Here is a 55,525-nt window from a genome sequence, read left to right as displayed (position 1 = left end):
GCGAACCGTCCAGCGAACTCGACACGCAGGCGCTCGGCCTCCGCCTCCAGCTCCTGTTCGAGCGCCCACAGGCGGCTTCGCAACTCATCGAATCGGGACATGATGGGCGACCGGCGGTGGATGACGGGCGCCATTGTCAGGCAGCGGAAAAACAAAAGCCCGCCCGGGATCTTCCCCGGCGGGCTTTGTCGATCTCACGAACCTGCAGGCTCTACACGTTGAACACGTCCATCTGGCGCGGGATCACGTCGTTGCAGACCACAATGTACTTCTCGCGAATCTGCAGTGCGTCGCCGGCCCGCGTCAGGCGGTAGCGGTAGTGGCCGAAGAACATGTCGGTGCGCTGTTCCTCGTGCTTGTAGGTGTTGACCTGAAAGTTGGCGGTGGCGATCACTTCATCCGCCGTCGCCTCGCGCAGGCGGATGTTGGTCACGAAGTGGCGTGTGCGCGGCATGCGCAGCAGCGACGACGACAGGCCGGACTCGATGCGCCACACGCGGTCGCCCATGCGGTCGCGGTTGCCGCAGTAGATGAGCGAGATTTCCGCCTTCGGGTTGTCGATCAGCACGTCGTCGTCTTCCCAGGACGGCGCCCAGTAGACGGCGTCGTCCTGGTACAGCGCGAGCCAGTCGTGCCAGCGCCGCTCGTCGAGGCAGTCGGCCTCCTCAAGCAGCAGTTCGGTGACGGCGTCCTTCAGCACGGGGTCAGGCCGCATGGCGCTTGGCCTCCTCGCGACGCAGGCCGTCCGTCATCAGCTTCAACCACTGCCGGTACTCGCCGTGGTACAGCGTCTCGTCGGCAAAGCGGCTGGCGCTCACCTGCGGGTTGAAACCGAGCTCGCGGGCGTGCTCGTCGGCGCCGACGATGCGGCGCTTCATGCCGCGGTCGAAATCCTGCCACTCGGCGTTGCGCCCGTAGTAGCCGGACTGGCAGGCGTCGAATTCGGTCAGATCGTCCGGCGTCGCGATACCGCTCGCGCCGTAGAAATCCTCGTACTGACGCACGCGCCGCTCGCGCGCCTCCTCGCTCTCACCCTTGGGCGCCACGCAGTACGCGTGCACCTCGGTCTGATCGGGAGCGATCGGCCGCCACGAGCGCAGCTGCGTCGAGATGCCGTCGAACAGGATCACGTTCGGGTAGATCAGCACCTGGCGCAGGCGCCCGGCCATCCACTTGGCCTGCAGCGGGCCGACGCGCGCCTCCAGCGTGTCGTACTGCATGCCGAGCGCCCGGTCGCGGAAGTTCGGCACGTCGGTCCAGATCATGACGTGGCCGTTGCCGAGGTCGTAGTTGCCGTTTTGCGTGTTCTGCATGTCGACCTTGATGGCCTTCACGTTGTCCGCACCGCCCGCGGCTGCCGCCTGCTTGGCGCGCTCCTGCGCCAGGCGGAAGTAGGACGCGTGCACGATGTCCACGTGGTAGCCGTCGACGCCGTTCTCGGCCTGCATCTTCCAATTGCCGCGGTGCGTGTACACGGAATGCCCGCGCAGCACCTCCAGCCCGTCCACGGACTGGTTGGAGAACAGCTCCAGGAACGGCGCCGCTGCCGCGAGGTGCGTTTTCAGGTCCGGCACGTCGGGGTTCAGGCTCGCGAAGATGAAGCCGTGGTAGCTCGCCACGTGCGGCACCGGCGTGAGCCCGTAATCGGCCTTGGTCCAGTGGTCCGGGTAGGCACCGCCCGCCTCGTCCTTCACGTCCAGCAGCGCGCCCTGGTTGTCGTACACCCAGCCGTGGTACGGGCAGGCGAAACGCTTGGCGTTGCCGCGCGCCTTGCGGCACACCATGGCGCCGCGGTGCGAGCAGGCGTTGATGAAGCCGCGCAGCGCACCGTCCGCGCCGCGGGAAATGATCACCGGCTGGTGGCCGATGACGGTGGTCAGGTAGTCATTCGGATTCGGGATCTGGCTGTCGTGGCCGATGTAGATCCAGGTCGCTTCCCAGACGTGCTTGATTTCGAGCTCGAACAGCTCGGGGTCGGTGTACAGCGAGCGGTGGACCTTGAAGGTCTCGCCCGGCTTGTCGACGATGCGCCAGGTGATGTCTTCGATGCGCATGGTGGGGGCCTCCGGCGTGGGGTGACACGGCCTGACCAGTCGGTCGGCACGCCGCGATGATACGGGATCACCCTCCCCTCGCCGACCCCTTCGCCGGCCCCCTCGCCGACCCCGGGGCAGGCACCGCTTACACGCTGAACACGTCGAGCTGGCGCGGGATGATGTCGTTGTTGACGACCACCTTCTTGTGCACGATGCCGAAGCCTTCGCCCCGCCGGCGCAGCGCGTACTGGTAGGTGCCGAAGAAGAAATCCACGCGTTTTTCGTCGTGCTTGAAGGCGTTGGTCTGGAAGTTGGCCGTGACCCGCTGCAACCCATCCCGCTGCCCGGCGAGGCGCACGTTGGTGACGAGATGCGTCACCCGCGGCATGCGCAGCAGTGACGACGACAGGCCCGAGCGGATGCGCCAGATGCGCTCCTCCAGCCGCTCGCGGCCCTCCAGGTAGATCAGCGACAGCTGCGTGTCCGGATCCTCGTTCAGCACATCGTCGTCGTCCCAGGCCGGCAGCCAGAACACGCAGTCGGTCTCGTACAGCGCCAGCCAGTCGTCCCAGCGGCGCTGGTCGAGGCAGGCGGCTTCCTCCAGCAGAAAGTCCGCCGCCTCGGCCAGCAGTTGAGTGTCGATCGTCATGTCAGGCCACCTCGCGCTTCCCGGCGTCACGTTCCAGGCCCTTGCACAGCGTGCCGAGCCAGTGCCGGTACTCGCCGTGGTACAGCGTCTCGTCGGCGGCGTCCGGTGCGCTGTAGCGCGCCTTGATGCCGACCTCGTTGGCAAAGTCATCCGGCCCGGCCACGCGCCGCGCCATGCCGCGGTCGAAGTCCTGCCACTGCGCATTCCGTCCGTAGTAGCCGGACTGGCAGGCGTCGAACTCGGTCAGGTCATCCGGCGTCGCAAGGCCGCTCGCGCTGTAGAAGTCCTCGTACTGGCGCAGGCGCCGGCGCCGCTGCTCGGCCGACTCGCCCTTCATGGCGATGCACTTGACGGTGACCTCGGTCTCGTCCTGCGACAGCGGCCGCCAGGTGCGCACCTGGGTCGAGATGCCGTCGAACAGGATCAGGTTCGGGTAGATCAGCACCTGGCGCAGGCGCGCCGCCATCCAGCGCGCGCGCGGCTCACCCATGCGCTCGACGAGACTCTCGTACTGCATGCCGGCGGCGCGGTCGCGGTAGTTGGCGACGTCGAACCAGATCAGCACGTGGCCGTTGCCGAGGTCGTAATTGCCGCTGTGGGCCTTCGGGTTCAGCACGTCGATGGCCTTCACCTGATCCTTGCCGGCGGTCTCGGCGGCCTTCCTGGCGCGCAGGGCGGCGAGGCGAAAGTACGACGTGTGCACCGGGTCCACGTGATAACCGTCGACGCCGTTCTCGGCCTGCATCTTCCAGTTGCCGTGATGCGTGTACACGGACAGGCCCGGCAGCACCTCCAGCCCCTGCTCGGACTGGTCGGCGAACATGTCAAGAAAAATGGCCGCGCCGGCCAGGTGCTCCTTCAGCGGCAGCACGTCGGCGTTCAGGCTCGCGAAGATGAAGCCGCGGTAGGACGCCACGTGCGGCACCGGCGTCAGACCGTAGCCGGACTTGTCGAAGCCCGGCAGATAGCCGCCGCCGGCCTCGTTCTTCACGTCCAGCAGCGCGCCCTGGTTGTCGAACACCCAGCCGTGGTACGGGCAGGTCCACAGCTTCGCGTTGCCCTTGCGCTTGCGGCACACGTTGGCGCCGCGGTGGCTGCACGCGTTCACGAAGCCGCGCAGCACGCCATCCGCCCCGCGGGCGATGATGACCGGCTGGCGGCCGATCACGGTGGTGATGTAGTCGTTCGGGTTCGGCAGCTCGCTGTCGTGGGCGATGTAGATCCAGTTGCCCTCGTAGATGTGCCGGAGTTCCGCCTCGTAAATCTCGGGGTCGGTATAGATCGAGCGGTGGACCTTGAACGTCTCGCCCGGCTTGTCGATCACGCGCCAGCGCAGGTCTTCGGGCTTCATGGGGCACTCCTGGTCGGGCGGCGCGCGGCACGGCGCGCCGGGGCTTGCAACAGGCGCCAAGCGTGGCAGGAGCGCAGAGCGCGCTATTGACGATCGTCAAGTGGCCGTTGCCAGCCTCAAAACCACAGCCGCAGGCCCGCCACCAGCGCCGGCACGCTGACCTCCTCGCCCTCGTCGCGGGCAATGTCTGCCGTGTCGCCGAGCTTGCGCGTCCACTCCACGCCCACGTAGGGCGCGAACTCGCGGCGGATCTCGTACCGCAGGCGCAGGCCGATCTGCACGTCGTTGATGCCGCTGCCGACGCCCCACGATCGCGCCCGCTGCGCGGCGGCGTTGATCTCGACGCGCGGTTGCAGCACCAGGCGCTGCGTGAGCAGCAGTTCGTACTCGAACTCGGCGCGCAGGCTGACGTCGCCGTCCTCGCTCACGAACAGCGCGGCTTCGGTCTCGAAGCGGTACGGCGCGGTGCCCTGCACGCCGAGCACGCCAAACGCGCGGTCGCGGTCCGGCCCGCTGCCGTAGGCGCGGTCGTAGCGCACGCCGACCTGCGCATCCCAGTACGGCGCGACAAGTCGGCCATACAGCGCCTGCACCTCGGCCTCGCCGTGGCTGTCCGAGATCGCTTGCTCGCCCTCGGTCTTGAGCCACAGGCGCCGGTAATCGCCGCCGTACCAGCCCTGCGCGTCCCACAGCAGGTGGTTCGGCCCCTCGTCGTCGCGGTATTCGAGCCGGTCGACCAGCAGGTAGCCGAAGTTCTGGTGGTCCTCGTGCACGTGCGGCCAGTCGGCCGGCACGTGGCCGGCGCCGGCGTCCGCAGCGAGTGCCGGTGCGACGGCCTCGATCAGCAGCAATGCCAGCAGCGGCGCGCGCTTCGCGGTGTGCATCAGACCACCTCCACCACGCGCATCATGCCCATGTGCATGTGGTACAGCAGGTGGCAGTGAAACGCCCAGCGGCCGGGTTCGTCGGCGGTGATGAGCAGCCGCAGCCGCTCGGCGGGCTTGACGCTCACCGTGTGCTTGCGCGGCCGGTACTCGCCGGCGCCGTTGTCGACCTCGAAGAACATGCCGTGCAGGTGGATGGGGTGTTCCATCATGGTGTCGTTGACCAGCGTGAGCCGCAGGCGCTCGCCGTGGTGGAACAGGATCGGGCCGCGGACTTCCGAGAACTTCTTGCCGTCGAAGGACCACATGTAGCGCTCCATGTGGCCGGTGAGGTGCAACTCGATGTCGCGCGCCGGCGGCCGCGCGTCGCGGCCAGGCGTGCGGGCCAGCAGGTCCGCGTATACCAGCACCCGGTGGTCGACGTCGGCGAGCCCGGTGCCGGGCTCGGCGGTGCGGTCGCGCTCGACCTGCGCGACGGCCTGGTTGCCGACGCCATGCGTGTCGCCATCGTGCATGGCCAGCACCGGGCCCGGCGCGGCGCGCTCGTTGCCGGTTCTGGCGCTGCGCGGGCCGGGCGCGTGCCCCATGGCGGCGTGGTCGACCGCCGGCGAGCTGCCCATTGCGTGGCCGGCGTGCAAGTCCGGCGCCGAATGGCCCATGGTGGTGTGCCCAGCGTGCGGATCGGCGGCCGGGGATTTGACCTGTGCTCCGTGGCCCATGGCCGAGTGGTCCACGCTGGGCTCGGCGGCGTCGCCCGCGTGCCCGCCGTGGCCCGCGTGGTCCATGCCCATGTCCGTCATCGTGCGCAGCGGGCGCCTTCTCAGCGCCGGCACGGCGGCCGTCATGCCCACGCGCGGCGCGAGCGTGCCGGCCGCAAAGCCGCTGCGGTCCATGGATTCGGCAAACACCGTGTAGGCGCGATCCTCGGGCGGGGTGACGATGACGTCGTAGGTCTCGGCGATGGCGATCTGGAGTTCGTCCGTCTCGACCGGCTGCACGTCCTGCCCGTCGGCCTGCACCACGGTCATCGGCAGACCGGGGATGCGCAGGTTGAAGTAGGTCATGGCCGACGCGTTGATGATGCGCAGCCGCACCCGCTCGCCGGGCGTGAACAGGCCGGTCCAGTTGCCGGCCGGGTGCAGGCCGTTCATCAGATACGTGTACGTGTGGCCGGTCACGTCGGCAATGTCGGCCGGACTCATGCGCATCTGCTGCCAGGCGAGCCACTGCCGCCAGGCGCCCTCCTGCGCAACCTGCGGCAGCGTCTGTTCCTGGAAGTTGTAGTAGTGACTGACTTTCTTGAGCCTGGCGAGCACCGCGAAGGGGTCCTCGAAGGTCCAGTCCGACAGCAGCACCACGTAGTCGCGGTCAAAGGCTTCCGCATAACCGCCGGCCGGGTGGATCACCAGCGGCCCGTACACGCCGGTCTGCTCCTGAAGGCCCGAGTGGCTGTGGTACCAGTAGGTGCCGGCCTGCCGTACCGGGAAGCGGGCCTCGAACGTTTCGCCGGGCGCAATGCCCGGAAACGTCACGCCCGACACGCCGTCCATCTCGAACGGCAGCAGGATGCCGTGCCAGTGGATCGACGCATCCTCGTCGAGCGTGTTGTGCACGCGAAGCCGCGCCTCGTGGCCTTCGTACAGCTCGATCAGCGGCCCCGGCACGGTGCCGTTCAGCGTGTGGGCGAAGGCCGACTTGCCTGCGATGTCGATGCGCTGGCGCGCCACGGTCAGGTCAACACTCACCGGCCCCGGCTGGCGCGCATGTGGCGCGGCCATCCCCGGTGCGGCCCAGGCAGGGAGCAGGGCCTCGAGGCCCGCCAGCAAGCCGCCGGCCGCCATGCCGCCGAGCAGGCGGCGGCGGGTGCGAAGGTCGGGCGGGCGTACTGAGGTGTTCATGCGGCTATTCTGACCCGAGCTTCCAACCGAGCCGAGCCATGCCGCTAGACAGCGAAACCTGCCGCAAATTCGCCACCCGCCTGCGCGAGGCCGCCCGCGAACGGCGCGCCGGCAGCCCACTCAGCGACGATTGCCCGACGCTTACCGAGACCGACGCCTACGCCATCCAGGCCGAGCTGCTGCGCCTGACGGGCGGCACACGCACCGGCTACAAGCTCGGCTTCACCAGCGCCGCCATGCGTGAGCAGATGGGCGTCGACCACCCCAACAGCGGAGTGCTGCTCGCGGCCATGCGCATCGACGGGTCGGACCTGCCGGCGGGCGAGCTGATCCAGCCGCGCGTGGAGCCGGAAATCGCGATCCAGCTCGGGCGCGATCTGCGGGGAGCTGATGTCACACCGGAGCAGGTGGCCGACGCCGTCGTGGCCGTGCTGCCGGCCATCGAGGTGGTCGACAGCCGCTACCGGGCCTACCGTTTCAAGTCGGTCGACAACATCGCGGACAACAGCTCGGCGGCGCGCTACGTGCTGGGCGCACCCCACTCGCTGGCGGACGTCGGCGACCTGCGGCGGGTGGAGGTGCAACTCCACATCGACGGTCGCGGGGTCGATCAGGGCGTCGGCGCCGCCGCGCTCGACTCGCCGCTCGCGGCGGTCGCCTGGCTCGCGCGGCATCTGGCCGTACGCGGCGAGCGTCTGCAGGCCGGTGAAGTCGTCCTGACCGGCGGGCTCACGCGGGCCCACGCGCTGCCATCCGGCTCGATCGCCGAGGCGCGATTCGGTGCCGGCCTTGGAACGGTGGTCCTGCGCCACCGCTAGCCGCGCAGTCGTTCGCCCGCCCACGCAGCGTGCGGCGGTGTCCGGCCAAGGCCGGCACAGCCGCACGGTCAGTCTGCGAATTTCAGGCAGTCGCGGCCTGCGTCCTTGGCGGCGTACAGCGCCGTGTCGGCGCGGCGCAGCAGGTCTTCCGGGGCGTCGCTCGGCCGCCGCAAGGCACAGCCGCCGGAGCAGGTCACCACGGTGCCGGGCGGCAATTCAGCAAGCTGCATCTGCTGCAGGCGCTGGCGCAGGCCGGTCACCAGCCGCTGTACTTGCACCGGGTCGTCAATGAACAACAGCACGGCGAACTCCTCGCCGCCGTAACGGGCCACAAAATCGTCCGCGCGCAGGAACGACCGGCTCAGCAGATCGCTCACGGCGCGCAGCACGGCATCACCCGCGCCGTGGCCCAGCGTGTCGTTGATGCGCTTGAAGTGGTCGAGGTCGAACAGCAGCAGCGCAAGCGACTGGCCGCCCGCCTGTGCGAGGTCCACGTAACGGCCGAGCGCCTCGTCGAAGGCGCCGCGGTGGAACAGGCCCGTCAGCGGGTCGAGCTGCATCTGCTGGCGCGCGTCGTCGAGCGCACTGCGCATGGCCGCGAGGTGCTGGCCGAGTTCCCGCACCTCGGTTTCGACATCGGCCTTGGCCTGCTCGGCCGCCTGCACCCGCGCGCGGAGATCTTCCAACTGGCTGTCGAATTCGCCGCGCAGCTCGCCCATGAGTTGGCTTAGATGGCCAGCCATGCCGGCGAACTCCGCCCGCAACTGGTCGACGGCATTGCTGGCCAGCAGCGTCTGCACCCGGTTCAGCGTGTGCTCCACGGCCTGCGCCGCCTGCCCGCTGCCCCGGCTCGCGGCGCGCAACGCCGCCAACAGATCCTGCGCGAGTGCGCCGTATTCACGCTCTCGGCGTTGCACCACCCGTTGTTCCGACTGCCGACGCTCGCGAAAGAACCGCTGCGCCTGCGCCCACTGCGGGCCGTTGCTATCCGAGCCCGCAAGCCCGGGTGCCGGCGACCCCGTCAGCAGGTGCCGGCTCCAGCCGTCGTAGTCGCCGTAAATCTCGTGCGCCCGGGCCGGCTCGGCGACGACCGGAATCGCCGGCACGGCGCGAAACACGGCCGCCAGGGTGTCGAGCGCGGCGGCGGTTTCGAGGGCAAGTGCGGGTTCTGACATCGGCGGGACTATCGGCAATTCTGGTAGCGTGTTTACGGTCCAAAAGGACGCCGGCTTGAGGAGGACACCATGACACTCGAAGCCCTAGACCACTGCGCCATTCGCACCACGCGGCTTGAAGAAACGCGCCGCTTCTACGTGGACGCGCTGGGCCTTGAAGTCGGCCCGCGCCCGCCGCTCGCCCTGCCCGGCTACTGGCTGTACGCCGGCGGGCGGCCGATCGTGCACCTGATGGAAATCGGCGAGCACTACGAGGCCGACGTGTTCGGGCAGCCGATGCACGCTGCGCGCGGCCCGGAAGGCCCGGGCGTCGATCACCTGGCGTTTCGCGTCAGCGGCCTGCCGGCGCTGCGCGAGCGGCTGACGCGCCTCGGCATCCCGTTTCGCGAGCTGTCGATGCGCGCCGCGGACCTGCACCAGGTGTTCGCCACCGACCCCAACGGCGTGATCGCCGAGTTGAATTTCCAGGCCAGCGCCGAGGGCGTGTAGCCGCCGCGAGCCTTACAACCGGGACGCGCCGCGCGGGCGACGCGCGGCGAGCCAGCGCCATACAAGCCGCGCCGCCAGCACCGGCAGCACGAGCACCGAAATCCACCCGAGCAGGATGACCACCAACTTCAAGCCGTCCGGCAACATGCCGCTGTGCGGACCGGCGAGCAGCATGACCAGAAAAAACGCAACGACCCCCACCACGGCGAACGTGGCGACGTAGGCCAAGCCGGTGAGCAGATACGGCATCGTCGACGGTCCGCGCTGTTACTGAACGCGGACCGGCACCTGCTCAAGCACGCCGCTTCATCATCAGCGTGAACTCGCCGTCCTGCACACGCTCGCCGCGCTGATTGGTAACGGAAAACGCCAGCGTCACCACGCCGCGGTCGGGCTTGGAGGTTTCCTTCACCGCCCGCACGCGCATTTCGGCGGCGATGGTGTCGCCGAATTTCACCGGCGCCGTGAAGCGCCAGGTGAGCCCCAGAAAGCCGATGATGGTGCCGTTGATGACGCCCGTCTGGTGCATCAGGCCGGACACGATGGCTAGCCCGAGCAGACCGTGCGCGATCGGCTCGCCGAACTGCGTCTCGGCGGCAAACACGCGGTCCGTGTGCAGCACGTTGTAGTCGCCGGACAGGCCGGCAAACGCCATCACGTCGGCTTCGGTCACGGTGCGGCGCACGGTCGGGATCACGGCGCCGGGCGCGAAATCCTCGAAAAACCAGGGCGTCATGGCGGCTCCTTTGCGGGCTGGGCGGGAGCCGCGATTATGCGCTGGGACCCCCGGCACCCGCGGCGGCGAAACGGCGTCACGCTTTTCGATGGCGGTCCTGCCACCAGCTCGCGAGCACGCTGCCGGCCAGGATCACCGCCACCATCCCCAGCGCCACGCCAATCGGCAGCTTGTACACCTCCGCCAGCAGCATCTTCCCGCCGATCAGCACCAGGATCAGCGCGAGGCCGTACTTGAGCAGCCGGAACCGCTGCGCCATGTCCGCCAGCAGGAAGTACAGCGCGCGCAGGCCGAGGATGGCGAACATGTTGGACGTGAACACGATGAACGGATCGCTGGTGATGGCGTAGATCGCAGGGATACTGTCCACCGCGAACACCAGGTCGCTCAGCTCGATCATCACCAGCACCAGAAACAGCGGCGTGAACCAGCGCACGCCGTTCTGGCGCACCGTGAAGCGGTCGCCGTGGTAGTCGTCAGTAACGCGCAAATGCCCGCGCAGCCAGCGCAGCGCCGGGTTCCTGGCCAGATCCGGCGCGTGATCGGCGGCCAGCATCATGCGCAGGCCGGTGAACACCAGCAGCGCGCCGAACAGGTACAGAATCCAGTGAAAGCGCGCGATCAGGACCGCGCCGGCCAGGATCATCACCGCGCGCAGCACGATGGCGCCGAGCACGCCATACAGCAGCACGCGGCGCTGGTATTCGGCCGGCACCGCGAAGTAGCTGAAGATCATGACGAACACGAAGATGTTGTCGACCGCGAGCGCCTTCTCGACCAGGTAACCCGTAAGGAACTCAAGCGCCTTCTGGTTGGCAATGTCGCGCCCGAGCTCACCGTCGAGCCACCACCACAGCCCGGCGTTGAAGGCGAGCGCGAGCGCAATCCACACCACCGACCAGGCGCCGGCCTCGCGGGCGCTGACGCGGTGCGCGCCCTGGCGGCCGAGCAGCAACATGTCGATGGCCACCATCACGCCGATGAAGGCGACGAAGCCCGCCCACATCCAGCCGTTGCCGATCGTCTCGATCATGGAATCGTGTTCTCCGGGACACAGCCTGCCGGTGGCTCGCCGCAGCTTGCCGGCCGGTTACAGCAAGTGAAAAAAAGGGGGGCGCAGCGAGCGCCCCTGGGTTCAGTCGAAGTCGAACAGCTCGCCGAGGAAGCCGCGCCTGCGCGACTTTTGATGGCGCGGGTGACGGTCGTCATCGTCGTCCTCGCGCCAGCGCGGCGTGGGCTCGCCCGCCACCGGCCGGGGCGCCGAGCGCACCGGGTCGTTGGCGGCGGCGCGCTCGATGATCTTGTCGAGCTCGCCACGGTCCAGCCACACGCCGCGGCACTTGGGGCAGTAGTCGATTTCGACACCGTTGCGTTCGGCCATTTGCAGGTCGATCTGGCAGGCTGGGCACTGCATGGGAATGTCCTCCGGGTGAATGGGTCGATCGGTTTCAGGCGCCGCTGCGAAGCGCCGCGATGCGCTCTTCGAGCGGCGGGTGGGACAGGAACAACCGCGTCCAGCCCTTGCCGCCGGCGATGCCGAAGGCGTTCAGCGCCGCCGGCAGCGGCTGCGGCTCGTGCACCGCACGCAGGCGTTCGAGCGCAGCGATCATGGCGCCGCGCCCGGCGAGCGTCGCGCCGCCGGCATCGGCACGGAACTCGCGCCGCCGGCTGAAGGCCATCACCACCATGGTGGCCGCGATGCCGAACAGCAGCTCGCAGACCAGGCTGGTGACCCAGAAAGCGGGCCCGGGGCCCTCGCGCTCCTGCCCGCCGGCCAGCGCCCGATCGACTGCGTAGCCGACGATGCGCGACAGCGCGATCACGAAGGTGTTCACCACGCCCTGGATCAGCGTCAGGGTCACCATGTCGCCGTTGGCGACGTGGCTGACCTCGTGCGCCAGCACCGCCTCCACCTCGCGCCGGTCCATGTGCTCCAGAAGACCGGTCGACACCGCCACCAGCGCGCGCGACCGGCTGGGACCGGTCGCAAACGCGTTCGGCTGCGGCGAGTCGAAGATCGCCACCTCCGGCATCGGCAGGCCGGCCGTCTGCGCCTGCCGCGCGACGGTATCGACCAGCCAGCGCTCGGTCGCGTTGGCGGGTGTGGCGATCACCCGCGCGCCGGTGGCGCGCTTGGCCATCCAGCGCGAGATGGCGAGCGAGATGAAGGCGCCGCCCATGCCGAACACGGCGGCGAAGCCGAACAGCGCGGGCAGGTCGAGCCCGTTCTGGGTGAGGAAGCGATCCACGCCCAGCAGGCGGCTGGTCACCGCCAGCACCGCCAACACGGCGAGGTTGGTGAGCAGGAACAGACCGATGCGTTTCATGGCGTGCCTCGCGTTTCTGATGAAGACGCCGGGCAGCCTACGGCAGGCTTGCGCTAAATAAAAATCGATTTTTTAATCGGTGATAACGACCAGCTTTCCGAGTAATTGCATGCGCGGCCTCAACTACAACCACCTCTACTACTTCTGGATCGTGGCCCGCGAGGGCAGCGTTGTCGGCGCCGCGAAGGCGCTGTTCCTCACCCCGCAGACCGTCACCGGCCAGCTGCGCGCGCTGGAACGCACGCTCGGTGGGCGGCTGTTCGCACCGGCCGGGCGCGGTATTGCGCTCACGGAACTCGGTCACACCGTGTTCGGTTACGCGCAGGAGATCTTTCGCCTGGGCTCGGAGCTGCAGGCCGCGGTCACCGGGCGCAGCGTCGATCGACCGCTCCCGTTTCGCGTCGGGGCCGTGGATGCGCTCTCGAAGGTGGTGGTGCAGCGCCTGCTGGCACCGGCGCTGGCCCTGGGCCGGGCCGTACACCTGAGCTGCCGGGAGGGACCGCTGGAGGAACTGGCGGCCGATCTGGCGCTGCACAAGCTCGACCTGGTGCTGGCCGACACGCCGCTCGCGGCCGACCTCGACCTGCGCGCCTTCAACCACCTGCTGGGTGAGTCCGGCATCGCGTTCTTCGCCGCGCCGGCGTTGCGCGAACGCTATCCGCAACCCTTCCCGCAGGTGCTCGCCGAAGCGCCGCTGCTGCTGCCCGCCCCGCGCGGCGCGCTGCGCGGGGCCATCGACCACTGGCTCGACCGCCACGACATCCGCCCGCACATCGCTGGTGAATTCGACGACAGCAGCCTGATGAAATCCTTCGGCAAGGCAGGCGTCGGCGCCTTTCCCAGCCCCGGTGTGGTGGCCGACGACATCGCCCGCCAGTACGGCGTGGTCCTGCTGGGGTCCACCGACGACGTGCGCGAGCGCTTTTACGCCATCTCCACGGAGCGGCGCGTACGCCACCCGGCGGTGATGGCGGTCACGGAAAGTGCACGAAGCGAGCTATTCGCCGCCCCATAAGCGGTGCGCGACTCTCGACTTGTATGATCGGCGTCTACAATCTCATGGCGTCAAAGCCTGCCACCCGGCCAATCTATGGCCAAGGGATCGCGAATCGCGCGATAAGGACGTACCGCACCCGCTCATCGCCATCGCCCAGGACGCAAACCAACTCAAAACCTGTCTCGCACGCCGACCGCAACTTGCCCCTGCCGCACACAACGGTTTTTCCCCTGCCCCAAATAAGCAACAAGAGAGCTATCAGGACTCATGCAATATCGGCGAGACATCGACGGACTCCGCGCTCTTGCGGTACTTCCAGTCATATTTTTTCACGCTGGCTTCTCTTCATTCAGCGGGGGATTCGTTGGTGTAGACATCTTTTTTGTCATCAGTGGTTACCTGATAACCGGCATAATTCTTTCTGAACTGGGCAGCGACAAGTTCTCGATCATCAGTTTTTACGAGCGACGGGCGAGACGCATTCTGCCAGCGCTGTTTTTCGTCATCGCCGTGTCTGTAATCCTGGCTTGGCTGTGGCTGATGCCAGGCGACATGCGAAATTTTTCCGAAAGCGTATTCGCTGTAGCCTTGTTCTTTTCCAATATTCTGTTCTGGCGACGCACAGACTACTTTGCCACATCATCGGAACTGGCGCCGCTGCTGCACACCTGGAGCCTCGCGGTCGAAGAACAGTTTTACGTCTTCTTCCCCGTGCTGCTAATCCTCACCTGGCGCTTTGCGCGGCGGCACATGCTCGCCGTGATTGCACTACTCAGCGCCATGAGCCTCGCCATTGCACAGTGGGGAGTGGAAAACGAGCCTGGTGCTGCATTTTATCTATTGCCCACGCGTGGCTGGGAGCTGGCACTGGGCGCAGCCATCGCCATTTGGTGCCACGAAAAATCGGCACCTACGCCCGGATTATTCCTCGATCAGACGCTCAGCGCTTTTGGACTCACCCTGATTGCCGGCAGTATCTTCCTGTTCGATGAAAACACGCCATCGCCCGGACTGGCCATGTTGGCGCCCACGGTCGGGACCGGATTGATCATACTGTATGCGAAACCCGCCACCTGGGTTGCGCGCCTGCTCGGCCTGCGGCCATTGGTAACTGTCGGACTGCTCAGTTACAGCGCATATCTGTGGCACCAACCGCTGTTCGCCTTTGCCCGGCATCGCAGTCTGCATGCGCCCGACGATCGCATGTACCTTGCCTTGTCGGCGCTCGCCCTTGGCTTGGCCTGGTTGAGCTGGCGATGGGTCGAAAAACCCTTCCGCGACAGAACCCGCGTCAACCGCCGCCAGATTTTCACTTTCGCTGCCGCGGGCACCGTAGCCTTACTCGTCTTTGGCGTCTCCGGACATATCTCGAAGGGCTACTTCTGGCGAACAGGCTTCAAGGATGAACTCGCCCAGCTGGCAGCCAAGGTATACATCAACTACGGCTTGTCGGAGCACTGCAAAGAGCACAACGTCGAATCTGAATATTGTCGTACCTCGGACACGCCCGAAGTCATTCTCTGGGGCGACTCCTACGCAATGCATCTTGCGCAAGGATTGCTGGCATCCGCACCGAGTATCGCCCTGGTGCAGGCGACTCGCTCTGTTTGCGGGCCCATCCTGGGCGCCGCACCAGTGAATGCGGAGTACCCCGCAGCTTGGGCTCGGGAGTGCATACGGAGCAACGAGCATGTTGTTCGTTACCTAAAAGACACGCCTTCCGTAAGATACGCCGTACTTGCGTCGCCATTTTTCAGATACGTCAACAGCGGAGACCAGCTGTTGCTGACGGATGGCCGTCTTGTGGAAAGCGGCGAGGCTGGCGTGGCCGCGCTGCAGAAGACCATCACCACGCTGAAAGGTCTCGGCGTCACTCCAGTGCTGGTTGCGCCGCCTCCCAAGAACGATACGGATATCGGCAGATGCCTGATCAACGCGTCACGTTTCGGTGCCGCGCCTACCCAATGTAATTTTCGGACCGCAGATATCAACGCACTCACGACTGGGGTGTACCGCGTCTTGCGCTCGTTGGAGCCGGAAGCCAAGGTAATTTGGTTGCACGATGCGATCTGCGACTCGCAGACTTGCCAAGCTGTGATCGATGACACGTTCATCTACCGCGACAGCGGCCATCTGTCTCAGCAGGGAAGCGCCTTGCTCGGTAAGCGAATGAGCTGGTACGAGATGATCGTCCGGCGAATGCCCAGTTCAGGGCTCGCGCGCGGCGACGACATTCAACCGAAACATGCCGCGCGCAATCGTTGTGCGCAAGGACTTCGAGGCACGCAGGCAAACGTCGACGCGGCCTGCTTTTGAAAGCCAGGCGCGTGCCGGTGGCGGGCCATCCGCCACCGGCACGCGCATGCACGATCGCCTTATTGGGGCGCGTCCGTCTTCTCGCCCATCAACTGATCGGCAGCCTGCCCGGCCTTTTGTGCCGCCTCGTCAACGGCCTTCACGGCCTTGTCGCCGGCTTGCTGCGCCGCATCCATGGCCTGATCAGCGACCTGACCGGACGTCTGCGCCGCGCCATCGACGGCCTCCGCAGCCTTCTCGCCGGCCTGTTGCGCAGCGTCCTGTGCCTGCTCGACGGCGCCATCGATCTTCTCGCCGACCTGCTCGGCCGGACCCTTCTCGCCGCACCCACCCAATGCGAGCCCGGCCACGACGGACAGGATGATGAAAGGCTTCTTGCTCATGCGTACGCTCCTCGATGCGTAGGACCAAGCCACACCGCCCTCCCGGCTGGTGCAGCCCCGCCATGGTGGCGAGGTGGTCAGGGTAACAGAGACCGATTTTCAGGCCGGCGCGGCGGACGCCTCCCTGGCAAACACGAGCCCGCCGTCGGCCACCGCCACACTGACGCTGTCGCCATCCCCCACCTTGCCAGCCAGGATGTCGCGCGCCAGGGCGTTCTCGACGTGCTGCTGGATGGCGCGCTTCAGCGGCCGAGCGCCGTACACCGGGTCGAAGCCGACGTTCGCCAGCCAGTCGAGCGCCGCGTCGTCGAAGGTGATGCGCATGTCGCGCTCGGCAAGGCGCGCCTTGAGGCTGCCGATCTGGATGTCCACGATGCGCCGCAGGTGCTCGCGGCCGAGTGCGTGGAACACCACCGTCTCGTCGATGCGGTTGATGAACTCCGGCCGGAACTGGTGGCGCAGCACGTCCATCACGGCCGCCTTTACCGCCTCGTAGGGCTGGCTCGCCATCTCCTGGATGCGGTCCGAGCCCAGGTTCGAAGTCATCACCACGATGGTGTTGCGGAAGTCCACCGTGCGGCCGTGGCCGTCGGTGAGCCGCCCGTCGTCCAGCACCTGCAGGAGCACGTTGAACACGTCGCGGTGCGCCTTTTCGATCTCGTCGAGCAGGATCACGCAGTACGGGCGCCGACGCACGCGCTCGGTGAGCTGGCCACCTTCCTCGTAGCCGACGTAGCCCGGCGGCGCGCCGATCAGCCGCGCCACCGAGTGCTGCTCCATGTACTCGGACATGTCGATGCGCACCATCGCCTGCTCGGTATCGAACAGGAAGCCGGCCAGCGCCTTGCACAGCTCGGTCTTGCCGACGCCGGTCGGCCCCAGGAACAGGAACGAGCCGATCGGCCGCTCGTGCGCCGTGAGCCCGGCCCGCGAGCGACGAATGGCGTCCGCCACGGCGCGCACGGCTTCGTCCTGGCCGACCACGCGCTCGTGCAGCGCATCCTCGATGTGCAGCAGCTTCTCGCGCTCGGATTCCAGCATCCTGGAGACCGGAATGCCGGTCCAGCGCGAGATGACCTCGGCGATTTCCTGCTCGGTGACCTCGCTCCTGAGTAGCTTGCGCGGGCCGTGCTCGGCGGCCGACGCCGCTTCGAGCTGTCGCTTGAGCTCCGGAATACGGCCGTACTGGATTTCCGCCGCGCGCTCGAGATTGCCGGCGCGCCGGGCGGTCTCGAACTCCTGATTCAGGCGATCGAGTTCTTCCTTGATGGACTGCGCGCCGCCCACGGCCGCCTTCTCGGCGCGCCAGATTTCTTCGAGGTCCGCGTACTCGCGCGACAGGCGGGCAATTTCCTCATCCAGCGCCGCCAGGCGCTTGCGGGACGCCTCGTCGTCCTCCTTTTCCAGCGCCAGCCGCTCCATCTTGAGCTGGATCAGGCGCCGGTCGAGCCGGTCCATGGACTCGGGTTTCGAGTCGATCTCCATGCGGATGCGGCTCGCGGCCTCGTCGACGAGGTCGATCGCCTTGTCCGGCAGCTTGCGCCCGGAGATGTAGCGGTGCGACAGCGTGGCCGCGGCCACGATGGCCGGGTCGCTGATCTCGACGCCGTGGTGCACCTCGTAGCGTTCCTTGAGGCCCCGCAGGATGGCGATGGTGTCCTCGACGCTCGGCTCGTCCACGAACACCTGCTGGAAGCGCCGTTCGAGCGCGGCGTCCTTTTCGATGTATTTGCGGTACTCGTCGAGCGTGGTGGCGCCCACGCAGTGCAGCTCGCCGCGGGCGAGCGCGGGCTTCAGCATGTTGCCGGCGTCCATGGCGCCCTCGGCCTTGCCGGCGCCGACCATGGTGTGAATCTCGTCGATGAACAGGATGATCTGGCCTTCCTGCTTGGCGAGCTCGTTCAGCACGGCCTTCAGGCGCTCCTCGAACTCGCCGCGGTACTTGGCGCCGGCGATCAGCGCGCCCATGTCGAGCGCCAGCACGCGCTTGTCCTTGAGCCCCTCCGGCACCTCGCCGTTGACGATGCGCTGAGCCAAGCCCTCCACGATGGCGGTCTTGCCGACGCCGGGCTCGCCGATCAGCACCGGGTTGTTCTTGGTGCGGCGTTGCAGCACCTGCACGGCGCGGCGGATTTCCTCGTCGCGGCCGATCACCGGATCGAGCTTGCCCTGCCGGGCGCGTTCGGTCAGATCGATGGTGTACTTGTCGAGCGCGCCGCGGGCTTCCTCGGCGTTCTCGGAGGTCACCTTCTCCCCGCCGCGCACGGCATCAATCGCCTTTTCGATCTTGTCCCGCGTGGCGCCGGCGACCTTCAGGATGCGCCCGGTCTCACCGGAATCCTCCAGCGCCGCCAGCAGGAACATCTCGCTGGCGATGTAATCGTCGCCGCGCTGCTGGGCGTACTTGTCAGCGAGGTTGAGCGCCCGGCCGAGCGCCTGCGAGGGCTGCACGTCGCCGCCCACGCCCTGCACCTGCGGCTGGCGTTCGAGCGCCCGGCCCAGCTCCGCCCGCAGGCGGTCCACCGCCACGCCGGCATACGCCAGCAGCGTGCCGACACCGGCGCCGTCCTGCGCCAGCATGGCGGTGAGCACATGCTGCGGCTCCAGAAATTGGTGGTCGCGGCCCACCGCCAGGCTCTGCGCGTCGGCCAGCGCCTTTTGAAACTGCGTCGTCAGCTTGTCCATTCGCATCGGTCTGTCTCCGGTCCGGCGCGGTCATTGCGCCTGTTGCGCACAAGGTGGGGTGGCGGCGGCGCGCGTTCAAGCGCGGCCGGCGCGCGTGCCCTTGACTCGGGTCAACGGCAGCGGACAGCCGCGGCACTGCCTGGCCGGCCGACGCGGGCCGCTACACTCGTGCGTGATCGAACCAACAACCGGGAGCGTCATCACCATGGCAATACGGCGGCTTTTGAGGATTACGCAGCTCGGGCTGTTGGTCGGCACCCTACCGGCCGCGTTGGCAACGGGCGGCCAGGCAACGCTTTCGGCACAGGATCAGGCGGCCGCGTTCACCGCCGCGGGCGCCGCCCAGACAAAAGGCATGTGGACGATGTGTGCCGACGATCCGAACACCACGGGCGCGCGCGTCGAGACAGTGAGCGACCTGAATGCCGATGGCCTGCCCGACGCCGTGATCGCCGAGGACGGCACGTTCTGCTACGGCTTTACCGGCATCGGATACGCCATCGTCAGCAAGCAGGCGTCCGGCCAGTGGCGCCTGATGTCGCAAGGCGCAGGTATCCCGAGCTTCCTCGCCGCGCGTGGCGCGCAGGGCTGGCCGGACCTGCAGATCGGCGGCCCGGGCTTCTGCTTTCCCGTCGAGCGCTGGGACGGAACGGCCTACTCGCTCCATCGCCACGAGTACGAGGGCAAGGCCTGCTCGCCACCGCAATGAGCCTGGCCATAACCCACCGGCGTAAACGCCGGTAAGCGCGATGCCACCCTTCGGCCTGAACGCGCGCTGCGCGCGGAGCTGCGGCCGAGTTCGTTACCATCGCCCCGCCCGCCACGCCGGGGTCTACCGGTTGGCGGTCGCCGTGGTCAAGACAATCTAGAGGGGAACCATGACGGACAAACTGAGGCTCGGCGCCTTCCTGCTGCCGAGCGCCGGCGCCAGCATCGCCGAGTACGAGCGCGGCTTTGCCGGCCAGAACCCCAACTACTACCAGAACACGCTGCGCGACAGCGCGCGCCTGATCCGCCAGCTGGACGACATCGGCTTCGACTTCGTGGCGTTCTCGGAGCACCACTTTCATCTCGAAGGGCTGGAGCTGTCGAACAACCCGATCCTGCTCGGTGCTTGGGCGGCGGGGCTCACGCGCAAGCTGCGCATCGGCCAGATGGGCAACGTGCTGCCGGCGCGCAATCCGCTGCTGATGGCCGAGGATCTCGCCATGCTGGACCACTTCTCGGAAGGCCGCATGATGGCCGGCTTCGCGCGCGGCTATCAGGCCCGCCACGTGGCCACCATCGGCCAGAAATACAACGCCTGGTCCACCGCCGCCAACGACCCGCAGTACCAGGAGCACGACCGCACCAACCGCGAGCTGTTCGCGGAGCACTACGACATCATCCGCCGCGCCTGGCGCGAGCCGCTGTTCCGGCACGAGGGCCAGCACTGGCAATTGCCGCCGCCGGGCATCCCCTGGCAGCACCCGGCCACGCTCGATATGGCGCCCGGCATGGTGGGCGCGGACGGCATGTTGCGGCAGATCGGCATCGCGCCGATGACGTTGCAGGACCCGGCCACCATCGAGACCTACATCCCGTTCACGATGAGCACCGCGACCTTGCAATGGGCGGCGCGGAACAACGTGATTCCGATCCTGTTCACGCCCATCGACGAGCTGGTGCGCGGCTGCATCGACGCCTTCCAGAACGCGGCGACGGAAGCCGGCCGCCAGCTCGCGTGGGGCCGGGGCCTCGGGCATTTCCGCGAAATCCTGATCGCCGACACCGACGAGGAAGCCATCCACCTGATGGAGAACGGCCTCGGCTACGTGTGGCCGCGCTGGCATCACTGGTTCGGTTTCAACGAGGCGCTGCGCAACCCCGGCGAGCAGGGCGAGATCGCCAACACCGCCGCCACCGTGCGCGAGCGCGGCTACTCGCTGTGCGGCTCGGTGGAGACGGTGACGCGCCTGCTCGGGCGCATGATCGAGACGCTCAACACGGACCTCATCGTGCCGTGGATTTCGGTGGGTCCGATGCCGATCGACACGCTGCTCAAGAGCAACGACCTGCTGGTGGACAAGGTGCTGCCGCGGCTTGGCATCAAGCTCGACCGCTACCAGCCGACGCTGCGGCGGGAGTTCACCGGCACGCTGTGGCGCGGTGATCAAGCATGACACGCCGAAAAATTCCGTCCATGGAATTTTTCGGCTCGCTGCCGCGCGGTACACGCCCGCGCGGCGCTCCATGGACCAACGCCTGACAGCGTTGATCCATGCCGGGGCATCCTGCCCCGGACGGGCGGCGCCGCGTTGCCCATCGCCGCCCTGAACCAATGAGGACGACACGATGACGATTCGCACCGGCGCCGAGTTCATGGCGGGCCTGCGGGACGACCGCGAGGTCTGGTACGACGGCGAGCGCGTGCGCGACGTGACCGCCTTCGAGCCGTTCGCGGCCTCGGTGCGCTCGCTCGCCACGCTGTACGACATGCAGCACGACCCGCAGCACCGCGACATCCTGTCCGTGGACTGCCCGGAGTTTGGCGAGCGCATCGCGCGGCCGTTCGAGATTCCGCGCACGCCCGAGCAGCTGCATCTGAAGCGCGAGGCGTACCGCCTGTGGGCCGAGGCCACCTGCGGGATGATGGGCCGCAGCCCGGATTTTCTTAACGTGATGATGGCGTCGCTGGCCGCCAAGCGCAGCTTCTTCGCGGAGTTTTCCACCGAGCGCGCGGACGCGATGGTCGCCTACTACCGCCACGTCGCGAAGAACGATCTGTTCCTCACGCACGCCCTGCTCGACCCGCAGCTCGACAAGGGCAAGCTGCGCCACCAGCAGGACGACCCGACCATCACGCTGCATGTGAAGGCGCGTACTCGGGAGGGCCTCGTCGTGCACGGCGCCAAGCGCATCGCGACCGCCGCGCCCTATGCCGACGAGCTGCTGGTGTGGCCGTTCCCGCCCACGTTCCAGCCCGGCGAGGAGCCGTACGCCAACGTGTTCGCGGTGCCGATGAACACGCCGGGGCTGAAAACCATCTGCCGGCCGTCGTTCTCGCACCCCGGCCGGCGGCGGGACTATCCGCTGTCGGCGCAGTTCGACGAGATGGACGCGACGGTCGTGTTCGACAACGTGCTGGTGCCCTGGGAGCGGGTGTTCCTGCACGAGGACATCGGCTTGCTGAACCGCATGTACCGCGACACGCGCATGCGCGAGCTGACGGCGCACCAGACCAACGTGCGGCTCGAAACCAAGCTCGGCTTCGTCTATGCCGTGCTGCTGCGCGTGGCGCAGGCGGCCGGCATCGATACCCGCGCGGACGTGATGCAGATGCTGGGCGAGGCCATCACCAACCTCGAAGCCATCCGCAACACCACCCGCTCGGCCGAGCTTCAGGCGACGGTCGATCCCGACAACGGCGTGCTGTACCCGGACCTGCCGGCGTTGCAGTGCGGGCGGGCGCTCGGTCCGACCGTGTACCCGCGGGCGGTGCAGATGATCCGCCGCGTGGCCGGCGGGGGTCTCGTGCAGTTGCCCAATTCCATGCACGAGTTCGACTCGCCGATCGGCGGCGATCTCGAAAAGGCATTGCGCGGCGCCGGCATCGGCGGGCGGGACAAGGCGCAGCTGCTGCGTCTCGCCTGGGATATCTGCGGCAGCGAGTTCGGCGCCCGCCACGAGCTGTACGAGATGAACTACGCCGGCGACTACGGCGCGCTGCTGGCCGGCATCCAGCGCGAGTATCTTCGCAAGCCGTACTACCTCGCCCACCTCGACCGGTTTCTGGACAGTCTATGAGCGCACACCACAGTTTCTGGGCCGACCTTCGCGCCGGCAGCTTCAGTCAGGGCTACCTCGACGCGGCCGGCATCCGCACGCGGTATCTGCACGCCGGCACGCGCGGCAAGCCGCCGCTGATCCTGATCCACGGCACCGGCGGCCACGCCGAGGCGTACACGCGCAACCTCATCGCCCACGGCGAGCACTTCGACACCTACGCCATCGATCTGGTCGGTCACGGCTGGAGCGACAAGCCGCTCGCGCCGTACGAGATTCCCGTCTACGTCGAACACCTGCGCGCGGTGCTGGACGCGCTCGGCATCACACGCGCGCACCTGTCCGGCGAGTCGCTCGGCGGCTGGGTGGCGGCGCGCTTTGCGCTGGAGCACCCGCAACGCGTCGATCGCCTCGTGCTGAACACCACCGGCGGGGCGACGTTCGATCTGGCCGTCATGGAGCGCATCAAGACGCTCAGCACGGCGGCGGTCGAGAACCCGAGCTGGGACACCATCAAGGCGCGGCTCGAATGGCTGATGGCCGACCCGGCCGTGGTGACGGACGACCTCATCGCCTGCCGCCAGGCCATCTACGCGCAGCCGGCCATGCGCGCCGCCATGCCGCACATCCTGTGCCTGCAGGAGCCGGACATCCGCCGCCGCAACAACCTGACCGATGCGCAGTGGGCCGCCATCCGCGCGCCGACGCTGGTGCTGTGGACCGACAAGGACCCGACCGGGGCGGTGAGCGTCGGCGAGCGCATCGCGGGGCTGATCCCGCACGCGCGCCTGGAGGTGATGCAGCGCTGCGGGCACTGGCCGCAGTTCGAGGACGCGCCGCGCTTCAACGCGCTGCACATTGGCTTTTTGCAAGGCGGGTGAACGTAATGCTGAAAAATTCCATCCATGGCCTTTTTCAGCTCGCTGCAGCGCGGTACATGCCCGCGCTGCGCTCCGTGCATCAAGGGCTTACTCCCTTGATGCACGCCGGGGCATCCTGCCCCGGGCGGCAAGCGCCGCGTCACTCGGCGCTTGCCTGAACCATGCCACTCGCCGCGCTGTTCGCCTCGCATACGCCGCTCAAGGACTACCTCGACCCCGGCCCCGGCGTCGCGGCCGAGGTGGCGGGCGTGCTGGGCGAGGCGCGCGCCTTCGTGCAGGCGTTCGCGCCGGACGTGGTGATCGAGTTCGCGCCGGACCACTTCAACGGCTTCTTCTACCGCCTGATGCCGAGCTTCTGCATCGGCGCCGCAGCCGACTCGATCGGCGACTGGAAGACCATCCCCGGCCTGCTGAATGTGGACGGCGCGCTCGCGCTGCGCCTGGTGGAAGCGGCGCACGCAGACGGCGTGGACGCGGCCCTGTCGCACCGCATGGAGGTCGACCACGGCTTCACGCAGCTGCTGGAAATCCTGTTCGAGCCCGGCACCGCGCCGCCGCTGGTGCCGGTGTTCATCAACTGCGCCGCCCCGCCGCGCCCGCCGATGCGGCGCGTACAGGCGCTCGGCGCCGCCATCGGGCGCGTGATTGCCGGCTCAAGGCAGCGCGTGCTGCTGCTGGCCTCGGGCGGCCTCTCGCACGACCCGCCGGTGCCGCTGCTCGACGGCGCGCCGCCGCCGGTGCTCGAGCGCATCATCGCCGGCGGCAAACTCTCGCCCGAGGCGCGCGCCGCCCGCGAGGACAACGTGCTGCGCGAGGGCCAGCGCTTTGCCAGCGCCAGCAGCGAGCGCACGCCGCTGAACCCCGCCTGGGACTGCGCGTTTCTGGATGCGCTTGAAGCCGGACAACTCGACAGTCTCGCCGCGCTCGACGATGCCAACATCACCCGCGCTGCCGGCGCCGGCGGGCACGAGGTGCGCGCCTGGCTTGCTGCCGCCGCGGCGCTGGCGGCGGCCGGGCCGTACCAGGCGCGGCGGCTCTACTACCGGCCGATCGAGCCGTGGATCGCCGGCTTCGGCGTGGTGACCGCGCAACCGGCCTGATGTTGCGCCGGTGTGCGCCGGTCCCTTGCGCTGCGCGCCCGCTTTCGGGAACATGGTGCAGACTGAACGACCGTTCGAAACCCGCTTTCCAGCGGCGGCCGTGAAACCTCACGGCGCAGTGGCCGAAATTCCCCCAAATGGACTTAGGAGGACGCGCACATGCGCATTGAACAAGGATGGCAACCGTCCGAAATCGAGCGCCTGGTGGACATCGAAAATGCCACCGCCAGCCGCCTGATCTTCACCGACGAGACGCTGTTTCGCCTGGAATTGCAGCGCATCTTCGCGCGCACTTGGCTGTACATCGGCCACGAGTCGGAAATTCCCAAGAATGGCGACTATGTGACCCGCAAGATGGGCAACGACCCGGTCATCCTGGTGCGCGACCAGGCGGGTCGCGTGCGGGTGTTGCTGAACAGCTGCACGCACCGGGCAACGCTGGTGTGCCGGGCGGACGCCGGCAACGCCCGCGGCTTCACCTGTCCGTACCACGGCTGGGTGTTCGCGAGCGACGGCGCGCTGGTCGCGACGGCCGAGGACGAGACTTACGGCGGCAAGGTCAATTTCCGCAGCCTCGACCTGCCCCAGGCGCGTGTCGGCAGCTATGCGGGCCTGGTGTTTGCCACCTGGAATCACGACGCGCCGCCGCTCGACGAGCACCTCGGCGATGCGCGCTGGTACCTCGACATCATGTTCGGCCACACGCCGAAGGGCATGACCGTGCTTGGCCTGCCGCACCGCTGGTCACCGACCAACAACTGGAAGCTGGGGCCGATGAACTTCGCGGCCGACGGCCCGCACGCGGTGAAGGTCCACGGCCCGATCGTGGACGCCACACTTGTCGGCGGCAACGGCGCGCGCGCCATGATCCACAAGGCGCTGCTGGAGAGCCCGTCGGTGACGGCCGGGCCGTATAACGGCATCTGGACCCAGGGCCCGGCCGAAATGCCGGAATGGATGGGGCATGAGCCGGAACTGGTGGAGCTGTACCGCAAGACGCTCAAACCCGCGCAGTTCAATCTGTTCCGGCGCTGCATCGCGTCGGTCGGCACGGTGTTCCCGAACTTCTCGTGGGTCTATGGCCCGGTCAGCTTCGACATGCGGACCGACCCGCTGGTCAACTTCTTCGCCATTCGAGTGTGGCAGCCGGTGTCGGCCGGGCGCACCGAGATCTGGAACTGGTTCCTGATCGAGGAAGAGGCGAGCGAGGAAGTGAAACAGCGCGCCATGCGCGCCGGCGTGCGCACGTTTACCGCCGGCGGCACCTTCGACCAGGACGACGCCGAGGCCTGGCACAGCATCCAGCGCGGCTGCGAAGGCGAGATCTCGTGCACGCAGGACGTCAACTTCCAGGTGGCGCTGAACTACCGCGACCGGCCGATCGCCGATTGGGCCGGCCCGGGCGTGGCCTATCCGTCCAATTACTGCGAAGTGACCGAGTTCAACAACCTGGTGCAGTGGCGCGCCTACATGACCGGCGCCCGCTGACCGCTGCACGCCGCTTCCGGGCGGCGGCTTTTCATTTCAAGGAAGATTTCGTGACTACCCAATCCGCCTCGCGCGTCGACGACGCGCTGTACCGCCGCGTGTGCGAGTTCTACTACGACGAGGCCGACCTGCTCGCGACGCGCCAACTGTCGCAGTGGTTCGCGCTGCTGGCCGAGGACATCCACTACCGCGTCGGGTTCCCGGAGTTCTACGAGCACGGCACGCGCCGCCAGGTCGGCATCGGCAACCCATATTTCGACGACGACTACACCAGCCTCAAGGTGCGCGTGCAGCTGCTCGGCAACCCGACGCTGACCACCGCCGAGCACCCGGCGAACGTCTACAACTACTTCGTCAGCAACGTCCGCGCACGCGGCACGGACACGGCCGGCGAAATCGACGTCGACACGCGTCTGCTGATCTACCGCGTGCGCGCCAGTGAGCCCGTGCCGTACATCCTGGGCGCCCGGCGTCGGGATCGGCTGCGCGTGGTGGATGACGGTTTTCGCATCGCCCGGCGCGAGGCGAGCATCGACCAGGCGATCATCCAGGCGCCGAACATGAGCTTTTTGATCTGATCTGACCCGGCGCCCGGCGGCACACCGTCGCCGGGCAGCGGATCAATCCGCGCTGCCGTACTTGCCGAGCAGCACGTGGTGCAGCGTGGCCGTCACCGGCACCTCGATGCCCAGCAGCGCCGCCCGGCGCAGCACGGCGCCGGTGATGCCGTCGAGCTCCAGCGGCTTGCCGCGTTCGGCGTCCGCCTGCATGGATGGCTTGATCGGCGTGATGCCCTTGATCCACTGGAACACGGCTTCGAGCTCGTGCGGGGTGAACTCCACCTCGTCGGCGGCGGCCGCGGCACCGGCCTCGCGCATCAGGTTTCGCATCACCCAGGCCAGATCCGGGTCGTTCGACATGTGCTGCGTGTCGAGAAAGGTCACCGCCGCCAGCGGGTTGCAGCCGTTATTCAGCACCAGCTTGCGCCACAGCTCGCGGCGGATGTCGTCGCTCGCCAGCACCGTCACGCCGGCCGCGCGCAGGCGCTCGATCATGTCGGTGGCGTCCGCGCCGCAGCCGGTCGGGTAGTCGCCCAGTACGGCCTCCAGCGCGCCGCGGACTTCGACTTCACCGGGCGCCGTGATGTGCGCGAAGAACTTGCGCATGAGGCCACCCAGCACCGGCCGACCGAAGACCTCGGCCAGGATCGGCTCGTTGTCCACGCCGTTCTGCAGCGACCACAGCCGGCACTGCGCGCCGACGTGGGGTTTCAGGCGCTCGGCCAGACGCCGCGTGTGCTGGCTCTTGCAGGCGAACAGCAGCCAGTCGCAGTCTGCGAGCTGGCCCAGCGCCGCCTCGTCGGCGGTGTCGATCACCGGCAGGCGGTGGCTTTCGCGTTCGCCGTTGAAGTCGAGGACCAGGCCGCTGTCAGCCAGCCGGGCCGCGTGCTCGCCGCGCGCCAGCAGCAGCACATCGGCCTGACCTGCCACCGCGAGGCGCGCCCCGACCAGACAGCCGATGCCGCCGGCGCCCGCAATGGCGATACGCACGCCCTACTCTTCCAGCAGCTTGCGCTTGTCCGGCACGCCGGCCCACTGGTCGGCGTCGGCCGCCGCGTCCTTGCGCTGGGTGATCGGCGGCCACTGCTGTGACAGGCGGGCGTTCAGTTCGATGAACTCCTGCTGCCCGGCCGGGATCTCCTCCTCGTCCACGATCGCCTCGACCGGGCACTCGGCCACGCACAGCGTGCAGTCGATGCACTCGTCGGGGTCGATCACCAGCATGTTCGGGCCTTCGCGAAAGCAGTCCACCGGACACACTTCCACGCAGTCGGTGTACTTGCACTTGATGCAGGCTTCGGTGACGACGAAGGCCATGACCGTTCTCCGGGGCAAAAAAAGCGCGCAATTATAGCGAGCGGTCCGGCCCTGACCGGCGCCGCGAAATCCGGCCCACGGGCGGGCCTCCAGCACGAAGATGCTGTGGGAGCGGCGCCCTCGCGGCGAACAGCCAACCGGACTCAGTCGCCCCGCTCGCCCGCCGCCAGCGCCCGCAGCTCATACAGCAGGTCGAGCGCCGCGCGCGGCGCCATCTGGTCGGGGTCGACCTGCGCCAACCGGTCGAGCAGCGCCTGTCCGGGCTGCGGCTCGAACAGGCCGAGCTGACGCTGTGCCTGCGGTACGGGTGCCGGGGCCGCCGGTACCTCGCCGAGCGCAGCAAGGCGCTCGCTCGCCAGCGCCAGCACCGCTACCGGCACGCCGGCCAGTGCCGCCACTTGCAGGCCATAGCTGCGGCTCGCCGGCCCTGGCTGCACGCGGTGTAGGAACACGATGCCACCGGCGTGCTCGGCGGCGTCGAGGTGCACGTTGTCGACGCCGTCGAGCTCCTGCGCCAGCGCGGTCAGTTCGAAGTAATGCGTCGCAAATAGCGTTAACGCGCGTACGCGTTGCGCGAGGTGTGTGAGGCACGCCCAGGCCAGCGCGAGGCCGTCGTAGGTGCTGGTGCCGCGCCCGACCTCGTCCAGCAGCACCAGGCTCTGCCCTGTCGCGTTGTGCAGGATATTGGCGGTCTCGGTCATCTCCACCATGAAGGTCGAGCGCCCGCCGGCCACGTCGTCGGCAGCGCCGATGCGCGTGAAGATGCGGTCGATCGGCCCGATGCGCGCCGCGCGCGCGGGCACGTAGCTGCCGGCGTGCGCCAGCAGCACGATGAGCGCCACCTGGCGCATGTAGGTGGACTTGCCGCCCATGTTGGGGCCGGTGATCAGCAGGATGCGCCGGGCGTCGTCGAGCGCAAGATCGTTGTCCACGAAGTGGCCCGCGACCAGTTGCTCGACCACCGGATGCCGGCCGCCGTCGATGTGGATGCCGGGCGCCTCATCAAGCTGCGGGGCGACGTAATCGAAGCGTTCGGCCCGCTCGGCCAGACACGCCAGCGCGTCGAGCTGCGCGACGGCGTTGGCCGCCGATTGCAGTGGTGGCAGTTCCGCCGTGATGGCGTCGAGCAGCGCTTCGAACAGCTCGCGCTCGCGGGCGAGCGCCCGTTCGCGCGCGCCGAGCGCCTTGTCCTCGAAGGCCTTCAGTTCCGGCGTCAGGTACCGCTCCGCGTTCTTCAGCGTCTGGCGGCGCGTGTAGTCGACCGGCAGCGCGCCGGCCTGGGCGCGGCCGATCTCGATGTAGTACCCATGCACGCGGTTGTAGGCGACCTTCAGCGTCGCGATGCCGGTGCGCGCGCGCTCGCGCTGTTCGAGCTCCAGCAGGTAGCTGCCGGCGTCCTGCCCGATGGCGCGCAGCTCGTCGAGGTCCGCATCGAAACCGGGCGCGATCACGCCGCCCTCGCGCAGCAGCGCCGGTGGGCTTTCCGCCACCGCGCGGGCGAGCAGCGCGTGCAGCGGCGCGAAGCCCGGCAGCGCGCCGCGCAGTTCCTGCAACAAGGGCGCGTCGAAGTGTTCGAGCAGCGCCGCGAGCGCCGGCAGCAGCGCCAGGCTGTCGCGCAGCGCCGCCAGATCCCGCGGCCGTGCAGAGCGCAGCGCGACGCGACCGAGGACGCGCTCCACATCGCCGACGCCGCGCAGCGCCTCGCGCAGGCGGGCGTGATTGCCGTCCCGCAGCAGCACGGCGATGGCGGCGTGGCGGCGGCGCAACTCGGCGCGGTCGCGGATCGGCCCCAGCAGCCAGCGGCGCAGTTGCCGGCTGCCCATGGCGCCGGTGCAGGCGTCGAGCACACCCACCAGCGTGGCGCGCTCGTCGCCCGTGAGGCTGCGGTCGATTTCAAGATTGCGCCGCGTGGCGGGGTCCAGCACCAGCACCGCGTCCGGCGCCTGCACGCGCAGGCCGCGCAAATGCGGCAGCGCGGCGAGCTGCGTGTCCTGCGCGTACTGGAGCAGCGCGCCCGCGGCGCCGACGGCGAGCGCGAGGCCGGCGCAGCCGAAGCCGGCGAGATCGCGCACCGCGAACTGCTCGCACAGGCGGCGCTCGGCGCTCGCCGCCTCGAACTGCCACGGCGGGCGCGGCGTCACGCTGAAGCCACCTTCCGGCGCCACCGTGCCGTCGTCCGGCAGCAGCAGTTCGGCCGGCGCCAGACGCGCGAGTTCCGCGGCGAGCGCGGCTTCACCGTCGAGTTCGGCCACCGTGAAGCGCCCGCTCGCCAGCTCCAGCACCGCCAGGCCCGCCCGCTCGCCCACGCGCAGCACGGCGGCGATCAGGTTGTCGCGCCGCTGGTCGAGCAACGCCTCGTCGGTGAGCGTGCCGGGTGTCACCACGCGCGTGAGTTCGCGCCGCATCGGCCCGCGCCCATCCGGCACGCCGATCTGCTCGCAGATGGCCACCGTGCGCCCGCGGCGCACCAGGCGCGCGAGGTAGTTTTCGAGCGCGTGCGCCGGCACGCCGGCCATCGGAATCCGCTGCCCGGCCGACTCGCCGCGGCTGGTGAGCGTGATGTCGAGCAGGCGCGCCGCCTCGACCGCATCGTCGAAGAACAGCTCGTAGAAATCGCCCATCCGGTACAGCAGCAGCGCCTGCGGGCGCTCGGCCTTCAGGCGCAGGTAGTGCTGCATGGCCGGCGTGTGGCCGGCCAGCGGGTCGGCGGGGGTAGACGTCATGCCGTCCGGGCGGCCGGGCGACGCTCGCCAAGACACAGCGCCACGCCAAGCGCGATCAACGCACTGCCGGCCCAGATCCACTGCACCAGCGGATTGACGTAGGCGCTCACGGTGTGGCGCCCGTCGCGCGTCTCGCCGAGCACCACGTACACGTCGCGCAGCGGCGTCGAGTGAATGCCGGACTCGGTGGTCGGCATGCGGCTCGCGTGGTAAGTGCGCCGCTCGGAGTGCAGCTCGATGCCCCCGTCCAGCCGGAAGGTGGCGCGCTCGGCGTCGTAGTTCGGCCCGCGGGCCGGGGCAAACGCCGTGAGTTCGACGCGGTGTTTGCCGACCTGCAGCGCGTCGCCCGGCAGCAGACTCACCATCACGTGCTCACGAAACAGGCCCGCCGCGGCGAGACCGATCGTCGCGATGGCCACACCCACGTGCGCCAGCAGCGCCCCGTAATGGCGCCGCGCGCGCCAGGCGTTGGCGAGCAGCGCGCCCGGCAGCGCCCGCTGCTCGGCCCGGGCGAGACTGCGCCCGCCGCGCAGCAGATCCTCGACCACGGTTGCGATGGCGAACACCGCAAACCCCACGGATAGCGCCGCCAGCACGCTGACCGGCCGCGCCAGCGCCAGCGTGAGCACCCCCGCCGCCGCGCCGCACAGCGCCTGCCATTTGATGCGCGCCCACAGCGCGCTCGGCTCGGCGCGCCGCCACGGCAGGCTCGGCGTGAGCCCCATCAGCAGCACCAGCACCAGCAGTTGCGGCACCACCACCGAGTTGAAGTACGGCGCCGCGACGGTGATCTTCTGCTCCGCCGTCACGTCCAGAAACAGCGGGTACAGCGTGCCCAGAAACACGCAGGCGCCGGCCACCGTGAACAGCACGTTGTTCGCCAGCAGCAGCGACTCGCGCGACAGCCAGGCGGTCGGCTTGGGGCTGGTCTGCACCTGCCCGCCGCGCCACAAGAACACGCCGAACGCCCCGCCCACCACGATGGCCAGAAACGCCAGGATGTACGCGCCGCGCCCGGGATCGACCGCGAACGCGTGCACCGACGACAGCACGCCCGAGCGCACCAGGAACGTGCCCAGCAGCGACAGCGAGAAGGTGAGGATGGCCAGGAACAGGTTCCAGCTCGCCAGCATGCGGCGGCTGTCCTGCACCATCAGCGAGTGCACCAGCGCCGCGCCGGTGAGCCAGGGCATGAACGACGCGTTCTCGACCGGATCCCAGGCCCAGTAGCCGCCCCAGCCGAGCTCGTAGTACGCCCAGGCGCCGCCGAGCACGATGCCGGTGGTGAGAAACCCGAACGCCGCGAGCGCCCAGCGCCGCACCACGGGCAGCCAGTCTTCCGCCGGCCAGCGCGTCAGCAGCGCCGTCAGCACCAGCGCAAACGGAATCGAAAAACCCACGTAGCCCATGTACAGCATGGGCGGGTGGATGGCCATGCCCGGATCCTGCAGCAGCGGGTTCAGATCCCGCCCGTCGCCAGGCACCGGCAGCAGGCGCGCGAACGGGTTCGACAGGAACAGGATCAGCCCGAGGAAGCCCACGCACAGCGCGCCCTGCACGGCGAGCGCCACCGGCAGCCGATCGGCGATCGCGCGCCGCCCGGCCCATGCCAGCGCCGCCGACCAGGTCGCCAGAATCACGTACCACAGGTACAGCGAGCCCTCGTGCCCGCCCCACACGGCGGTGATCTTGTAGATGAGTGGCAGGGCGCTGTTGGAGTTCTGCGCCACGTACCAGACCGAGAAGTTGTCGCTGACAAAGGCCTGCGTGAGCGCAACCCAGCCGATCAGCGCCAGCGCGAGTTGCAGCCAGGCGCCGCGCACGGCGATGGTGGCCAGCTCCGGCCGGCGCAGCGCGCGCGCCAGCAGCGGCGCCAGCGCCTGCAGCAGCGCCGCCGGCAGCGCCAGCATGACCGCGAAATGGCCAAGCTCGATCAGGTGTTGACTCGGCGTCATCGGAACGGGTTTCCAGGATTCCGCCGCGGGGGCGGCAAAGACGGTGCGACAATGCGCGGCGGCCGCAGAGCGTGGCCCGGCCGGCGCGGCGGGGCAGTGTAATGCCGCCGTCGGCGGGGTCACCAGCGCGCGAGTGAGCGAACCACCGCTCGCCGCGTTTCGTTTGTGGGAGGCCCGCCCCTGGGCCGAATCAAGGCATAGGGATTCGCGGCGAGGGCGCCGCTCCCACAGTCACAGGCCCTCCGCACCGCTCAAGCCACCCCCTCTCCTACTCCCCGTACTCAAACCACCACCGCATGCTCGAACTGCGCGACCTGGCCGCGGCGCGGTCCAACACGGTGCTGTTCCGGCGCCTGAACGCGCTGCTGCACGCCGGCGAGGCGCTGCGCGTGGCGGGGCCGAACGGCGCCGGCAAGACCACGCTGCTGCGCATCCTGTGCGGCCTGACCGAGCCCGCCCGCGGCGCGGTGTGCTGGGATGGCACGCCGATCCGTGAGCTCGGCGACGACTACCGCGCGCGGCTTGGTTTTCTCGGCCACCAGGAAGGCCACTTCGGCGACCTGACCGCGCACGAGAACCTGGCACTGGCCGGCGCCACGGTGACCACCAGCGCTGTCACGGCCGTGCTCGAACGCGTGGGTCTTGCGGCGCTGGCGAGCCAGCCGGCACGGCTGCTCTCGCAAGGCCAGCGGCGGCGGCTGGGACTCGGCCGCCTGCTGCTGCGGCCGACCACGCTGTGGGTGCTGGACGAGCCGCTGACCGGCCTCGACCGTCAGGGCGTCGATCTCGTGTCGCACCTGCTGGCCGAGCACCTCGCCGGCGGCGGTCTGGCCGTGCTCACCACGCACCAGGATCTGCCGGGGCTCGACGGCGTGCTGCGCGAGCTCGACCTCGGGGCTTCGGCATGATCGGCCAGGTATTCCGCCGCGAACTGCTGCTCGCCTGGCGCCGGCCGGGCGACACGCTGCTGCCGCTGACGTTCTTCGTCATCGTCGGCAGCCTGTTCCCGCTTGGCGTTGGCGCGGAGCCGGCGTTGCTGCGCGCCATCGGCCCGGGCGTGGTGTGGATTGCCGCTGTACTCGCCACGCTGCTCGGCCTGCCGCGCCTGTTCGCCGCCGACCAGCACGGCGGCGCGCTCGAACAGCTGCTGCTGAGTCCGGCGCCGCTCACCGCGCTGGTGGCGGCCAAGATCGCGGCGCAATGGCTCACCTGCGGCCTGCCGCTGGCGCTCGCCGCACCCGTGCTGGCGCTGGGCTTCGGGTTAAACTTTTCGGACCTCGCGGTGCTGTTGGCGGGCCTGCTGCTCGGCACACCGCTGCTGCACTTGCTCGGCGCCATCAGCGCGGCGCTGACGCTGGGGCTGCGCGGCGGCGGCGCGCTGCTGGGTTTACTCGTACTGCCGCTGTACGTGCCGGTGCTCATCTTCGGCAGCGGCGCCGTGCAGGCTGAGGCACTCGGTTTTGGCGCCGGCGCCAATCTGTCGCTGCTGGCCGCCATGCTGGTGCTGGCTTCCGTGTTTGCGCCGTTTGCCACCGCCGCCGCGCTGCGCATTTCCCTGGACTGACCGCCCATGTTCGGCCCGACGCTCGACCGCCTCGCTGCGCCCAAGTTCTTCTACCCCTTCGCCGGGCGGCTGCTGCCGTGGCTTGGCGTGCTCGCGGCCGTGCTGCTGGTGATCGGCGCCGGCTGGGGGCTCGCCGTCGCGCCGGCCGACTACCAGCAGGGCGACAGCTACCGGATCATGTTCATCCACGTACCGGCGGCGTGGCTGTCCATGCTGACCTACATGGTGCTGGCCAGCGGCGCGTTCGTGTTCCTGGTGTGGCGCATCAAGCTCGCCGACATGCTGGCCAAGTGCTGCGCGCCGCTCGGTGCCGCCTTTACCTTTCTTACGCTGGTGACGGGCTCGCTGTGGGGCAAGCCGATGTGGGGCACCTGGTGGGCCTGGGATGCGCGCCTGACGTCGGAACTGGTGCTGCTGTTCCTGTATCTGGGCCTCATCGCGCTGCGCGGCGCCATCGACGAGCCGCAGCGCGCCGGCCGCGCCACAGCGCTGCTGGCGCTGGTCGGCGTGGTCAACATCCCGATCATCCACTTCTCGGTCGAGTGGTGGAACACGCTGCACCAGCCGGCCTCGCTCACGCGCATGGACGGGCCGGCCATTCATCCGGCCATGCTGACGCCGCTGCTGCTGATGATCGCGGGCTTTACCGTGTACTTCGCGGCCGCGCTGCTGCAACGGATGCGCTGCGAAATCCTGGAGCGCGAACGCGACGCCCGCTGGTTGCTGGAGCTCGACGCACCATGACCGACTTCCTCGCCATGGGCGGCTACGGCGCCTACGTGTGGCCGAGCTATGCGCTGGCCCTGCTGGTGCTGGGCCTGAATGCCTGGCTGCCGTGGCGCCGCCATCGCAAGCTGCAACGCCAGCGTCAATCCGACCCCAAGCCATGAAAACCCGCCACAAGCGCCTCGCCTTCATCTCGGTGGCCGTCATCGCGTTAGTGGCCGCCGTGCTGCTGGTGATGAACGCCTTTCGCGACAACCTGGTGTTCTTCTTCAGCCCGACCGAGGTCGCCGCCGGCAAGGCGCCGGCCAAGGGCACATTCCGCCTCGGTGGCCTCGTGACGCAGGGATCGGTGCAAAAAGGCCCGGGACCGCTCGAACTGCGCTTCACGGTGACCGATCTTTCCAGGGAAATGCGCGTGCACTACGTGGGCCCGCTGCCGGACCTGTTTCGCGAAGGCCAGGGCGTGGTGGCCGAAGGCCGCCTCGGACCGGATGGGGAGTTCCAGGCCGCCAAGGTGCTGGCCAAGCACGACGAGAACTACATGCCGCCCGAAGTCGCCCAGGCACTCGAAAAATCCGGCGCCTACAAGGCCGGGCATCCCGCAGGCAAGCCGTGACGCCCGGCGTGCTGCCGCCTGAATGGGCGCCGCAGGCAGCGGTGATGCTGACCTGGCCGCATGCGCACGGCGACTGGGCGGACACGCTGGATCAGACCGAAGCCGAGTTCGTCGGCTTTGCCGCCGCCATCGCCGCCCGCGAGCCGCTGATCGTGGCCTGCCACGACGCCGGCCACCGCCATCACGTGGCGGGCCTGCTGGCACGCGCCGGCGTACCGGCATCGCGGCTCACGCTGGCGATCGCACCCTCCAACGACGTGTGGGTGCGCGACCACGGCCCGCTCACGGTGCTGCGCGGCGGCCGGCGCGTGGCGCTCGATTTCCGCTTCAACGGCTGGGGCGGCAAATACCCGGCCGGGCTGGACGACACCGTGACGGCCGTGCTGGCCGCGGCGGGTGCGCTCGGTGAAATAGGCCTCGAAGCCCTGCCGTGGGTGCTGGAAGGCGGCAACATCGAGGTGGACGGCGAAGGCACGCTGCTCGTCACGCGGCCGTGCCTGATGAGCATCACGCGCAACGACCCTGCCGCTGCCGAGGCCCTGCTGGCGGCGCTGCCGGCGCTGTTCGGCGTGAATCGCATCCTGTGGGTGGACCGCGGCGACGTGCTGGGCGACGACACCGACGGCCACATCGACACGCTGGCGCGGTTTTGCGACCCGGCCACGCTGGCCTACACCTGCGCCGATCCGGCCGATGCCGAGCAGCACGCCGCGCTCGACGGGCTGGAAGCCCAGCTCACGGCCCTGCGCCGCGCGAACGGCCAGCCCCACCGCCTGGTTCCGCTGCCGGTGCCCGCGCCGATGTACGACGACGGCGGCCGCCGCCTGCCGGCCAACTACGCCAATTTCCTCATCGTCAACGGCGCCGTGCTGGTGCCGACCTACGGCGACCCGAACGACGCGCTGGCGCTCGACCGCCTCGCCGGCTGCTTCCCGGGCCGCGACATCGTGCCGGTGCCGGCGCGTGCCATCGTCGGCCAGAACGGCAGCCTGCACTGCGCCTCCATGCAGATTCCGGCCGCGCCATGAGCAAACTCACCGTCGCCTGCGTGCAGCACGCCTGCACGGATGACCACGCGGCGAACTTAGCCACGAGCGAAGCCGGCATCCGCGCCGCCGCGGCGCAGGGCGCGCGGCTGGTGTTGCTGCAGGAACTGCACCGCACGCCGTACTTCTGTCAGGTGGAAGACCCGGCGCTGTGCGATCTGGCCGAGCCCATCCCGGGCCCGAGCAGCGAGCGCCTCGGCGCGCTGGCGCGGGAGCTTGGCGTGGTCGTCGTGGGTTCGCTGTTCGAGCGGCGCCTGGCCGGCGTGTACCACAACACCGGCGTGGTGCTGGACGCCGACGGCACGCTCGCCGGGCGCTACCGCAAGATGCACATCCCGGACGACCCGGGCTATCTCGAAAAGTTCTACTTCACGCCGGGCGACGGGCCGTTCGCGCCCATCGACACCGCCGTCGGGCGCCTCGGCGTGCTGGTGTGCTGGGACCAGTGGTACCCGGAAGCCGCGCGCCTGATGGCGCTGGCCGGCGCGGACCTGCTGCTGTATCCCACCGCCATCGGCTGGGACCCGACTGACACGCCGGACGAGCAGGCGCGCCAGCGCGAGGCGTGGATCACCATCCAGCGCGCCCATGCCATTGCCAACGGCCTGCCGGTGCTGGCCTGCAACCGGGTGGGCCTGGAACACCAGCCCGGCGGCCCGGCGGCGGGCAACCTCTTCTGGGGCAGCAGCTTCATCGCCGGGCCGCAGGGCGACCTGCTGGCGCAGGCGCCGAGCGACGCGCCAGCCGTGCTGTGCGCCACCATCGATCTTGCGCGCGGCGAGCAGGTGCGGCGCATCTGGCCGTTCCTGCGCGACCGGCGCGTGGACGCCTACGCCGACCTCACGCGCCGCGTGCGGGACTAGCCCGCGCGCGCGGGCTGCTCGCTCACGGCGCCGGCGGCGCCTTGCTCGCCGGCGGCAGCGTCGAAATCAGGGCGCTGCGCCCGCGCTTGAGCTGGCGCTCGACGAGCGTGGTGAACCGCTTCGCATCCGCCTGCAGGCGCAGCACGTCCTTGCCGGCCGGCAGGCGCACCTGTCCGTAGGGCTCGTTGGTGACCAGATCGCGCCCCAGGTTCAGGACGCGCACCGCCTCGGGCGGCGTGCTCTCGGCGGCCGGCTCGACGATGGCCAGATGACTGCCGGCCGACACGGCCAGGCGCGATTCGAGCCGCTGCGGCTCATCCTGCCCCGGCTTGCCCCGGATCCGCGCGAAGTCCACGTACCACACGCCGATGGCATAGCTCACACCCGGCTTGCGCCCCGCCACGGCCTGCGCCAGGGCCGCGCGTGTCTCGCCGAGCGCGGCATCACTGCCGGGCCGCTTCGCGGCCGGCACCTGCGCCAGCGGCGCGCCGCTCGGCGCGAAGTAGAGGTAATCGCCACCGCGCGCCGGCGCCGGGAGGCTGCCCGCGCCTGCCAACGGCGCCGCGACTTCCGGGTTCAGCACCTCGTAGCCGGCCTGCGCGAGGTCCTGCAACAGCGCCACGTAGGCCGAATCGGTAATCGCCTGCATGGTCTTCAGCGGCACGCCGCCGAGTTCGAGGCCAGGCGCGCCGGCCTCGCCGTCGGCATCCGCGCTGGTGCGAAACGCCAGCCGGAAATCCAGCACGAACAGCGGCCCGCGCTGCGCGTCTTGTGGGGCCGGCGTTGCCGCGTCTTCGGGTGGGGCGGATTGAGCCGGTGGCGGCGCCTCCTTTACCTCGACCGCGGGCGACGGCGGCTCGGCGGGTGTCGCCACAGCGGGTACCTGCACCGGCGTACCCCTCCCGGACGCCGCGTCGGGCGCTGTGTCCTTCGCGGGCGTTTGCTGATCGGGGGTCGCCGGCGCGGCGGGCGCCGCCGGCTCCGGTTGGGCTTCGGACGCCGGCTTCGCCTCGGCGGTCGGCTGTTTCTCGGACTTCGATTGCTGTGCGGTGGCCGCGGCGACATCGGCCATGCGGCAGCCCCGTTTCAGGAACATGTCGACCAGGTATTCCTTGCGTGCCCGGGCCGACGCCAGGCGCGCCTCGGCCTCACGCCCGCGGCGGCCCAGCACGTCCTTGGCAATGTCGCCGAACACGCTGCCGAACGGCAGCACCTTGGCCACGCCGGCCACCACCTCGCCGGTGCGCGAGCGGGTGGCGCTCTCGGTCGCGCCGCGCAGCGCCCCCTTGTCGCCGCTGTGCGAAGCGAGGATGGCGTCGAGTTCCTCTACCTGCGTCGCGATCTGCACGCAGTCGAGTTCGTTGTCGCCCATCTGAACGCGCTCGATGATGCCGGTGTCCTGCGCCGTAGCGGCGGTGCTCAGGCACAGCAGGAGCGCGAGCGAGAGTGCGCGTGATGGGTGTTTCAGGTTCACGGAGAGGGTTACTGGGATCGCCGGTCCACGCCTTTGACCACGCGGGCACGGCTTGGATCGCGCACCCGATGACGCCGGGCGCCTAGGCGGTAAGGAGGAGCCGTTATTCTGGCAGAACCTGCCCCGGCTGCCCCGCGACGACCGGCTCAGGCGGCGGTGAGCCCTTCGCGCCGGTAGGCCTCCGCCAGGACCTGCGGCTGCGCCCACGCGTTGATGTCTACCTCGCGTTCGAGGTAACCGTGCCGGTGCAGGAAGTCGATCTGCACCCGCAGGCGGTGGCGCATGGCGTCGTTGAGCGACGGCCACACGGTGGCGTGGTACTCGCCGCGGTAGGACGCCGCCACGTCCTGCGGCTCGACGCCGATCTCGGCCGCCCAGATGCGCGTGGTGGCCGCCTTGTCCTGCGCTGCCCGGGCGGCGCCGCGCAGCAGCACCTGCAGGTAGCGCGTGACCAGGTCCGGCGCCACGCGCACCACGTTGCCGCTGATGGTGACGATGCGCGGGTTGCCGTTGATGACGTGATCCGGGTCGCGTGCGTCGAGCAGGTCGTAGATGCAGCGCAGGCGGTCGCCGAACAGGCGCAGCAGGCGCGCCGGCTGCACGTTCTTGGTGAACACCACGTCCACGCGGCCGTCGAGCAGGGCGCGGGTTTCGTGGTCGAACATGGTCGCCTCGAAGGCCTTGCGTCCGGCGCCGGCGTCCGGATTCGCGGCCTCCTTGAAGTCGTTGTCGATGACGGTGTCGACGAACTGCACGTCGGCCGCCGTCATGCCGTGCTCGGCGAGCGCGCAAAGAAAGCCGCGCTCGGTGTTGGCGCGCATGAAATCGGTCAGCAGTTTCGGGTGCAGCGGCAGCGAGCAGCGCCGGCCGGCGAGGTCCGTGAAGCGCTGGATGTCCGAATCGGCCCGCACCAGAAACGCCAGCGAGTCGCGCACGAAGGTGAGCCCGAGCAGCGCCGTGTCGGCGCCACGGCTGCGCGCCCAGATGGGCGGCACGGCGCCGCCCTCGCGCACCGAATCGTCGAGGTGATGGTCGAAGTGCGACTTCAGCATCTTGTCGCGGCCGAGTTCCTTGATGTTGCGAAACGCGACCGTGCCGTCCGCGAACTCGGCGTCGAACAGACCCGTTTCGAGCGCGACGCCGGTGGCCGTGGCAACCGGGCAGCGCGTGTACCACAGCGTGCGGGGCATAGCGGTCAGTCCCCCAGAAATGACAGCTTCGGCGCCTGATCGCCCTCCGGGCCGAATTCGTCCCGCCGCGGCACGAACACGCTGACCAGCACCACCTCGTCGGTCAGGAACTCGCCGAGGTGCTCCTTGAAGGCCGGGATGAGAATCGTGTCGCCGGCGCGCAGGACGATGTCCTCGCCGTCGATGCGCAGCCGGCACTCGCCGGACAGCATGACGGTCACCTCCTCTTCGTGGCAGTTGAGCTGGGTGGGGATGTCCGCCGCCGAGCGCATCTTGTACAGCGCCACCGAGCAGCCCTGCCCGTGCAGGTGCTTGAACTCGAACTTGCCGGGGATGACCGATTGCAGGCGGTCGTCGTCGTGGCGCAGCACGCGCGCGCGGTCGGTCATTAGTCTCCTCCTGCATTTTCAGCCCGCTTGAACGCCTGTTTACCACACCCGGCGGGTGGTATCGTGCGCCGCTCAACCCGGCCGCACACGAGGAGCAACGCCATGGTCGATTACACCCGCAGCGAAGCCAAAGCCTGGGCTCGCGCCCACATGATCAAGTCCACCAACGCGGTACCGACGCCGTTCAAGGCCGATTTCAGCCTGGACCTGCCGCGGCTGGCGAGCCACGTCGACCGCTGGGCGAGCGAGGGCCTGTACGGCCTGATGACCGGCGGCAACACCGCCGAGGCCTGGAACATGACGCCCGCCGAGTGGTGGCAGTACAGCGAGACCGTGGCCAAGGCGAACAAGGGCCGCATGATGCTGACGTCCGTGATCCTGGACCCGTCGCCGTTCACGGTGCTGGAGAAGGCGCATCGTCTGGCCGAGCTCGGCTTTCATCTCATCGAGGTCATCAACCCGGTCATCCAGTTGCGCTCGGATGCGGATCTGTACGGCTTCTACAAGTACCTGTCCGACCACAGCCCGCTCGGCATCGTGCTGTACAACACGCCGACCGCCGGCGTGGTGCTGAACCACGGCCTCCTGAACCGCCTGGCCGACCTCGAAATGGTGGTCGGCATCAAGAACGGCCTGCTGAACCCGGCCGACACGATTGCGCTGCGCAAGCACACCGGCGACCGCATGGTGGTCACCGAGCCGATGGAGTCGTTCTATCTGTGGGATTCCATCGTGCACGGCGGGCAGTGCCTGTTCGGCACCTGCGAGTACGTGATGTTCGGCAAGCAGCGCGACACCTTCGTGCGTGCCATGGAACTGGCCGACGCCGGCAAGTTCGACGAGGCGCTGCCGCTGTACCGCCAGCTCGACCCGGTCCGCGACCTGATGAACGACATCTTCGTGTGGAACATCGTGCGCAAGAACCAGTACTCGCTCGCGCCGATCAAGTACTGGTTCGAGCTGCTCGGCATGCCGATGGGCCCGTGCCGCCCGCCGCTCGACGCCTACGCCGACGAGGCGATGAAGAAGACCATCCGCGAGGGTCTGCTCAAGCACGGCGTGATCGACAGCGTGCCGGCCGCCGCCGCGGCGTAAAGCCTTCCCCGGTACGGCGCCGGGTGGCGCCGTACCGCTCTAGCTGCGCGAGTACACATGCCCGGTGTCTGCGACCCCATCCTGAGCGCCGAGCGCGTGGCGGCGATGAACGCCGCCGGCCTGTGGCGAAACGAGCTGCTGACTGATCTGCTGGACGCGCTGGCCGACCGCCATCCCGACCGGCTCGCGGTGGCCGACCACAACAGCATGACCGGCGTGGCCACGCGCCTGTCGTATCTGCAATTGCAGCACCGCGTGGACCGCATCGCGCTGGGCCTGGTGGGCCTTGGTGTGCAGCCGGGCGACGTGGTGGCGTTTCAGTTGCCGAACTGGTGGCAGTTCATCGCCCTGCACCTGGCCTGCCTTCGCATCGGCGCGGTCAGCAACCCGCTGATGCCGATCTTTCGCGAGCGCGAGCTGGGCTACATGCTCGACTTTGCCCAGGCCCGCCTGATGGTCGTGCCGCGCACGTTTCGCGGCCACGATTACGCCGCCATGCTGGCCGGGCTGCGCGGCCGGCTGCCGGCGCTGGAGCGCGTGCTGGTGGTGGGCGGCGAAGGCGAAGACAGCTTCGAGCGCACGCTGATCGAACGGCGCTGGGAGGATGACTTAGACGCCGCTGCCGAGTTCGCCCGCCGCCGGCCGGACCCGAACGACGTCATCCAGCTGCTCTACACCTCGGGCACCACGGGCCAGCCGAAGGGCGTGATGCAGACCTCCAACACGCTGCTGGCCGGCGTGCGGGCGTACGCGCAGGGCATCGAGCTCAGCGGCGCGGACGTGTGCTTCATGGCCTCGCCGCTGGCGCACCAGACGGGCTTCATGTACGGCCTGATGCTGCCCGTCGTGCTCGGCACGCACGTCATCCTGCAGGACGTGTGGGATGCCCGGCGCGCCTGGGACACCATGCAGGCCGAACGCGTCACTTTCTCCATGGGCGCGACGCCGTTTCTGGCCGATCTGGTGAGCGCGCCCAATGCCCCTGCTCCGGCCGACTGCCGCCTGAAGCAGTTCGTCTGCGCCGGGGCACCCATCCCGCGCGTGCTGGTGCAGGCGGCGATCGACAAGCTCGGCATCCGCGTCAACTCCGCCTGGGGCATGAGCGAGTGCGGCGTGGTCACCATGACCGGCCCGGACGATGCGCCGGATGCGGTGTTCAACAGCGACGGGCGAGCGCTGCCCGGCATGGCCGTGCGCGTGGTGAATGGCGACAACCGGCCCGTGTCGGCCGGCACCGAAGGCAAGCTGAAAACCCAGGGCAGTTGCCTGTTCGTGGGGTACCTGAAGCGCCCCGAAGCGCACGAGGTGGACGCCGAGGGCTGGTTCGACACCGGGGATCTCGCGCGCATGGACGCGGACGGCTACATCCGCATCACCGGCCGCGCCAAGGACATCATCATCCGCGGCGGCGAGAACATCCCGGTGGCGGAGGTCGAGGAACTGCTCTACCGCAACCCGGCGGTGCAGGACGCCGCCATCGTCGCCATGCCGGACGCGCGTTTGGGTGAGCGGGCCTGCGCCTTCGTGACGCTGAAACCCGGCGCCGAATTCGACTTCGACGCCATGACCGACTGGCTCGCCACGGCCGGCGCGTCGCGCACCTACTGGCCGGAGCGGCTTGAAGTCGTGCCCGACCTGCCGCGCACGGCCAGCGGCAAGATCCAGAAATTCGAACTGCGCGCGCGGGCCAGCCGCTTTGAATAGACACCGGCATCGCGGTCGCGCCTTGCGGGGCACACGCTCGGACGCCGTCTGAAACCCGACGTCCAATCTTCATGCACTGCCAAGCCCAATCCCCTGACGTAGCGATAAAGTTGCGGTCACTACAGCCGCGCGCGGAACGCTGTGCTATAAAGCCTCAAGGCTGGCAGCGGGAGGTCGATAATGCTTGCGGAGCAGCGCGAGTTTGAAACTCGCAGACAGCGGCTTAACCGTTTGGTGTTCGCTTGATTCGCAATATTTTCCGCCAGCCAGTACCGCCCTTGCTCGGCTTGGACCTGAGCAGCTCGGCCGTTCGGGTTCTTGCCCTCGGCGAGGTCTCTTCGGGATTCCAGGTAGAGGCCTGCATGGAAGGCCTCCTGCCGCAGGGTGCGGCCCTGGACAGCGCGGCCAACTCAGCGGAACTCGTGATCCAGGCAATCGCCGATGTGGTGAGACGTTCTGGAAGCAAACGCAACCAGGTTGCCATCGCGGTTCCCGGATCGCTGGTGATCAGCCGGCAAATCAGCATGCCGGTCGAGTTCACCGACGCGGATATCGAACAGCAGATCAACCTCGAGTCCGACCAGTTCATCCCTTACCCGCTGGATGATGTCTACTTCGATTTTGTTGTGCTCGGTCCGAATGCCCGTAATCCTCAAACAGCCGATGTGCTGCTAATTGTCGCCCGCAATGACGTCATTGACCGCCGCGTCGAAGCCTTGGCGAGCGCCGGTCTCAGCGCTGCGGTAGTCGACGTTGAAGCCTATGCGCTTGAATCGGCCTTCCCGCTGATTGCCTCCAGCTTGCCGCGGGCAGCGCGTGACGGTATCACGGCGATGGTTGACGTCGGCGGCACGTCGACAACGCTCAATGTCCTCCAGAAAGGCGCCACGGTGTTCACGCGTGAGCAGTCGTTCGGCGGCGAACAATTGCTGTTGCAGCTTCAGGAGCGCCATGAGATGAACGCGGCTGAAGCACGGGCCGCAATCGACTCCAACAACTTGCCAGGTGATAGCGAAGCCATGGTGCTGGCCCCGTTCATGGATTCACTGGCAAGCCAAGTCGGCCGCCTGCTGCAAGTATTCTTCTCGGCAACCGGGGAAACCACCCTTGACCAAGTGGTGCTTAGCGGGGGCTGCGCGGGTCTGCCGGGGGTTGCCGATGTGGTCGGGCAATACCTTGGCATCGACACCCGGATTGGCAATCCTTTTTCAAGCGTGCAGTTCGCGTCCGGGCTCGACGCCGCCCGATTGCGAGCCACTGGCCACGCCTGGATGATTGCGGCCGGCCTTGCCATGCGGAGTATGAGCGATGTCTCGCGTTAACCTCCTGCCGTGGCGACGCGCCCAGCGACAGCGGCGGCAACGTGAATTTCTTACCATGCTGGGCGCAGGCGCCATCGGCGCCGTGGCGCTCGTAGCGGTGGGCGAACTGATCGCCACTGGCCTGGTCAACGGTCAAGAAGCAAGAAACGATTTGTTGCGCTCCGAAATCGCGATCCTCGACGTGAAAATCCGCGAGATTCGCGACATTCAGGCGCAGAAGACAAAGCTGCAAGCCCGCATGGACGTCATTCAGGAGCTTCAGACCTTACGCCCTATGCCGGTGCGCTTGTTTGACGCACTTGCGCGCAGCACGCCGGAAGGCGTCTTCCTCACCAATTTCGGGCAGAACGAAACCACCCTCAGCTTGCAAGGGTGGGCGCAATCCAACGCGCGCGTCTCATCCTATATGCATGAGCTCGACGCGTCGGACGAATTCAATCCGTCCACCCTTCGGGTTGCGCGCGCCGGCGAACATCGAAGCATGCACGCCAGCCAATTTGACTTGCAAGTTCCCCAGCACATCGCCAAACCCGAGCAGCCGAAATGACCTTGGACGATCTGCGGAAGATTGATTTGCGCAGCATCAACCTGCGCGACATCGATGTTGGTGCAGCCGGGGAATGGCCGGCAATCGGCAAGACGTTGGCAATAGTGTTGGTCGGCATTGTGGTGGTGTTCGCGGGCTATCACTTCGTAATCCGCAAGACGCTTGAGGATCTGGAAGGCAGGCAGCAGGCCGAGAGGCAGCTGCGGCAGGAATTCCTTACCAAGTATCGCCAAGCCGTCAACCTGGAGGCGTACCGCGAGCAGCTGGCGCAGCTCAAGGAGAGCTTCGAGGCGATGCGTCGGCAGCTGCCCGACAGCAATGAGATCGCCAACTTGTTGGTCGAAATCACCCAGGCCGGCCTCGGACGCGGGCTCGAATTCAAGCTATTCCAGCCCGGCGAGCCGAAGCCGTCCGGGTTCTACGCAGAACTCCCGATCGCAATCGAGGTCACCGGCAGCTACCACCAACTTGGAGAATTTGCAAGCGACGTGGCTGGTTTTCCGCGCATCGTGACCTTGCACAACCTGACGATGGTCCCCCAGGGCAAGGACACCGACCTGCTGGTGCTGAGGGGTACCGCCAAGACTTACCAGTACCTCGAGGAGGACAAGCCTTGAGCGGAGGACGCACCACATTAATCGGACTGACCTGTCTCGTGCTTGCCGGGTGCAGTTCCAAGGATGCCGAACTGAAAACGTGGATGGACCAGGTCCGCGCGGAAGAGAAGGTCACCATCGAACCATTGCCGGTGTTGAAGCCGTACGAGCCTTTTGTCTACAAGCGCGACGAACTCAAGGACCCCTTCCTTGACACCTTGACCGAGCAGAAAACCGAAAACGTGGCGGACGCCGGTCTGGACGGCGTGCGCCCGGACCTCAATCGGCGCAAGGAAGCCTTGGAGGCCTACCCCCTGGACGCGCTGCGGATGGTCGGCACACTTGCGCGCGGCGACAGCCTGTGGGCACTGATCCAGGCCCCCGATCAGACAATCAGTCGCGTATCGGTCGGCAATTATCTCGGCGAGAACTATGGACGAATTACTGACGTCGCCGACAGCCGCGTGAACTTGATGGAAATGATTCCTAACGGAACCGGCGGCTGGACGGAACGACCAGCCGCGGTAGAAATCGTGGAGCAGTAGCGGCATGACGATGCCCAGGGAGATCCGGCACATGAAACCTCGTCACACCCCCGCTCGGCGGTGGGTCACCGCCGCTATTGCAAAGGCGCTGGCGGCGCTGCTGATCCCGATAAATGCCTACGCCGTGGCATTGACGGGCATGAACTTTGCCGCGACGCCGACCGGCGGCGTTCAGCTGCAGGTGCAGGCCGACGGTGCACTTGCACCGGGCCGGGCGTTCCTGATCAATGATCCGCCACGTCTGGTCATCGACCTGCCGGCCACCGACGCTGCCTTGCCGGAACGCACCAAGAACGTCGATATCGGGCCCGTTGGCACCGTGGTGGTGGTCCCCGGGGAAGGGCGGACCCGCTTGGTGGTCAATCTCGTCGAGACGGTGAAGTGGTCGATGACCACCGCTGACAACACGCTGCTGGTGATGCTGGATGCGCCTGGCGCGATTCCATCGGCCGCACGCAGCCCGACACCAGCGCCTGCGCCCATGGCGCGCTCCGCAGGCCCGCGGCTAAGCAGCATCGATTTTCACCGGGGCGACCGCGGCGAAGGCCGCATTGTGGTTGGCTTGTCGTCCCCTGACGTGCAGGTCAACACCCGCCCCCAGGGCGGCCGCGTGGTGGTCGAGTTCAGCGGCGTGGGCCTGCCGGCCGAGCTCAGCCGTCGGCTCGACGTCACCGACTTTGCGACGCCCGTCACGCGCGTGGAAACGCGCCAGTACGCCGGCGGCGTGCGCATGGAAGTGGCGACCGGCGGCGCATTCGAGCACCTGGCCTATCAGGCCAACGGGCAGTACACGCTGGAAATTTCACCGGTGCGCGACGACCCGGCCGCCCAACGCAACGTGAAGAAGGCCTATTCCGGCGAGCCGATCTCGCTGAACTTCCAGAGCATCGAAGTGCGCGCGGTGCTGCAGTTGCTGGCGGATTTCACCGGAAAGAACCTGGTGGCGGCGGACACCGTGGCCGGCAACATCACCCTGCGCCTGCAGAACGTCCCCTGGGACCAGGCGCTCGACATCATCCTCACCACCAAGGGCCTCGGCAAGCGCGAGGACGGCAACGTGATGTGGATCGCGCCGGCCGAGGAAATCGCGGCCCGCGAACAGGCCGAATTCGAGTCCCGGCAGAAACTCGAAGAACTGGCGCCGCTGTATACGGAATTCATGCCGGTCAACTTTGCCAAGGCCAGCGACGTGGCGGCCCTGCTTAACAACGAGGATCGCAAGGTTCTCACCGAGCGCGGCAACGTGACGGTGGACGAGCGTACCAATACGCTGATCATCAACGACACCGAGAGGAAGCTGGCCGAGATTCGAGACTTGATGAAGGCGCTCGACGTGCCGGTGCGGCAGGTGCTGATCGAGTCGCGCATCGTCAACGCCTCGACCAATTTCGGCAAGAACCTTGGCGTGCGGTTCGGCGCCAGCGATACGCGCGACATCGCCGGCGGGACCACCGCCGTATCCGGCAATCTAAACGGCACGACGCAGTTGCTGAACGGCGAGACGCTCGAAATGAACGACCGCCTGAACGTCAACATGCCAGCTTCGCGTCTGCAAGGCGTCCCGTTCAACCCGACGTCGATTGGTCTTGCCATCGCCAAGCTGCCGTTCGGGCGATTGCTGGAACTCGAGCTGTCCGCCCTGCAGGCGGAGGGTGAAGGCGAGATCATCTCGAACCCGCGCGTGGTGACCTCCAACCAGAAGGAAGCCATCATCTCGCAGGGCACCGAGTTCCCATACCAGGAAGCATCAGCAGCCGGCAACACGAACACCGAGTTCAAGGAGGCCGTGCTGCAGCTTAAGGTCACGCCGCAGATCACGCCGGATGACCACATCATCATGGACATCGCGGTCAACAAGGACGCGCTCAACACCACCGCCACCAACAACAACGGCGAGCCCGCCATCGACACCCAGAAGGTGGAGTCGCAGGTGTTGGTCAACGACGGCGAGACCATCGTGATCGGTGGCATCTACGAACAGACCAAGGCCAACAACGTCGTTCGCACGCCGTTCTTCGGTGACCTGCCCTACGTTGGCAGGTTGTTCCAGAACAGGAGCAACACCAGCGAGAAGAAAGAGCTGCTGATCTTCGTGACGCCCAAGATCATCCGCGAGGGCATGGCGGTCGCCAATCCCTGAGCGGTGTGTTGTCCATGGCCCGGCGCAGCGTCTTTCTGGTGGGACCGATGGGGGCCGGCAAGACCACGGTCGGCCGGCGGCTGGCGCAGAGCCTCGGACTCGAGTTCCTCGACAGTGACGAGGAACTCGAACGGCGCACCGGCACCACCATCCCGATCATCTTCGAGATCGAGGGCGAGGCCGGCTTCCGGCGTCGCGAGCACAAGATCCTCACCGAGCTGACAGCCATGTCCGGCATTGTGCTGGCGACCGGCGGCGGGGCCGTACTGCTGCCGGAGAACCGCGAGCTGCTGCGCAGCCGCGGCACGGTGGTGTACCTGCGCACGTCGGTTTCGGAGCAGATGCGACGGACGCGGAACTCCACCCACCGCCCCTTGCTGGCGACCCCGGACCCGGAAGAGCGGCTGCGCCAGCTGGCGCTGGAACGCGAGCCGCTCTACGAGGCGGTGGCGGACATCACGGTCGAGTCGCCGGGGCGTAAAGTGACGGCCACCGTGGCCGAGGTACTGGATCGTTTGGCGGATGCGCACTTTACAACTCGACCTGGCTGACCGCGGCTACCCCATCCACATCGGCTCGGGCCTCCTGTCGGAGCCGGCTCTTTACCGACCTTACATTCGCGGCCGGCGGGTGGTCGTCATCAGCGACAGCCACGTGGCGGCGCTGTACGGCGAGCAGGTCTGTGCAGCACTCACCGATTTCGACCCGCGGCTGCTGACGTTTGCAGCCGGCGAGCCCTCCAAGAGCCTCGACACCTACGCCCTGCTCGCCGATCAACTGATCGCCGGCCGTTTCGACCGCCGCGTGACGCTGGTCGCGCTCGGTGGCGGCGTGGTGGGGGACATGACGGGTTTCCTGGCCGCGACATTCCAGCGCGGTGTCGATTTCATTCAGGTGCCCACCACCCTGCTGGCGCAGGTGGACTCGTCGGTCGGCGGCAAGACCGGCGTCAACCGTCCGGGCGGCAAGAACCTGCTCGGTGCCTTTTACCAGCCGCGCTGCGTGCTGGTGGATACGGCGACGCTGGCCACCCTGCCCCGCCGTGAACTGGTGGCCGGCTTGGCGGAGGTCATCAAGTACGGGCTGATCGCCGACGAGCCGTTCCTCACCTGGCTGGAACAGGCGCTGCCTGCCCTGCTGGGTGGCGACGAGACGGCCTTGCAGCAGGCGATTTACCGCTCGTGCGAGATCAAGGCCACCATCGTGGCCGCGGACGAGCGCGAGTCCGGACAGCGCGCGCTGCTGAACCTTGGCCATACGTTCGGGCACGCCATCGAGGCGGCGACCGGCTACAGCGCCTGGCTGCATGGCGAAGCGGTCGGTCTCGGCATGCTGATGGCGGCGGCGCTGTCACAGCGCCTCGGCCGCTTGCCTGCGGCGGATTGCGCGCGCGTGGCCGCGGTGCTGAAACGCGCCGGGCTGCCGACACGCCTGCCCGGCGACATCGACACCGCAACGCTGCTCGGCTTCATGGCCGGCGACAAGAAGGTGCTCGACGGCGAGCTGCGGCTGGTGGCGCTCGATGCCATCGGCCGTGGCGTGATCGTGAGCGGCGTAGCGCCCACGCTGCTGGCCGACGTCATCAACGCCGCACACGCGTCGGAGACCGCCTGATGCCGCTGGCCGCCTACGCGGCCCGCGACGACAACTGCCGCGGCCGGCGCCATCCCGAACCACCCCCGGGCGACCGCACGCAGCACCAGCGCGACCGCGACCGCATCATCCACTGCGGCGCGTTTCGGAGGCTGGAGTACAAGACCCAGGTGTTCGTGAACCACGAAGGCGACATGTTCCGCACGCGCCTCACGCACACGCTCGAAGTGGCGCAGATCTGCCGCTCACTGGCGCGCTCGCTGGGTCTGAACGAGGCGCTGGCCGAGGCCATTTCGCTCGCGCACGACCTTGGCCACACGCCCTTCGGCCACGCCGGCCAGGACGCGCTGAACGCCTGCATGACGCCGCACGGCGGTTTCGAACACAACGTGCAGTCGCTGCGCACGGTTGACGTGCTCGAACAGCGCTACCCGGGCTTCCCCGGCATCAACCTCACGTTCGAGACGCGCGAGGGCATCCTCAAGCACTGCACGCGCGACATCGCAGCCAAGCTCGGCGACGTTGGCGAGCGTTTCCTCAACGGCGGACAGCCGACGCTGGAGGCGCAGCTCACCAACCTCGCCGACGAGATCGCCTACAACTCGCACGACCTCGACGACGGCCTGCGCGCTGGCATGCTGAGCTTCGAGCTGCTGTGCGAGGAGTCGGCGTCCTTTCGGGACCACTACGACGCCGTGCGCCGTGACTTCGGCAGCCTGCCCGGCCGCGTCGGCCAGCACGAGATCATCCGCCGCATCATCAAGGCACAGATTGCCGACCTGCGCGGCACCAGCGCCGCGCGCCTGGCTGCGGCGGGCGTGGGCAGCCTGCAGGACGTCCGGTCCGCCACCGGACCGCTGATCGCCTTCAGCGACGCCATGCGCGCCGACAACGACCAACTCAAGGCGCTGCTGAACCGCCGCGTGTACCAGCATTACCGCGTGCGGCGCATGACCAGCCGCGCCCGCCGCGTGGTGACGGACCTGTTCGGCGCGTTTCTGAACGATCCCCTGCTGCTGCCGCCGGACACGCTCGAGCGCGTCGAGCAACGCGAAGCCCAGCGCGGCCTGCGCGGTCGCGCCCGGGCGGTGGCCGACTACGTGGCCGGCATGACGGATCGCTACGCGCTGGCGCAACATGCGGCCTTGTTCGGCAGCGTACCGAACCCGTAAGCGTCCTTCGCGGGGACTCGCCGCGGGGCGCGACGACAACATCACCCGAGGAGAAGGCCCATGCGCGTACTGATCACCGGCGGCACCGGCTTTATCGGCGCCGAAGTGGTGCGGCAACTGGTGGCCGAGGGCGGCCACGCCGTGACCGCCTTCCACGTCAGCGGCTCGCAGCGGCGCCTGGCGGACGTGGCGGATCGCATCGCGCTGATCCGCGGCGACGTCGGCAACTTCAGCCACGTGCTGGAGGCGGTCAAGGCCGCCCGGCCGGAGGCGATCTTTCACCTGGGCGCGATCCTGTCGACGGCGTCGGACCTCGATCCGTCGGCCGCCATGCACGCCAACGTCAACGGCACCTTCAACGTGCTGGAGGCGGCCCGCCTGCTCGACGTGCCGCAAGTGCTGTTCGCGAGCAGCATCGGCACCTACGGCCTTGGCATGACCGGCGAGCACATCGACGACCTCACCCTGCAGCGCCCGCTGTCGTTCTACGGCACGGCCAAGCTGTTCGGCGAGGGCGCCGGCAATTTTTACAGGCACCGTTACGGGGTCGACTTTCGCGGCATCCGCTTTCCGGGCATCTGCGGCCCCGGCGTGCGCACGCCGGGCGCCGCGCAGTTCCACTCCTGGGTGGTGGAGGAATGCGCCCGCGGCCGGCCGTACACCATCGAGGTCGCCCCGCACACGCGGGTGCCGATCGTGTACGTGAAGGACGCGGCGGCCGGCGTGCTGGCGCTGTCGCGAGCCCGGCGCGAGCGGCTCACGCAGTTCAACTACCTCATCAACGGCGTGCCGCCGACGCCGAGCGCCGAGCAGCTCGCCGACGCCGTGCGCGCCCGCGTGCCGGGGGCGCGCATCGAGTTCAAGGTGGATGCCAAACGTCAGGCCTTCGTCGACCGGTTGATGAAACCCGTCGACGACCGGTTTGCGCGCGAGGAATGGGGCTGGAATCCGACCTACGACACGGGCGCCATGCTGGACGATTTTCTGGCTGACCTCGCCGCTCACCCGGAGCGCTACCCGGACTGAGCGCCCTGCCCCGCCGCCACGCGGCGGGGCGAGGTCGTTGCCGCTTCAGGCGAGGCCGGCGCCGTCCAGGCGCTCCAGCTTCACCACCTCGCCGAGCGGCTTGCGGTAGCCGCGCGGCGTGGCCGGCGGGGTGCCGCGCCCCATCACGATCAGCATGGCCGGGATGTAGTTGTCGCCCAACCCGGCGACCTCGGCAACGGCCTGCGGGTTGAAGCCGATCATGGCGCCGGTGTCGAAGCCGCGCGCCTTGGCGGCGTACATCAGCGTCATCGTGGCGAGGCTGGCGCCGCGGATGGCCTCGTCGCGCGCGAACTGCGCATTGCCGCCGTACATCTGCGCGGTCATGCCGATCATGCGCCCGCGCATCGGCTCCGGCGCCTGCGCGAACACCGTCGGCGCATCGTTGTGGGCGTCGAGCTTGGCGCACACCACAATCGCCGCGCCGCAGTTTTCCACCTGCGCCTGGTCCATGGCCGCGGCGCGCAGGCGCTTTTTCTGCTCCGCCTCGCGCACCACCACGAAGGCCCACTGCTGCAGGTTGAACGCACTCGGGGACAGGATCACGTCGTCGAAGATGGCCTTCAGGTCCGCGTCCGTCACCGGCTGCGAGAGGTCGTACTCGCGCACGCTGCGCCGGGCCTGCACCAGGTCGGAAAAGTTCATCATCGAATCCTCAGGAGGGTTGGGAAGAAGGTCCGCTGGGCGGCGGCACCGGCCGGCGCGCCAGCACATAGAAACTGGCCGAGCCTAGATAGCCGGCCGCGATCAGGCCGTAGATGGCCACGTAAGACTGGAAAACATCGTACACGGCGGACGCGATCACCGGCCCCAGACCCAGCGCCACCAGCTGCACGCTTGCCATCAGGCCGGCAATGCGCCCGAAGGCGAAGCGCCCGAAGTAGTTCGACAGGATGAGGCCGGTCAGCGAGCCCTCGCCGCGCACCAGCAGACCCAGCACGGCGGACAACACCAGCGCGCCGGTGCCGCTGTCCACCGTCAGCAGCAGCAGGATGCCGCCCGCCGCCAGCAGTTGCGACACGATCGCCAGCAGCCGCTCGGAGAAGAACTCCGACAGATAGCCCCACACCACGTTGGCGAGCGCGCCGGTGAGCGCAAGGATGCTGACCGCCGTTACCGCCTGCACCTGCGACACGCCGCGGCTTACGAGATAAATCACGTGATAAAACACCACGGTGCCGTTGGCGGCGATGGCCACCACAGCCGCGCCCATAAGCAGCCGCAGCGCGCGCGTGCGCAGCGCCTGCGTCAGCGTCCATGGGTACTCGTCGCCAGTCGGCCGCGGCCGGCGGCCGGGCTTGGTCGTGCGGTCGGCAACCGGGCCGCCGTCCGGCAGCAGCCCGATCGCCTCCGGACTGCGCCGCAGCAGCATCCACGCCGGCGGCACCACCGTCACGACCGCGAGCACCCCCATGGCCGTGAACAGCTCGCGCCAATCCCAGCCGTGCCGCTGCGCCCAGGCACCGGCAAAGGCCATTGCCGCGCCGCCGAGCGGCACCGACATCGACGCGATGCCGAGCGCCCGGCCGCGGTAGTGCAGGAACCAGTGCACGGCAATCGCCCGCTGCGCCGCGCCGCCGAGCGCCCCCTGCGCCGCGCCGCGCGCGAGCATGTAGCCGAGATAGAACACCGCGAGGTTCGGGCTCCAGCCCATCAGCAGCAGCCCGGCCGCCATCACCAGTGCCGCGACGCCCATCAGCAGACGCGGCCCGCGCCGGTCCACCCAGGCGCCGGCCAGCGGCGAAACGAGGCCGCCCGTCAGGGTGCCGGCCAGCAGCGCACTCGAAATCGCCGTGTGCGTCCAGCCGGTATCCTCGGTGATGGCCAGCAGCACCGAGCCGATATACATCTGGCTGCTGCCGGCGGAGATGAAGCCGCCGAACGAGGCGACGGCCAGCACCATCCAGCCGTAATAGAACCGCCCGCCGAGGCGGGCCACGAGACGATCGGACACGGACTCCCCTGTGCTGGGCTGCAACGGCGGTGCCGCTGCGAGCCACGTTTATGCCATGACCGGCGCCGCCGTCAGTCGCTCGCCAGGATGGCCAGCGAAATCGACAGCGTCATCAGCCCGGCGCCGCAGGCGCGCAGCAGGTACTGCCGGCGCGTCAGTTGCTCCATGCCCTCCAGCCCCACGCGCGTGATCAGCCACACCACGCCGACCGCGAACAGCCCGCGCGCGCTCTGCACGATGTTGACCATGGTGGCCACCTTCGCCAGCGCGAAGGAGCCCATCAGAAACACCCCGCCCAGCAACTGCACCGAGCCGAACACCAGCAGCCCGCCGGCAAAGCGGCGATTGATGCGCCAGCGGCCCCGCAGCGCCACCGCCGCGAACGGCACCAGCAGCAGCGCCGACACCACGAACAGGTACACCATCACCTCCAGCGTGCCGAAGCCGGCCCGGAACAGGCGCACCAGAAAAATGTCCGTCAGCGCGTAGCAGAAGGTGGTGAACAGCATCAGCGCCAGCGCCCGCGGGTTGCCGTGCAGGCGGCCGTCACCAAGCAGGAACATGCCCACCATGGCGCCGATGCCGCCGGCGTACACCAGCGGGCCGTAGGTCTCGGCCAGGAACAGCGCCGACAGGCCGGCGATGAAGAAGATCTTGAGCCCGATCAGCGGCACCACGAACGACGCATCGCCGATGCGGATGGCCCGCAGCAGCGCCACGTAGCCGAGCGCGAAGCAGCCGCCGGCACCGAGCACGTCCAGCCACGCGCCGGACGGATCGCTGAAGCGGACAAACGGCAACACCACGCCGCACAGCAGCCCGGTGCTGAACAGGCTGTAGAACGCCACCTGCGCCGGGTGGTCGGCCAGCACGTACAGCCGCTTCGAGTACACGGAGCTGAAGGCGTGGATAAAGGCGGCGAGCAGCGCCACCAGCACGTAGCTTTGCATGGGACCCTTGTCACCTTCGCTTCGGTCGGTGTAAAGCACCCCGACGAGTTGTTGTCATCGCGGGTGAGGCGGCGAGTGTATGCGACGAGGCCCTGCCACCAGCGCCAACTGCGACGCTGCTGGACGCGGCTCCCGCGCCACTGGCGTGGGCCAAGGCTAGGCGCTTCCGGCAAGCCACTGCCAGCAACCGCTCGCATCGCCTGACGTCTTACCTATCGACTGGGAAAAGGGAGTTTTCACGCAAGTAACTCTAATGACCCAGTGATTTTCTGCTCAGGTATAACCTCACGAGGCAATACCCGATGAGCATCACGACGGAAGAAGACATCAAGCGCTGCGACGTTACCCCCTGATTGAGTAGCGCGGAGGCTTAGAGTCCGACTGAGACCGAAGGAGGTCGGACGTGAAGAAGCGGTATAGCGAAGAGCAGATCATCGGGTTTCTGAAGGAAGCGGACAGCGG

General features: G+C 68.3%; 54 protein-coding genes (1 of these 54 cut by a window edge). 29 read left to right on the top strand and 25 right to left on the bottom strand.

The annotated features are described in order from the left end of the window. From AB7F93_RS08245 to AB7F93_RS08215, 7 genes are all read right to left on the bottom strand, one after another. Window positions 1–101: the start of a hypothetical protein gene (locus tag AB7F93_RS08245; protein WP_428302421.1), read on the bottom strand. It extends 496 nt beyond the left edge of the window; the window shows 101 of its 597 coding nt (coding positions 1–101); the start codon lies at window positions 99–101; its stop codon lies beyond the left edge, outside the window. A 110-nt stretch (window positions 102–211) separates the two neighbouring features. Then, a complete protein-coding gene (locus AB7F93_RS08240) occupies window positions 212–715 on the bottom strand; it encodes an aromatic-ring-hydroxylating dioxygenase subunit beta (RefSeq protein ID WP_428302420.1) in 504 nt (167 codons plus the stop codon). Continuing rightward, window positions 705–2,054: an aromatic ring-hydroxylating oxygenase subunit alpha gene (locus AB7F93_RS08235; protein ID WP_428302419.1), complete on the bottom strand. Its 1,350-nt coding sequence runs from the start codon at window positions 2,052–2,054 to the stop codon at window positions 705–707. Before AB7F93_RS08235 ends, AB7F93_RS08240 begins: the two co-directional genes overlap by 11 nt. 127 nt (window positions 2,055–2,181) lie before the next feature. After that, window positions 2,182–2,685 (bottom strand): aromatic-ring-hydroxylating dioxygenase subunit beta, encoded by a 504-nt coding sequence (locus AB7F93_RS08230; protein ID WP_428302418.1) that lies wholly within the window; start codon window positions 2,683–2,685, stop codon window positions 2,182–2,184. 1 nt (window position 2,686) lies between these two features. Continuing rightward, entirely contained in the window at window positions 2,687–4,036 is a 1,350-nt protein-coding gene (locus AB7F93_RS08225) for an aromatic ring-hydroxylating oxygenase subunit alpha (RefSeq protein ID WP_428302417.1), read from the bottom strand. 116 nt (window positions 4,037–4,152) lie between these two features. Continuing rightward, on the bottom strand, window positions 4,153–4,920 hold the full coding sequence (locus AB7F93_RS08220) for a copper resistance protein B (RefSeq protein ID WP_428302416.1): 768 nt from the start codon (window positions 4,918–4,920) through the stop codon (window positions 4,153–4,155). Beyond that, a complete protein-coding gene (locus tag AB7F93_RS08215; RefSeq protein ID WP_428302415.1) occupies window positions 4,920–6,818 on the bottom strand; it encodes a copper resistance system multicopper oxidase in 1,899 nt (632 codons plus the stop codon). Before AB7F93_RS08215 ends, AB7F93_RS08220 begins: the two co-directional genes overlap by 1 nt. A 38-nt stretch (window positions 6,819–6,856) precedes the next feature. On the opposite strand from AB7F93_RS08215, the gene AB7F93_RS08210 reads away from it, so the two are divergent. Continuing rightward, entirely contained in the window at window positions 6,857–7,636 is a 780-nt protein-coding gene (locus AB7F93_RS08210; RefSeq protein ID WP_428302414.1) for a 2-keto-4-pentenoate hydratase, read from the top strand. 68 nt (window positions 7,637–7,704) lie between these two features. Here AB7F93_RS08210 and AB7F93_RS08205 read toward each other — a convergent pair whose 3' ends face one another. Then, window positions 7,705–8,811, bottom strand: a complete 1,107-nt coding sequence (locus AB7F93_RS08205; RefSeq protein ID WP_428302413.1) for a diguanylate cyclase — start codon at window positions 8,809–8,811, stop codon at window positions 7,705–7,707. A gap of 69 nt (window positions 8,812–8,880) precedes the next feature. Here AB7F93_RS08205 and AB7F93_RS08200 point away from each other — a divergent pair, with 69 nt between their 5' ends. After that, window positions 8,881–9,300, top strand: a complete 420-nt coding sequence (locus AB7F93_RS08200; RefSeq protein ID WP_428302412.1) for a VOC family protein — start codon at window positions 8,881–8,883, stop codon at window positions 9,298–9,300. A 12-nt stretch (window positions 9,301–9,312) separates the two neighbouring features. Here AB7F93_RS08200 and AB7F93_RS08195 read toward each other — a convergent pair whose 3' ends face one another. From AB7F93_RS08195 to htpX, 5 genes are all read right to left on the bottom strand, one after another. Then, a complete protein-coding gene (locus AB7F93_RS08195) occupies window positions 9,313–9,549 on the bottom strand; it encodes a hypothetical protein (RefSeq protein WP_428302411.1) in 237 nt (78 codons plus the stop codon). Window positions 9,550–9,592: 43 nt separating this feature from the next. Further along, on the bottom strand, window positions 9,593–10,036 hold the full coding sequence (locus AB7F93_RS08190; RefSeq protein WP_428302410.1) for a MaoC/PaaZ C-terminal domain-containing protein: 444 nt from the start codon (window positions 10,034–10,036) through the stop codon (window positions 9,593–9,595). A gap of 76 nt (window positions 10,037–10,112) precedes the next feature. After that, on the bottom strand, window positions 10,113–11,069 hold the full coding sequence (locus AB7F93_RS08185; RefSeq protein ID WP_428302409.1) for a TerC family protein: 957 nt from the start codon (window positions 11,067–11,069) through the stop codon (window positions 10,113–10,115). Window positions 11,070–11,171: 102 nt separating this feature from the next. Next, complete coding sequence (locus tag AB7F93_RS08180; RefSeq protein ID WP_428302408.1) at window positions 11,172–11,450, bottom strand: zf-TFIIB domain-containing protein; 279 nt, start codon at window positions 11,448–11,450, stop codon at window positions 11,172–11,174. 34 nt (window positions 11,451–11,484) lie between these two features. Further along, complete coding sequence (gene htpX, locus AB7F93_RS08175; RefSeq protein WP_428302407.1) at window positions 11,485–12,363, bottom strand: protease HtpX; 879 nt, start codon at window positions 12,361–12,363, stop codon at window positions 11,485–11,487. A 109-nt stretch (window positions 12,364–12,472) separates the two neighbouring features. Between htpX and nhaR the strand changes: the two genes are divergently transcribed. Then, complete coding sequence (gene nhaR, locus AB7F93_RS08170; RefSeq protein ID WP_428302406.1) at window positions 12,473–13,378, top strand: transcriptional activator NhaR; 906 nt, start codon at window positions 12,473–12,475, stop codon at window positions 13,376–13,378. Between the two features lie 249 nt (window positions 13,379–13,627). Beyond that, window positions 13,628–15,676, top strand: coding sequence for an acyltransferase family protein (locus AB7F93_RS08165; protein ID WP_428302405.1), 2,049 nt, complete (start codon window positions 13,628–13,630; stop codon window positions 15,674–15,676). A gap of 59 nt (window positions 15,677–15,735) precedes the next feature. Here AB7F93_RS08165 and AB7F93_RS08160 read toward each other — a convergent pair whose 3' ends face one another. Further along, window positions 15,736–16,059, bottom strand: a complete 324-nt coding sequence (locus tag AB7F93_RS08160) for a hypothetical protein (RefSeq protein ID WP_428302404.1) — start codon at window positions 16,057–16,059, stop codon at window positions 15,736–15,738. Between the two features lie 99 nt (window positions 16,060–16,158). Beyond that, a complete protein-coding gene (gene clpB / locus AB7F93_RS08155) occupies window positions 16,159–18,750 on the bottom strand; it encodes an ATP-dependent chaperone ClpB (protein ID WP_428302403.1) in 2,592 nt (863 codons plus the stop codon). Between the two features lie 166 nt (window positions 18,751–18,916). Between clpB and AB7F93_RS08150 the strand changes: the two genes are divergently transcribed. The 7 genes from AB7F93_RS08150 (at window position 18,917) to AB7F93_RS08120 (ending at window position 26,556) form a co-directional block, all read left to right on the top strand. Beyond that, window positions 18,917–19,453 (top strand): hypothetical protein, encoded by a 537-nt coding sequence (locus tag AB7F93_RS08150; protein WP_428302402.1) that lies wholly within the window; start codon window positions 18,917–18,919, stop codon window positions 19,451–19,453. A gap of 169 nt (window positions 19,454–19,622) precedes the next feature. Continuing rightward, window positions 19,623–20,906, top strand: coding sequence for an LLM class flavin-dependent oxidoreductase (locus tag AB7F93_RS08145; protein WP_428302401.1), 1,284 nt, complete (start codon window positions 19,623–19,625; stop codon window positions 20,904–20,906). A gap of 172 nt (window positions 20,907–21,078) precedes the next feature. Continuing rightward, a complete protein-coding gene (locus AB7F93_RS08140; protein ID WP_428302400.1) occupies window positions 21,079–22,530 on the top strand; it encodes a 4-hydroxyphenylacetate 3-hydroxylase family protein in 1,452 nt (483 codons plus the stop codon). After that, window positions 22,527–23,390 (top strand): alpha/beta fold hydrolase, encoded by an 864-nt coding sequence (locus tag AB7F93_RS08135; RefSeq protein WP_428302399.1) that lies wholly within the window; start codon window positions 22,527–22,529, stop codon window positions 23,388–23,390. Before AB7F93_RS08140 ends, AB7F93_RS08135 begins: the two co-directional genes overlap by 4 nt. 161 nt (window positions 23,391–23,551) lie before the next feature. Continuing rightward, window positions 23,552–24,490, top strand: a complete 939-nt coding sequence (locus tag AB7F93_RS08130) for a 3-carboxyethylcatechol 2,3-dioxygenase (protein WP_428302398.1) — start codon at window positions 23,552–23,554, stop codon at window positions 24,488–24,490. Window positions 24,491–24,649: 159 nt separating this feature from the next. After that, window positions 24,650–25,978: an aromatic ring-hydroxylating oxygenase subunit alpha gene (locus AB7F93_RS08125; RefSeq protein ID WP_428302397.1), complete on the top strand. Its 1,329-nt coding sequence runs from the start codon at window positions 24,650–24,652 to the stop codon at window positions 25,976–25,978. A 50-nt stretch (window positions 25,979–26,028) separates the two neighbouring features. Continuing rightward, window positions 26,029–26,556, top strand: coding sequence for an aromatic-ring-hydroxylating dioxygenase subunit beta (locus tag AB7F93_RS08120; RefSeq protein ID WP_428302396.1), 528 nt, complete (start codon window positions 26,029–26,031; stop codon window positions 26,554–26,556). Between the two features lie 42 nt (window positions 26,557–26,598). On the opposite strand, the gene AB7F93_RS08115 is transcribed toward AB7F93_RS08120, so the two are convergent. From AB7F93_RS08115 to AB7F93_RS08100, 4 genes are all read right to left on the bottom strand, one after another. Then, window positions 26,599–27,528: a ketopantoate reductase family protein gene (locus AB7F93_RS08115; RefSeq protein WP_428302395.1), complete on the bottom strand. Its 930-nt coding sequence runs from the start codon at window positions 27,526–27,528 to the stop codon at window positions 26,599–26,601. 3 nt (window positions 27,529–27,531) lie between these two features. Next, window positions 27,532–27,855: a ferredoxin FdxA gene (gene fdxA / locus AB7F93_RS08110; RefSeq protein WP_428302394.1), complete on the bottom strand. Its 324-nt coding sequence runs from the start codon at window positions 27,853–27,855 to the stop codon at window positions 27,532–27,534. Window positions 27,856–27,998: 143 nt separating this feature from the next. After that, complete coding sequence (mutS, locus tag AB7F93_RS08105) at window positions 27,999–30,578, bottom strand: DNA mismatch repair protein MutS (protein ID WP_428302393.1); 2,580 nt, start codon at window positions 30,576–30,578, stop codon at window positions 27,999–28,001. Then, entirely contained in the window at window positions 30,575–32,533 is a 1,959-nt protein-coding gene (locus AB7F93_RS08100) for a heme lyase CcmF/NrfE family subunit (RefSeq protein WP_428302392.1), read from the bottom strand. The genes mutS and AB7F93_RS08100 overlap by 4 nt, the downstream gene beginning before the upstream one ends. A 296-nt stretch (window positions 32,534–32,829) precedes the next feature. Between AB7F93_RS08100 and ccmA the strand changes: the two genes are divergently transcribed. The 7 genes from ccmA to AB7F93_RS08065 are packed head-to-tail and all read left to right on the top strand — an operon-like array spanning window position 32,830 to window position 37,348. Then, the gene (ccmA, locus tag AB7F93_RS08095; RefSeq protein WP_428302391.1) at window positions 32,830–33,441 is read left to right on the top strand and encodes a cytochrome c biogenesis heme-transporting ATPase CcmA; all 612 of its coding nucleotides are present in this window, start codon (window positions 32,830–32,832) and stop codon (window positions 33,439–33,441) included. Continuing rightward, window positions 33,438–34,097, top strand: a complete 660-nt coding sequence (gene ccmB / locus AB7F93_RS08090; protein ID WP_428302390.1) for a heme exporter protein CcmB — start codon at window positions 33,438–33,440, stop codon at window positions 34,095–34,097. The genes ccmA and ccmB overlap by 4 nt, the downstream gene beginning before the upstream one ends. 6 nt (window positions 34,098–34,103) lie before the next feature. Continuing rightward, a complete protein-coding gene (locus AB7F93_RS08085; RefSeq protein WP_428302389.1) occupies window positions 34,104–34,841 on the top strand; it encodes a heme ABC transporter permease in 738 nt (245 codons plus the stop codon). After that, window positions 34,838–34,987, top strand: a complete 150-nt coding sequence (ccmD, locus tag AB7F93_RS08080) for a heme exporter protein CcmD (protein ID WP_428302388.1) — start codon at window positions 34,838–34,840, stop codon at window positions 34,985–34,987. Before AB7F93_RS08085 ends, ccmD begins: the two co-directional genes overlap by 4 nt. Next, window positions 34,984–35,439: a cytochrome c maturation protein CcmE gene (ccmE, locus tag AB7F93_RS08075; RefSeq protein ID WP_428302387.1), complete on the top strand. Its 456-nt coding sequence runs from the start codon at window positions 34,984–34,986 to the stop codon at window positions 35,437–35,439. Before ccmD ends, ccmE begins: the two co-directional genes overlap by 4 nt. Window positions 35,440–35,447: 8 nt before the next feature. Further along, window positions 35,448–36,467 carry an agmatine deiminase family protein gene (locus tag AB7F93_RS08070; protein WP_428302386.1) on the top strand — a complete coding sequence of 340 codons (1,020 nt, stop codon included), beginning with the start codon at window positions 35,448–35,450 and terminating at the stop codon, window positions 36,465–36,467. After that, window positions 36,464–37,348: a carbon-nitrogen hydrolase gene (locus AB7F93_RS08065; RefSeq protein WP_428302385.1), complete on the top strand. Its 885-nt coding sequence runs from the start codon at window positions 36,464–36,466 to the stop codon at window positions 37,346–37,348. The genes AB7F93_RS08070 and AB7F93_RS08065 overlap by 4 nt, the downstream gene beginning before the upstream one ends. Window positions 37,349–37,370: 22 nt before the next feature. On the opposite strand, the gene AB7F93_RS08060 is transcribed toward AB7F93_RS08065, so the two are convergent. From AB7F93_RS08060 to AB7F93_RS08050, 3 genes are all read right to left on the bottom strand, one after another. Beyond that, window positions 37,371–38,822, bottom strand: a complete 1,452-nt coding sequence (locus AB7F93_RS08060; protein ID WP_428302384.1) for a hypothetical protein — start codon at window positions 38,820–38,822, stop codon at window positions 37,371–37,373. Window positions 38,823–38,968: 146 nt separating this feature from the next. Then, window positions 38,969–40,012: an ABC transporter substrate-binding protein gene (locus AB7F93_RS08055; protein WP_428302383.1), complete on the bottom strand. Its 1,044-nt coding sequence runs from the start codon at window positions 40,010–40,012 to the stop codon at window positions 38,969–38,971. Window positions 40,013–40,017: 5 nt separating this feature from the next. Then, complete coding sequence (locus tag AB7F93_RS08050; protein ID WP_428302382.1) at window positions 40,018–40,401, bottom strand: cupin domain-containing protein; 384 nt, start codon at window positions 40,399–40,401, stop codon at window positions 40,018–40,020. A 102-nt stretch (window positions 40,402–40,503) separates the two neighbouring features. On the opposite strand from AB7F93_RS08050, the gene AB7F93_RS08045 reads away from it, so the two are divergent. The 11 genes from AB7F93_RS08045 (at window position 40,504) to AB7F93_RS07995 (ending at window position 52,141) form a co-directional block, all read left to right on the top strand. Next, window positions 40,504–41,496: a dihydrodipicolinate synthase family protein gene (locus AB7F93_RS08045; RefSeq protein ID WP_428302381.1), complete on the top strand. Its 993-nt coding sequence runs from the start codon at window positions 40,504–40,506 to the stop codon at window positions 41,494–41,496. Window positions 41,497–41,553: 57 nt separating this feature from the next. After that, on the top strand, window positions 41,554–43,200 hold the full coding sequence (locus AB7F93_RS08040) for an AMP-binding protein (protein ID WP_428302380.1): 1,647 nt from the start codon (window positions 41,554–41,556) through the stop codon (window positions 43,198–43,200). Between the two features lie 287 nt (window positions 43,201–43,487). Then, entirely contained in the window at window positions 43,488–44,522 is a 1,035-nt protein-coding gene (gene pilM / locus AB7F93_RS08035) for a type IV pilus assembly protein PilM (protein WP_428302379.1), read from the top strand. Further along, window positions 44,509–45,069, top strand: coding sequence for a PilN domain-containing protein (locus tag AB7F93_RS08030; protein WP_428302378.1), 561 nt, complete (start codon window positions 44,509–44,511; stop codon window positions 45,067–45,069). The genes pilM and AB7F93_RS08030 overlap by 14 nt, the downstream gene beginning before the upstream one ends. Continuing rightward, window positions 45,066–45,686, top strand: coding sequence for a type 4a pilus biogenesis protein PilO (locus AB7F93_RS08025; protein WP_428302377.1), 621 nt, complete (start codon window positions 45,066–45,068; stop codon window positions 45,684–45,686). Before AB7F93_RS08030 ends, AB7F93_RS08025 begins: the two co-directional genes overlap by 4 nt. Next, on the top strand, window positions 45,683–46,210 hold the full coding sequence (locus AB7F93_RS08020) for a pilus assembly protein PilP (RefSeq protein WP_428302376.1): 528 nt from the start codon (window positions 45,683–45,685) through the stop codon (window positions 46,208–46,210). The genes AB7F93_RS08025 and AB7F93_RS08020 overlap by 4 nt, the downstream gene beginning before the upstream one ends. A gap of 31 nt (window positions 46,211–46,241) precedes the next feature. Beyond that, window positions 46,242–48,350 (top strand): type IV pilus secretin PilQ, encoded by a 2,109-nt coding sequence (pilQ, locus tag AB7F93_RS08015; RefSeq protein ID WP_428302375.1) that lies wholly within the window; start codon window positions 46,242–46,244, stop codon window positions 48,348–48,350. A 14-nt stretch (window positions 48,351–48,364) separates the two neighbouring features. Beyond that, complete coding sequence (gene aroK, locus AB7F93_RS08010; RefSeq protein WP_428302374.1) at window positions 48,365–48,901, top strand: shikimate kinase AroK; 537 nt, start codon at window positions 48,365–48,367, stop codon at window positions 48,899–48,901. After that, on the top strand, window positions 48,873–49,964 hold the full coding sequence (aroB, locus tag AB7F93_RS08005; RefSeq protein ID WP_428302373.1) for a 3-dehydroquinate synthase: 1,092 nt from the start codon (window positions 48,873–48,875) through the stop codon (window positions 49,962–49,964). The genes aroK and aroB overlap by 29 nt, the downstream gene beginning before the upstream one ends. Further along, window positions 49,964–51,115, top strand: a complete 1,152-nt coding sequence (locus AB7F93_RS08000; RefSeq protein WP_428302372.1) for a deoxyguanosinetriphosphate triphosphohydrolase — start codon at window positions 49,964–49,966, stop codon at window positions 51,113–51,115. Before aroB ends, AB7F93_RS08000 begins: the two co-directional genes overlap by 1 nt. A gap of 60 nt (window positions 51,116–51,175) precedes the next feature. Then, a complete protein-coding gene (locus tag AB7F93_RS07995) occupies window positions 51,176–52,141 on the top strand; it encodes an NAD-dependent epimerase/dehydratase family protein (RefSeq protein WP_428302371.1) in 966 nt (321 codons plus the stop codon). 45 nt (window positions 52,142–52,186) lie between these two features. On the opposite strand, the gene AB7F93_RS07990 is transcribed toward AB7F93_RS07995, so the two are convergent. The 3 genes from AB7F93_RS07990 to AB7F93_RS07980 form a co-directional block, all read right to left on the bottom strand. After that, complete coding sequence (locus tag AB7F93_RS07990) at window positions 52,187–52,804, bottom strand: nitroreductase family protein (protein ID WP_428302370.1); 618 nt, start codon at window positions 52,802–52,804, stop codon at window positions 52,187–52,189. 10 nt (window positions 52,805–52,814) lie between these two features. Further along, window positions 52,815–54,113 carry an MFS transporter gene (locus tag AB7F93_RS07985; protein ID WP_428302369.1) on the bottom strand — a complete coding sequence of 433 codons (1,299 nt, stop codon included), beginning with the start codon at window positions 54,111–54,113 and terminating at the stop codon, window positions 52,815–52,817. A gap of 71 nt (window positions 54,114–54,184) precedes the next feature. Further along, window positions 54,185–55,063 (bottom strand): EamA family transporter, encoded by an 879-nt coding sequence (locus AB7F93_RS07980; protein ID WP_428302368.1) that lies wholly within the window; start codon window positions 55,061–55,063, stop codon window positions 54,185–54,187. Window positions 55,064–55,525 lie beyond the last annotated feature (462 nt).

It is taken from the genome of Immundisolibacter sp. (assembly GCF_050250495.1).
GTDB lineage: Bacteria > Pseudomonadota > Gammaproteobacteria > Immundisolibacterales > Immundisolibacteraceae > Immundisolibacter.
This window is presented reverse-complemented; position numbering and strand designations above follow the sequence as displayed.

What these genes read in the sequence shown, in the direction of transcription:
- clpB (WP_428302403.1), bottom strand. Translation starts at nt 18,750, where the DNA reads ATGCGAATGGACAAGCTGACGACGCAGTTTCAAAAGGCGCTGGCCGAC.
- AB7F93_RS07980 (WP_428302368.1), bottom strand. Translation starts at nt 55,063, where the DNA reads ATGCAAAGCTACGTGCTGGTGGCGCTGCTCGCCGCCTTTATCCACGCC.
- AB7F93_RS08040 (WP_428302380.1), top strand. Translation starts at nt 41,554, where the DNA reads ATGCCCGGTGTCTGCGACCCCATCCTGAGCGCCGAGCGCGTGGCGGCG.
- AB7F93_RS08240 (WP_428302420.1), bottom strand. Translation starts at nt 715, where the DNA reads ATGCGGCCTGACCCCGTGCTGAAGGACGCCGTCACCGAACTGCTGCTT.
- AB7F93_RS08135 (WP_428302399.1), top strand. Translation starts at nt 22,527, where the DNA reads ATGAGCGCACACCACAGTTTCTGGGCCGACCTTCGCGCCGGCAGCTTC.
- AB7F93_RS08050 (WP_428302382.1), bottom strand. Translation starts at nt 40,401, where the DNA reads ATGACCGACCGCGCGCGCGTGCTGCGCCACGACGACGACCGCCTGCAA.
- ccmA (WP_428302391.1), top strand. Translation starts at nt 32,830, where the DNA reads ATGCTCGAACTGCGCGACCTGGCCGCGGCGCGGTCCAACACGGTGCTG.
- AB7F93_RS08140 (WP_428302400.1), top strand. Translation starts at nt 21,079, where the DNA reads ATGACGATTCGCACCGGCGCCGAGTTCATGGCGGGCCTGCGGGACGAC.
- AB7F93_RS08200 (WP_428302412.1), top strand. Translation starts at nt 8,881, where the DNA reads ATGACACTCGAAGCCCTAGACCACTGCGCCATTCGCACCACGCGGCTT.
- AB7F93_RS07990 (WP_428302370.1), bottom strand. Translation starts at nt 52,804, where the DNA reads ATGAACTTTTCCGACCTGGTGCAGGCCCGGCGCAGCGTGCGCGAGTAC.
- AB7F93_RS08065 (WP_428302385.1), top strand. Translation starts at nt 36,464, where the DNA reads ATGAGCAAACTCACCGTCGCCTGCGTGCAGCACGCCTGCACGGATGAC.
- AB7F93_RS08055 (WP_428302383.1), bottom strand. Translation starts at nt 40,012, where the DNA reads ATGCCCCGCACGCTGTGGTACACGCGCTGCCCGGTTGCCACGGCCACC.
- AB7F93_RS07995 (WP_428302371.1), top strand. Translation starts at nt 51,176, where the DNA reads ATGCGCGTACTGATCACCGGCGGCACCGGCTTTATCGGCGCCGAAGTG.
- AB7F93_RS08225 (WP_428302417.1), bottom strand. Translation starts at nt 4,036, where the DNA reads ATGAAGCCCGAAGACCTGCGCTGGCGCGTGATCGACAAGCCGGGCGAG.
- AB7F93_RS08100 (WP_428302392.1), bottom strand. Translation starts at nt 32,533, where the DNA reads ATGACGCCGAGTCAACACCTGATCGAGCTTGGCCATTTCGCGGTCATG.
- AB7F93_RS08230 (WP_428302418.1), bottom strand. Translation starts at nt 2,685, where the DNA reads ATGACGATCGACACTCAACTGCTGGCCGAGGCGGCGGACTTTCTGCTG.
- pilQ (WP_428302375.1), top strand. Translation starts at nt 46,242, where the DNA reads ATGAAACCTCGTCACACCCCCGCTCGGCGGTGGGTCACCGCCGCTATT.
- AB7F93_RS08180 (WP_428302408.1), bottom strand. Translation starts at nt 11,450, where the DNA reads ATGCAGTGCCCAGCCTGCCAGATCGACCTGCAAATGGCCGAACGCAAC.
- AB7F93_RS08235 (WP_428302419.1), bottom strand. Translation starts at nt 2,054, where the DNA reads ATGCGCATCGAAGACATCACCTGGCGCATCGTCGACAAGCCGGGCGAG.
- AB7F93_RS08210 (WP_428302414.1), top strand. Translation starts at nt 6,857, where the DNA reads ATGCCGCTAGACAGCGAAACCTGCCGCAAATTCGCCACCCGCCTGCGC.
- AB7F93_RS08045 (WP_428302381.1), top strand. Translation starts at nt 40,504, where the DNA reads ATGGTCGATTACACCCGCAGCGAAGCCAAAGCCTGGGCTCGCGCCCAC.
- AB7F93_RS08085 (WP_428302389.1), top strand. Translation starts at nt 34,104, where the DNA reads ATGTTCGGCCCGACGCTCGACCGCCTCGCTGCGCCCAAGTTCTTCTAC.
- ccmD (WP_428302388.1), top strand. Translation starts at nt 34,838, where the DNA reads ATGACCGACTTCCTCGCCATGGGCGGCTACGGCGCCTACGTGTGGCCG.
- AB7F93_RS08190 (WP_428302410.1), bottom strand. Translation starts at nt 10,036, where the DNA reads ATGACGCCCTGGTTTTTCGAGGATTTCGCGCCCGGCGCCGTGATCCCG.
- AB7F93_RS08130 (WP_428302398.1), top strand. Translation starts at nt 23,552, where the DNA reads ATGCCACTCGCCGCGCTGTTCGCCTCGCATACGCCGCTCAAGGACTAC.
- ccmB (WP_428302390.1), top strand. Translation starts at nt 33,438, where the DNA reads ATGATCGGCCAGGTATTCCGCCGCGAACTGCTGCTCGCCTGGCGCCGG.
- mutS (WP_428302393.1), bottom strand. Translation starts at nt 30,578, where the DNA reads ATGACGTCTACCCCCGCCGACCCGCTGGCCGGCCACACGCCGGCCATG.
- AB7F93_RS08025 (WP_428302377.1), top strand. Translation starts at nt 45,066, where the DNA reads ATGACCTTGGACGATCTGCGGAAGATTGATTTGCGCAGCATCAACCTG.
- nhaR (WP_428302406.1), top strand. Translation starts at nt 12,473, where the DNA reads ATGCGCGGCCTCAACTACAACCACCTCTACTACTTCTGGATCGTGGCC.
- AB7F93_RS08185 (WP_428302409.1), bottom strand. Translation starts at nt 11,069, where the DNA reads ATGATCGAGACGATCGGCAACGGCTGGATGTGGGCGGGCTTCGTCGCC.
- fdxA (WP_428302394.1), bottom strand. Translation starts at nt 27,855, where the DNA reads ATGGCCTTCGTCGTCACCGAAGCCTGCATCAAGTGCAAGTACACCGAC.
- AB7F93_RS08160 (WP_428302404.1), bottom strand. Translation starts at nt 16,059, where the DNA reads ATGAGCAAGAAGCCTTTCATCATCCTGTCCGTCGTGGCCGGGCTCGCA.
- aroK (WP_428302374.1), top strand. Translation starts at nt 48,365, where the DNA reads ATGGCCCGGCGCAGCGTCTTTCTGGTGGGACCGATGGGGGCCGGCAAG.
- AB7F93_RS08215 (WP_428302415.1), bottom strand. Translation starts at nt 6,818, where the DNA reads ATGAACACCTCAGTACGCCCGCCCGACCTTCGCACCCGCCGCCGCCTG.
- AB7F93_RS08195 (WP_428302411.1), bottom strand. Translation starts at nt 9,549, where the DNA reads ATGCCGTATCTGCTCACCGGCTTGGCCTACGTCGCCACGTTCGCCGTG.
- AB7F93_RS08205 (WP_428302413.1), bottom strand. Translation starts at nt 8,811, where the DNA reads ATGTCAGAACCCGCACTTGCCCTCGAAACCGCCGCCGCGCTCGACACC.
- AB7F93_RS08125 (WP_428302397.1), top strand. Translation starts at nt 24,650, where the DNA reads ATGCGCATTGAACAAGGATGGCAACCGTCCGAAATCGAGCGCCTGGTG.
- AB7F93_RS08220 (WP_428302416.1), bottom strand. Translation starts at nt 4,920, where the DNA reads ATGCACACCGCGAAGCGCGCGCCGCTGCTGGCATTGCTGCTGATCGAG.
- aroB (WP_428302373.1), top strand. Translation starts at nt 48,873, where the DNA reads ATGCGCACTTTACAACTCGACCTGGCTGACCGCGGCTACCCCATCCAC.
- AB7F93_RS08145 (WP_428302401.1), top strand. Translation starts at nt 19,623, where the DNA reads ATGACGGACAAACTGAGGCTCGGCGCCTTCCTGCTGCCGAGCGCCGGC.
- AB7F93_RS08165 (WP_428302405.1), top strand. Translation starts at nt 13,628, where the DNA reads ATGCAATATCGGCGAGACATCGACGGACTCCGCGCTCTTGCGGTACTT.
- ccmE (WP_428302387.1), top strand. Translation starts at nt 34,984, where the DNA reads ATGAAAACCCGCCACAAGCGCCTCGCCTTCATCTCGGTGGCCGTCATC.
- htpX (WP_428302407.1), bottom strand. Translation starts at nt 12,363, where the DNA reads ATGAAACGCATCGGTCTGTTCCTGCTCACCAACCTCGCCGTGTTGGCG.
- AB7F93_RS08030 (WP_428302378.1), top strand. Translation starts at nt 44,509, where the DNA reads ATGTCTCGCGTTAACCTCCTGCCGTGGCGACGCGCCCAGCGACAGCGG.
- AB7F93_RS08000 (WP_428302372.1), top strand. Translation starts at nt 49,964, where the DNA reads ATGCCGCTGGCCGCCTACGCGGCCCGCGACGACAACTGCCGCGGCCGG.